Source organism: Isoptericola halotolerans (genome assembly GCF_013149785.1).
In the GTDB taxonomy this organism is placed as follows: domain Bacteria; phylum Actinomycetota; class Actinomycetes; order Actinomycetales; family Cellulomonadaceae; genus Isoptericola; species Isoptericola halotolerans.
In genome coordinates, this window is record NZ_JABEZU010000001.1 from 558,024 (window position 1) to 615,694 (window position 57,671).

Consider the following 57,671-nt stretch of genomic DNA (forward strand, 5'->3'; position numbering starts at 1 on the left):
CGTTCAACCACCGCGTCTTCGTCCTGGAGTGCACCGCCGAGGACCCGCTGACCGGCGAGTGGGTCGACCGCGGCCAGGTCGACACCGGCTGGGAGAGCTTCGCGCTCGACGCGACGAGCTTCGTGCACGAGGGTCAGCAGTACCTGGTGTGGGCGCAGGAGGACCTCGAGGTCTACGGCCACTCGAACCTGTACATCGCCCGCATGGCGAACCCGTGGACGCTCGCCACGCCCGCCGTCGAGCTGACGCGACCCGAGTTCGACTGGGAGACCAAGGGGTTCTGGGTCAACGAGGGGCCGTCGGTGCTGATCCGGGACGGTCAGGTCTTCCTGACCTACTCGGGCGCGGCGACCGGCATCGACTATGCGATGGGCCTGCTCACGGCCGACGCCGGCGCCGACCTGCTGGACCCGACGTCCTGGACCAAGAGCGCCGACCCGGTGTTCGTGTCGGACCCGTCCGTCGGGCAGTACGGCCCGGGCCACAACTCGTTCACCCAGACCGACGACGGCGAGACGGTCCTCGTCTACCACGCGCGCACCTACACCGAGATCGTCGGTGACCCGCTGTGGGACCCGAACCGGCACGCCCGGGCCCAGGTGCTGCCCTTCGACGCGGACGGCGACCCGGTGTGGGGCACGCCGGTGCCGGACGCCCGCCCTGTCCCCGACTCCACCGAGGTGCTCGCCCCCGACGGCGGCAGCATGGCGTTTCTCACACGGTGACGTCGGTGCTGGTCAGAGTGCTGGGCTGAGGTTTGATGGGTGCCTGGGGCACCTATACATCGTTTACCGTGGCGGGGCACGGGCACCGTGAGGTCGTTGCCGCCCGTGCCCCAGCAGCCCGGAGGGAACGCCGATGACGGTCCAGCACGAACCCCACCACCCGCCCTCAGCGCCGACGGGCGCCGTGACGCCGCGCGCCCGCGACTCGCTGCGGAAGCCGGCCTTCTGGAACATCGGCGGGCTGTTCTTCTTCTACTTCGCCATCTGGCAGCTCGTCTTCACCTTCCTGGGCCCCTGGCTCGAGGACCAGGCGGGCATGACCAGCGGGAACATCGGCCTGCTCAACTCGGTCATGGCCCTGACGGCGCTGTGCCTGCAGCCGTTCTACGGGTTCATCCAGGACCGCCTCGGCTTCCGTAAGAATCTCTTCGCGTTCGTCGTGGTGGTCGGTGCCTTCATGGGACCGTTCTTCGCCTTCGTGTTCGTGCCGATCGTCGAGCTCAACCAGGTCCTCGGCGCGGTGGTCGGCGGCATCTACCTGTCCCTGGTGCTCAACTCCGGTGTCGGCGTCGTCGAGGCGTTCAACGAGCGCACCTCGCGCGCGAACCGGTTCGAGTACGGGCACGTACGGCTCTTCGGCTCCGTCGCCGGAGCCACGGCCTCGCTGGTCGGCGGCTTCATCTGGGCCGCGAACCCCGACAACGTGTGGTGGGTCGGCACCTTCTCCGCCGTCGTGCTGGGCGTCCTGCTCTTCGTCGTCCGGACGCCGAGGCCGGGGGAGAAGGGCAACGCCGCCGCCGGCGACGACGGAGCCTCGGCCGAGGACCGCACCGGCGACGAGGATCGCCCCCGGGTGACCAAGGAGACCGTCCTGCGGCTGTTCCGCGACCGCTCCTTCGTGGGGTTCATGGTGCTCATGTTCGGCACCGTCGCGCTGTACGACGTGTTCGACCAGCAGTACGCCATCTACTTCGGCAACCTGTTCGACGGAGTCGGCGACCCGCAGGTGTTCTTCTCGCGGGTGGTCTTCGTCCAGATCCTGCTCGAGGCGATCGTGATGGTGGCGATGCCGTTCGTGATCAACAAGATCGGCGCGAAGCGCGGCCTGCAGCTCTTCGCCGTCGTCCTGGTGGTCCGCGTCGTCGGCTCGGCGCTGTTCACCTCCACCGAGCTCCTCGTCGTGTGGCGCCTGCTCGCCGCCCTCGAGATGCCGCTCATGCTCGTCTCGGTGTGGAAGTACATCACCCGGATGTTCGACGTCCGGATCTCGGCGACCGCCTACATGATCGGGTTCAACACGGCCAAGCAGATCGGCATCGTCGTCTTCTCCTGGGTGTTCGGGCTCTCCTACGACGCGATCGGGTTCGGCAGCACGTACCTGATCATGGGTGTCGTCGTCGTGGCGGTCACCGCGGTCGCGAGCGTCCTCATGCGGGACGACCGTGGGCGCGTGGCACCCGGCGCGGGCGACCTCACGCGTGCAGCACCGTGACCGGGCACCCGGCGAAGTCCAGCACCTGACGGCTGGTCGACCCCAGCAGCAGGCGGTCGAAGCCACCCAGCCCGCGGGCGCCGACCACGAGCCGGTCGGCGCCCACCGAGGCCTCGATGAGAACCTTGGCGGCCTGCCCGTGCACCACGTGGCGACGGAGCCGGTCCGGCGCCAGGTCCACACCCGCCGCGGTGACCGCAGCGTCCAGGCACTCGCGGGCGAAGTGCTCGTAGTCGCTGATGGGGGGAGCCCAGCCCCAGGAACCGGGCAGCGGCGCCAGGGTGGTGATCTGCCAGGCGAAGACGGCCTCCAGCACGGCCCCGGTCCGGTCGGCGACCTCGGCCGCGTGCCGCAGCGCCGTCACCGACGGCGCGGACGTGTCCACCCCCACCACGACCCGCGGCGTGCCCGACGGCGGGGGCGCGGGGGCGTGCGACCCCCCTGCGGCGGGCTCGCCGCGGTCGTCCGTGCGGCGCACCACGGTCACCGGGACGCGCGCGTGCTCCACGACGGCCGCGGAGACCGATCCGAGGATCCGTCGCCCGATCCGGGCCCGCCGTCGTCGGCCGAGCACCAGCATCTGGGCCGTCGCGCTCGCCGCGAGCAGCGCCTCCGGCACCGGGCCGGGCAGCACGGCGTACTCGGCGTCGAACCGGTCGTGCCGCTCTCGTGCCCGGTCCAGGATGGCGGCGGTCTCCGCCCGGACCTCCTCCAGGACGCCCGTCAGATCCGCCTCGTCCACGGCCGGGGCGACCCGGACGATCGTCAGTGGGTGCCCGCCCGACGAGGCCTCCGCCACTGCCCAGTCCAGGGCCTCGTCGGCCTCCGTCGTCCCGTTGACGCCCACCACGATGCCTTCCATGGGGTCAGCGTAGGTCTGCCGGCGCACACCGGCAGGGCGGGCCGTCAGCGACGCCGGGGTGTGCCGAGCAGGGAGCGGATCGGGCGGGTGACGACGTCGACCCGCTCCACCAGGTCGGTCGGCCCGGACACGACCAGCCCTCGACCCTCGAGCGAGACGTGCACCGCCGTGAGGTCCCGGACCCGGACCCGGGTCGCCGGCCGTGCGGTGCCGTCCACGGTGAGCTCCGCCGTCTCCAGGGGAACGGCATCGACCTCGGTCACGATCGCGCGCATCGCGCTGCGGTAGTCCGCGAAGTCGTCGGCGAAGTCGGTCGTCCCGTGCGACGTCGACTCCCCGTCCGGCTCGACCGGTGCCGAGATGTCGGCGTGCAGCGGGGCGGCGAGCGCCCCGCTCGCCGCCGCGCGCACCACGTCCTCCACGGCGTCCGGCGCCACGGACGTGCGCAGCGTCTCCACCTCGAAGGACTCGCGGGCGAAGGTGCGGTACGACCGGACGAAACGGTCCGACGTCGGGTCGGCCTCGTCGTCGTACCCGGTGAGCGCCTCGTCCTCGAGATCGAGGCCCCAGGTCAGCGGGTCCACGACCTCGCCGACGACGCCGGAGAACCGCGCCAGGCGCACGTCCACCGCATCGGACCTGCCCTGCCCTGCCTCGTGCCCGACGTCGTCCATGGTGGACCTCCCCCGATCGCGCGACCCCTGCTGGTCCCACCATCTCCCTGCCCGGGCGCGATCGGCAACGGGGCGCGCCGTCACGCCCCTGGCGAACACGGGCATCTGGAGGGGGGTCGGGGTGTTCGGAGCGAATAGAGTCGTAGCGGTCAGGCTGTCGCCGTCGATCCGACGGGGTGCAGGGAAACGCCGCTCGTGAGGGAGCAGCACATGTTCGAGAGATTTACGGACCGAGCCCGTCGGGTGGTCGTCCTCGCGCAGGAAGAAGCGAGGATGCTCAACCACAACTACATCGGCACCGAGCACATCCTGCTCGGCCTCATCCACGAGGGTGAGGGCGTGGCGGCGAAGGCGCTGGAGTCGTTGGGCATCTCGCTCGACGGCGTGCGCGCGCAGGTCACCGAGATCATCGGTGAGGGCCAGCAGGCCCCGAGCGGGCACATCCCGTTCACCCCGCGCGCCAAGAAGGTGCTGGAGCTGTCGCTGCGCGAGGCGCTGCAGCTGGGCCACAACTACATCGGCACCGAGCACATCCTGCTCGGCCTCATCCGCGAGGGTGAGGGCGTCGCAGCCCAGGTGCTCACCAAGATGGGCGCTGACCTGAACAAGGTGCGCCAGCAGGTCATCCAGCTGCTCAGCGGCTACCAGGGCAAGGAGCCCGTGGCTGCCGGCGGCCCGCAGGAGGGGCAGCCCTCCGGGTCCGCGGTGCTGGACCAGTTCGGTCGCAACCTGACGCAGGCGGCCCGCGAGGGCAAGCTCGACCCGGTGATCGGCCGCAAGCTCGAGGTCGAGCGGGTCATGCAGGTGCTGTCGCGCCGCACCAAGAACAACCCCGTCCTCATCGGCGAGCCCGGCGTCGGCAAGACCGCCGTCGTCGAGGGCCTGGCGCAGGACATCGTGCGCGGCGACGTGCCCGAGACGCTCAAGGACAAGCAGCTCTACACGCTGGACCTCGGGGCGCTCGTGGCCGGCTCGCGCTACCGCGGTGACTTCGAGGAGCGCCTCAAGAAGGTGCTCAAGGAGATCCGCACCCGCGGCGACATCATCCTGTTCATCGACGAGATCCACACCCTCGTCGGGGCCGGGGCCGCCGAGGGCGCGATCGACGCCGCCAGCATCCTCAAGCCGATGCTGGCGCGCGGCGAGCTGCAGACGATCGGTGCCACGACGCTCGACGAGTACCGCAAGCACGTGGAGAAGGACCCGGCCCTGGAGCGCCGCTTCCAGCCGATCCAGGTCAACGAGCCGTCCCTCGAGCACGCGATCGAGATCCTCAAGGGTCTGCGCGACCGGTACGAGGCGCACCACCGGGTGTCCATCACGGACGCCGCCCTCGTCTCGGCCGCCCAGCTCGCCGACCGGTACATCAACGACCGGTACCTGCCGGACAAGGCGATCGACCTCATCGACGAGGCGGGCGCGCGCCTGCGCATCCGTCGGATGACGGCCCCGCCTGAGCTCAAGGAGCTCGACGAGCAGATCGCCGACGCCCGCCGCGACAAGGAGTCGGCGATCGACGACCAGGACTTCGAGAAGGCCGCCGGGCTGCGCGACACCGAGAAGCAGCTCTCGCAGCAGCGCGCCGAGAAGGAGAAGGCCTGGAAGTCGGGCGACCTCGACACCGTCGCGGAGGTCGACGAGGAGCTCGTCGCCGAGGTGCTGGCGATGTCGACCGGCATCCCGGTCGTCAAGCTCACCGAGGAGGAGTCGAGCAAGCTCCTGCACATGGAGGACGAGCTGCACAAGCGGGTCGTCGGCCAGGACGTCGCCATCAAGGCGCTGTCCCAGGCGATCCGGCGCACGCGTGCGGGTCTGAAGGACCCGAAGCGCCCCGGTGGTTCGTTCATCTTCGCCGGGCCCACCGGCGTCGGGAAGACCGAGCTCGCCAAGGCGCTCGCCGAGTTCCTGTTCGGTGACGAGGACGCGCTCATCCAGCTCGACATGTCCGAGTTCTCGGAGAAGCACACGGTCTCGCGGCTGTTCGGCTCGCCCCCCGGCTACGTCGGGTACGACGAGGGTGGACAGCTCACCGAGAAGGTGCGCCGCCGTCCGTTCTCCGTCGTGCTGTTCGACGAGGTGGAGAAGGCCCACGCGGACATCTTCAACTCGCTGCTGCAGGTGCTCGAGGACGGTCGTCTCACCGACTCCCAGGGTCGCGTGGTCGACTTCAAGAACACCGTCATCATCATGACGACGAACCTCGGCACGCGGGACATCGCCAAGGGCGTCCAGACCGGCTTCAACGCCGGTGGCGACCTGGCGACGGACTACCAGCGCATGCGGGCGAAGGTCAACGAGGAGCTCAAGCAGCACTTCCGGCCGGAGTTCCTCAACCGTGTGGACGACACGATCGTGTTCCCGCAGCTGTCCGAGCAGGAGATCATCGAGATCGTCGACCTCGAGGTCGCCAAGCTGGACAAGCGTCTGCGCGACAAGGACATGGGCATCGACCTCACCCCGGCGGCCAAGAAGCTGCTGGCGGAGAAGGGGTACGACCCGGTCCTCGGTGCGCGGCCGCTCAAGCGGGCCATCCAGCGGGAGATCGAGGACGCGCTGTCCGAGAAGATCCTGTTCGGCGAGCTCAAGGCCGGCCAGATGGTCCTCGTCGACGGCGAGGGCGAGGGGATCCTCGGGGAGTTCACCTTCCGCGGGGTGCCGAAGTCCGAGCACGACCGGGGGCCCGTCTCGGTGGGCGCCGCCGCGGCGCTCGACGCGCCGACCGGCGTCTCGGTGAAGGACCTGCCGCCGACGGGTCAGATGCAGGCCGGCGCTGAGTAGTGCGATGTAGCCCGCCTGCTGCGTGACGACGAAGGCCCCGGACCCTCCTCACAGGGTCCGGGGCCTTCGTCGTCAGGCCACGGCCTCCGCTACTGCCGCGTGGCCGCTGCGACGGCGGCCCGCAGCCGGCCGGCGAACCCGTGGGCGTTCCAGCAGCGCACCGACAGGGCGCTGTCGTCGGTGTGCGCGGTGACGATCCCGGTCAGCACGCCCCACCGGTAGGTCACGCGGGTCACCTCGGCCAGCTCGACCGCGGCGTCCAGCGGGCCGGAGTGCACCGACCGGTTGAGGGCGTTGGGTGCGAACGCCAGCGTGGTGGTCGTCAGCGTGACGCGTCCGCCGACCCAGAGGCCGCCGTAGCCCCGGCGGATCATCCACAGCACCGGGCCGAGCCGCCACCAGGGGACGCTGGGGGCGGCGTCGCGCACGAGGGCGTTCGCCACCTTGGTCTCGAGCAGCGTGCCGCTCACGCGAGACGCCCCGCGGAGGCCCCCAGCCGGGTGAGCACCGCGCCCGCGAGCCCTGCGACGTCGTCGAGGAGCCCGACGGCGCCCGCTGCCGCCAGCTCTCCTGGGGCGGCGTAGCCCCACGTCACGCCCAGGCAGTCGATGCCGTGCTCCGCGGCGCCGTGCACGTCGTGCTCCCGGTCGCCGACCATGAGGACCGGGCCGTCGGCCGGTGTCGCCGGGGACGTGCGCCCGAGCGCGGCGAGGGCCTTCGCGATCACGTCGGCCTTGGTCGAGGTCGCCTCGTCCAGCGGGGCACCGAACACGCCGTCGAGCAGCTCGGTGAGGCCGAACCGCTCGCAGATCGGCCGGGCGTAGACCTCGGGCTTGGACGTCGCGACGGCGAGGGTGCACCCGGCCTCGCGCAGCTCCCGCAGGGCCGCGGGGACGCCGTCGAACACGGCGTTGTCGAACATGCCCCCGGCGGTGAACGCCGCCCGGTAGGCGGCCAGCGCCTCACCGACCCGTCCCGGCGGCACGCCGTGCGCGGGGAACGAGTCGGTGATCGGCGGGCCGACGAAGGAGCGCAGCGTGGCGGCGTCGGGCACCTCGAGGTCGAGGGCGCGGTAGGCGTGCGCCGCCGACGCGGTGATGCCTGGCGCCGAGTCCATGAGCGTGCCGTCGAGGTCGAGCAGGACGAGGGGAGAGTTCACCGCGCCAGGTTACGCGCGCGGGCCGGCAGTCTCAGACCGACCGGGCGTGCTCCACGAGCCGGTCGAAGGCCCGGTCTCGCGTCTCGTCGACCGCCTGCGCCTCCGGGTGCGCGTCGTACCACGCGATCTGCTCGTGAGCACCCTGGTCGTAGGTGATGGTGGTCCTGAACTCCGGTACGAGCGCCTGCAGCTTGGCGCAGTCGAAGAGCATCGAGTGCGCCTTGTCGCCGAGCAGGCCGTCGCCGTCGTCGGGCAGCACGCGGGCGATCGTCTCCGACGCCACGTGCACGATCTCCGGGTCGGGCACGCCCGCTGCCGCACCGAGCCAGGTGTAGACCTGGTCCCAGGTCGGTGCGTGGGTGCCCATGATCTGGAACGTGTCGCCGACGGCCAGGGGGTGGCCGAGCAGGCCGACGAACCCGACGGCGAAGTCCTCGGTGTGCGTCAGCGTCCACAGGCTCGTGCCGTCGCCGTGCACGACGACGGGCCGGCCGGCGCGCATCCGGGCGACGTCGGTCCACTGCCCGGTGGTGGGGATCAGGGTGCGGTCGTAGGTGTGGCTGGGGCGCACGATCGTGGCCGGGAAGGCGTCCTCGCGGTGGGCGCGGACGAGGAGGTCCTCGCCGGTGATCTTGTCGCGGGAGTACTGCCAGTACGGGTTGCGCAGCGGGGTCGACTCGGTGACCGGCAGGCGCGAGGGCGGGGTCTGGTAGGCCGACGCGCTCGAGATGAACACGTACTGGCCGGTGCGCCCCGTGAACCTCTCGACGTCGCGGGCCACGTGGTCGGGGGAGAAGGCGCGGAACTGGGCGACGACGTCGAAGTCGCGACCGGCCAGCGCGGCGTCGACCGCGGCGTCGTCGGCGACGTCCGCGACGAGGGTCTCGACCTCGTCGGGCAGGGGGCGGGTGGCCGAACGGCCGCGGTTGAGGACGGTGACGCGGTGGCCGAGGGCCACGGCGCGGGTGACGGATGCGGCGCTGATGATGCCGGAGCCGCCGATGAAGAGCAGGTCGAGCGGGTTGCGGGATCGCGGGGTGGTCATGGCAGCCATGGTGCCCGACGGCGGGGCCTCCGGCTGCGTGCGACGCTGTGGAACCTCAGCCTTCGCGTGCTGATGCGTGAGCCGGCGTTGCGGCAAGAGTGGGCGACGTCGTGGAACCTCGCACGTCACGACCTGAAGAGTGAGCCTCCGCTACGGCGCCGGCGGCACGGCGAGGCCGGCGGGCAGCACCGTGGGCAGGAGCTCGCGCAGGGCCGAGATCCGCGCGTCGCGCGCGGGGCCGGTCATGCGCTCGACGGGCGCCGTGATCGAGACCGCGGCGAGCGGCCGACCGGCCCGGAGCACGGCGACGGCGGCGCAGGCGATGCCGGGTTCGTTCTCCTCGGTCTCGGTGGCGACGCCGGTCCGTCGAGCCTCGTCCACCGCCGCCCGGAGCCGGTCGGTGGTGGTCCCGGGTGCGGTGTACGCGGCGAGCGCGGCCTCGGTCTCGGGTGTGCCGCCGTCGGGCCCGGCAGAGAGCGGCCCGGCAGAGAGCGGCCCGGCGGCGAGCAGCGCACGTCCCAGCGCGGTCGTGGCCGCGGGGCGCCGTCGTCCGACGGCGGACCAGACGCGCACCGCCCGTCGCGGCTCGACCTTCTCCAGGTAGACGACCTCCTGGCCGGCGAGGACGCCGAGATGGACGAGCTCGTCGACCTCGGCGCTGAGAGCGTCGAGGGCGGGCCGCAGCAGGGCGGGCAGGTTCTCCTCGGCGAGGAACGCGCTGGCGAGGCCGAGCACGGCCGGGCCGAGGCGGTAGGTGCCGTCGGCGGACTGCTCGGCGTAGCCCCGGTGGCGCAGGGCCGCCAGCGTGCGGTGCAGCGTGGACTTGTTGGCACCGACCTCCGTGGAGAGGGCCGCGAGGGAGGTCCCGTCGGCGCCGGCGCGGCCGAGTGCGTCGAGGGTGAGCAGCGCCTTGTCGACGCTGCCGAGAGGGCTGGGTTCCATGGCGGCCGTCCGGTAGAGTGTTTCGCAGTGAACAACAGACGTTCACCATAGCGAAACGGAGAGCAGATGTCACCCGCCGACACCCTGGCGTCCCTGAAGAAGCACCGGCTCGTCCCCGTCGTCGTGGTCGACGGCGCGGACCAGGGCGTCCGTCTCGCCGAGGCGCTCGCGGACGGCGGGCTCCCGGTCGCCGAGATCACCCTGCGGACCGCCGGCGGCCTCGAGGCGATCCGCGCCGTCGCCCGCGACCGCCCGGACGTCGTCGTGGGCGCGGGGACCGTCACCCACGCGACCCAGGTCGACGCCGTCGTCGACGCCGGGGCGCGCTACATCGTCTCGCCCGGCCTGTCGCGCCACGTCGTCGAGCGCGCCCAGCACCACGGGGTCCCCGTGCTGCCCGGCGTCGCCACCCCGACCGAGATCATGGCCGCGCTCGACCTCGGCGTCGAGACCGTCAAGCTCTTCCCGGCCTCCGTCGTCGGCGGACCGGCAGCGCTCAAGGCGTTCGCCGCACCCTTCCCCGACCTCCGGTTCGTCCCGACCGGTGGCGTGAGCGCCACCAACCTCGGCGAGTACCTGGCGCTGAAGCCGGTCCTGGCCGTCGGCGGCTCCTGGATGGTCGCCAAGAGCCTCGTCGACGCCGGCGACTGGGCCGAGATCACCCGACTGACCACCGAGGCCGTCGACCTCGTGAAGGAGAACTCATGAGCAACCCGTCCATCACCACCCGCCCCGCCGCCGAGTGCCGCTACGACGCCGTCGCCCTCGGCGAGGTCATGCTGCGCCTCGACCCGGGCGACCGACGCATCCGCACCACGCGGAGCTTCGACGTCTGGGAGGGCGGCGGCGAGTACAACGTCGCCCGCGGGCTGCGGCGGTGCTTCGGGCTGCGCGGCGCGATCGTCACGGCGCTCGCGGACAACGAGGTCGGACGCCTCGTCGAGGACTGCATGCTCACCGGCGGTCTCGACACGTCCTGGGTGCAGTGGCGCGACTTCGACGGCATCGGCCGCGAGGTCCGCAACGGCCTGAACTTCACCGAGCGCGGCTTCGGGGTACGCGGGGCCATCGGGGCCAGCGACCGAGGGCACACCGCGATCTCGCAGATGCGGCCCGACGACGTCGACTGGGACGCGCTGTTCGGCTCCGGGGTGCGGTGGCTGCACACGGGCGGCATCTTCGCCGCGCTGTCCGAGTCCGCCGCGGACGTGGCCGAGGCCGCGATGTCCGCCGCGCGACGGCACGGCACGGTGGTGTCCTACGACCTCAACTACCGGCCCTCGCTGTGGAAGGGCATCGGCGGCGTGGAGCGGGCGCGCGAGGTCAACCGCCGGCTCGCCCACCACGTCGACGTGATGATCGGCAACGAGGAGGACTTCACCGCCTCTCTCGGGTTCGAGGTCGAGGGGGTCTCCGAGGACCTGACGGACCTGGACACGGGGGCCTTCCGGGCGATGATCGGCACGGCGGCCGAGGCGTACCCGAACTTCCAGGTGATCGCCACGACGCTGCGCGGCGTCAAGAGCGCGTCGGTGAACGACTGGGGCGCCATCGCGTGGTCGCGCGCCGAGGGCTTCGTCGAGGCGACCCACCGCGCGGACCTGGAGATCTTCGACCGCGTCGGCGGCGGCGACTCCTTCGCCTCGGGCCTGGCCTACGGCCTCATGGAGCTCGGCTCGCTGGCCGAGGCGGTCGAGTACGGCGCCGCGCACGGCGCGCTGGCGATGACGACCCCGGGCGACACGACGACGGCGACCCTCGCCGAGGTCGCCAAGCTCGCCTCCGGGGGCAGCGCCCGGGTCCAGCGCTGACCCACCCCGCCACCCACGACGAGGGGCGCGCGGGCGGCGGCGGGAGCGGTCAGGGCGGCGGGGCGGTGGACTCGCGGACGATCAGCTCCGTGGCGAGGTTGACCCTCGTGACCTCCGGGCGGACGCCGGCGGCGAGGTCGAGGACGATGCGAGTCGCGGCCGACGCCATCTCGGTCAGCGGCTGACGGACCGTGGTGAGCGCCGGTGAGGTCCAGCGGGCGATCGGCAGGTCGTCGTAGCCGACCACGGACAGGTCCGCCGGGACGCGCAGCCCGAGCTCCTGCGCGGCCCGCAGCACGCCCATCGCCTGCATGTCCGACCCGGCGAAGATGGCCGTCGGGCGGTCGGCACGGTCGAGGAGCCGTCGGGTGGCCGCATAGCCCGCCTCCACGTAGAAGTTGCCCGCGTCCACGAGGCCGGGGTCGACGTCGATCCCGGCGGTCTCCAGCGCGCTGCGGTAGCCGTCGAGCCGGGCGCGGCTGCACAGCATGTCCGAGGGGCCGCCGATCGCGGCGATCCGCCGGTGGCCGAGCTCGACGAGGTGCCGGGTGGCTGCCAGGCCGCCGTTCCAGTTGTCCGATCCCACGGTGGGCACGTCGGCCGGTGTGTCGCCGTCGGTGTCGATGACGACGAACGGGATCGCGCGGCTCACCAGGCGTCTCTGCTGAGTCTCGGTGAGCTGGGAGGCGACGAGCAGGACACCGACCGGTGGACGGGCGAGAGTCGTCTCGAGCCAGGTGCGCGGTGGGCGGTGCTCGCCTCCCAGCTCGGAGAGGATCACGCTGGTGCGGGCCGCGGCAGCAGCGCGCTCGACGCCGCGGATGATCTCCATGGACCAGGTCGAGCCGAGCTGGTGGAAGACCAGGTCGACCAGTCCGGCGCCGTCGGGCGGGGCACCGGGGCGCCGTCGCCGGTACTGGTGCCGTTCCAGCGCCTCCTCGACTCGTCGTCGAGTGGCCGGTGCGACGTCGGCCCGCCCGTTGAGCACCTTCGAGACGGTCGGGACGGACACCCCGATCTCCCGCGCAACCTGCGCGATCGTCGGTGGTGGTCCGGACCTCGCGGGCGAGGGTGTGCCCGGCGGGGACGGTGAGGTAGTGCCCTGGGTCATCCGGTCTTCCGTCGTTCGGGGTGTGTCGCAGTCGCTCGCAACTTTCGGCCACACAGTACTCCAGGTGGGACGGCGAAAACGTTGTCATGGCATCGTTCTCACCCGCTCGGCCCCGATTCGCCAGCCGAGATCGAGACAGGACCGTGATGGAGGCAGCGCTTGACCGGATGTGATCTACGCCCTAGTCTCCCGATTGCGGAAACGTTTTCTATGACGAAACTTTCGTTCGCGGCATCGCTGCCGCGCCGAAGCACGACGACGTGACGGACCAGGAGCGCGCATGGCACGAGGAACAGGCACGGTGGTCACCGCGCCCGTGGAGGTGAGTGCGACCGACGCCTCGCTCGCCGGCACCGGCGGGCGTGGTCGTGGGGCGGGGCGTCGGCGCACACGTCCCCGGAGGCCGGGACAGCAGACGTGGGCCGCGGCGATCCGCAAGGACTGGCGGCTGTACTCGTTCGTCGTGCTGCCGCTGCTCTTCTTCGCCGTCTTCAAGTACGCACCGATGCTGGGCAACGTCATCGCCTTCCGGCGGTTCCGGCCCGGTGGCAGCGTCCTCGGGGACGAGTGGGTGGGCTTCTACTACTTCGAGATGTTCATCCACAACCAGCAGTTCTGGCAGGTCTTCTGGAACACGGTCATCCTCGGCCTGCTCACCCTGCTGATCTGCTTCCCGCTGCCGATCGTGCTCGCGCTGCTGCTCAACGAGCTGCGCTCGCGCCGCTTCAAGAAGATCATCCAGACGATCTCCTACCTGCCGCACTTCATGTCGATCGTCATCGTCGCCGGGCTGGTGCTCCAGCTCACCGCGGTGACGGGGACCGTCAACCAGATCATCGGCGCGTTCGGCGGCGACGCGGTCGCCTTCATGCAGCAACCCGAGTGGTTCCGCACGATCTACGTCAGCTCCGAGGTCTGGCAGACGGTGGGGTGGGGGACGATCCTCTACCTCGCGGCGCTGACCACGATCGACGACCAGCTCTACGAGGCGTCTCGCATCGACGGCGCCAACCGATGGAAGCAGACGTGGCACATCACGCTGCCCGGTATCCGCCCCACGATGATGGTCCTGCTCATCCTCAACATCGGTTCGTTCATGGCGGTCGGCTTCGAGAAGGTGCTGCTGCTGCAGAACCCGCTCATCTACTCCACCGCGGACGTCATCTCCACCTATCTGTACCGGGTGGGCATCCAGTCGGCCCAGTTCTCCTACGGCACGGCGATCGGCCTCTTCGAGGCGCTCATCGGGCTCGTCCTCGTCTTCTCCGCGAACTACGCCTCGCGCCGCATGGTTGGAGCCTCGCTGTGGTGATCAACACGTCCACCCCCGATCTCGCCGCCGTCCGCAGCGAGCCGACGACGGTCAAGGACACCCGGGGCTACCGGGCGTTCCGTGTCGCGAACGTCATCATCCTGCTGAGCGTCTGCGCGGTGACCCTCTACCCGTTCGTCAACCTCGTCGCCAAGGCCTTCTCGTCCGAGGGCTTCATCGCCGCCGGAGAGGTCAACCTCTGGCCACGCGGGTTCAACATCGACACGTTCCGGTACGTCATGGGCGACCAGATGTTCTGGCTCAACTACCGCAACACGGTGCTCTACACGGTCGTCGGGACCTTCATCTCGATGGTGCTGACCTCGACGTTCGCGTACGCCATCAGCAAGCCGCACCTCAAGGGGCGGACGTTCTTCATCTGGGTCGCCGTCTTCACGATGTTCTTCAGCGGCGGGCTCATCCCCAACTACATCCTGGTCGCGAACGTGCTCGGGATGCGGAACACGATGTGGGCGATCGTCGTGCCGACCGCGATCTCGGTGTTCAACCTGCTGGTGATGAAGTCCTTCTTCGAGAACTTCCCCGCCGACCTCGAGGAGGCCGCGGCGATCGACGGCCTGACCACCTACGGGATCTTCCTCCGGGTGGTGCTCCCGCTCTCGAAGGCCGTGCTCGCCACGATGACGCTCTTCTACGCCGTCGGGATGTGGAACTCGTGGTTCAGCGCGTTCCTCTATCTCGACCAGCGTGAGCTCTTCCCGGTGACGGTCTACCTGCGCAACATGATCGCCGCCGCCGGTCCCGCGGTCGACCCGAGTCAGGACGCCGTCCAGATCGGGGCCAACATCCAGTCGGTGACGATGCTGCTCACCGTGCTGCCCATCATCTGTTTCTACCCGTTCATCCAGAGGTACTTCGTCTCCGGGATCATGCTCGGCTCGGTCAAGGGTTGACCGTGCGGGCCGTCCCGGGAAAGCCGGTCGATGTCGAGAGCGACGACGCTCATCACACGAGGAGAGATATGAACACCAACAGGATGCGTACGGCCACCGCCGTCGTGTCGGCCACGGCCCTGGCCCTCGGCCTGGCGGCCTGCGGCAGCAGCGACGACGACGCGGGCACGGGCGAGGAGAGCCCCGACGGCGGCGTCGCCATCGGGGCGGACCAGTCCGTCGGAGCGATGGAGGACTTCGGTGTCGGGACCACGTTCCAGGCCACCGAGCCCGTCACGTTCTCGCTGATGTACCGGGACCACCCGAACTACGAGGTGACCGACGACTGGTCGATCTTCGAGCACCTCGAGCAGGACCACGGGGTGACGTTCTCACGGACCGACATCCCGCTGGCCGACTGGGAGCAGAAGCGGTCGCTGCTGATCGGTTCCGGCGAGGCCGCCGACCTCATGCCGGTGACCTATCCCGGCCAGGAGACGCAGTTCGTGTCCGGCGGGTCGCTCCTGCCGGTCTCCGACTACCTGGAGTACCTGCCCAACTTCCGGCAGAAGGTCGAGGAGTGGGGTCTGCAGGAGGAGATCGACAACCTCCGTCAGGACGACGACAAGTACTACATGCTGCCCGGCATCCGGGAGATCCCCGACGTCCAGTACTCGGTCGTGATCCGTGACGACCTGTGGCGTGAGGCCGGCATCACCGAGGACCCTCAGACCTGGGAGGAGTTCGCCGAGGATCTCCAGACGGTCCAGGACGCCCACCCCGAGCTCGACTACGCGTTCTCCGACCGGTGGACCGACGGTCAGCCGCTCGGCGCACTGCTCAACGTCATGGGACCGAACTTCGGCGCTGCCGGCGGCTGGGGCTACGCCAACACCTGGTACGACGAGCAGGCCGACGAGTTCGTCTTCAACGGGGCCAGCGACCAGTACCGCGCGATGCTCGAGACCGTGCGCGGCATGGTCGAGGCCGGCGTCATGGACCCGGAGATCACCCAGAGCGACGACCAGGCGGAGCAGAAGTTCATCTCGGGCCGCTCGGCTGCGCTGTCGAGCAACACCCAGGAGATCACCGCCCACCGGACCAAGTTCGCCGACGCAGGGGTCGACGCCGAGCTGCGTCTGCTCGTCATCCCGGGCGGACCGTTCGGGGACAACCTCGCGGCGAGCCGACTGTCCTCGGGGCTGATGATCGCCAGCGCGGCCGCGGAGAAGCCTCACTTCGAGGCGTTGCTGCAGTACATCGACTGGCAGTACTACTCGGACGAGGGCATCGAGTTCGCGCAGTGGGGCGTCGAGGGCGAGACGTTCGACCGGGAGGCCGACGGTACCCGGACGATGAAGGAGGACATCGGCTGGAACGCCATCAACCCGGACGCGTCGGAGCAGCTCAATGCCGACTACGGCTACAGCAACGGTGTGTTCCTGCTCGCCAACGGCACCACCCAGGATCTGCTCGAGTCGGTGATGTCCGACGAGATCAAGGAGTGGACCCGCGCCGTGCTGGAGCGCAAGGAGACCCTCCCCATCGCGCCGGCCGCGCGCCTCGACGAGCTCGAGCTGGAACAGACCTCCCTGCTGGACAGCCAGCTGAACGACGCCGTCCAGGCGGCGACGGCGGCCTTCATCACCGGCCAACGGTCGCTGGACGACTGGGACGCCTTCGCCGCCGAGATGGAAGGTCTGGGAGCCTCCCAGATCGTCGAGACGTACAACGCCGCCTACGCACGCCAGAGCGACTGACCAGCCACGGGGCGCCTCCGGACCACGGTCCGGGGGCGCCCCGCGCCGCCTGCTGAAGACCGCCACAGCACAGGAGAGCATCACCGTGACATCCCTCGTCGTGCCGTCCGAGCCCACCGGCGTCCTCTCGGACGCCTGGCGGACCTGTGTCGGCACCGGTCGGCTCAACCTCGCGCTGCGACGCGACCACCACGAGTCGCTCGCCCTGGCCCAGTCCGAGATCGGGTTCCGCCACGTACGGGGGCACGGGCTGCTCTCCGACGACATGGGCGTCCATCGCCCCTACGACGCCGCCGGGCACACGGGCACCCGGTACGGGTTCTCCTACGTCGACCAGGTCTTCGACGCCTGGCTGAGCCTCGGCATCCGGCCCTTCCTCGAGCTGGGGTTCATGCCGTCGGGCCTGGCGTCCGGGAGCCAGACCGTGTTCTGGTGGCAGGGGAACGTGACCCCGCCTCGCGACTACCGCGAGTGGGCGGACCTCGTCCAGCACCTGGTGCGCCACGCCGTCGATCGCTACGGGCTCGACGAGGTGCGCCGGTGGCCGATCGAGGTCTGGAACGAGCCGAACCTCACGCAGTTCTGGCAGGGCGCCTCGCAGGAGGAGTACTTCCGCCTGTACGAGGTCACGGCGGCAGCGGTCAAGGACGTCGACCCTGCCCTGCAGGTCGGAGGGCCAGCCGTCTCGCCGGGGGCGGACGACTGGTGGCAGCCGTTCGCGGACTTCGTCACGGACCGTGACGTGCCCGTGGACTTCCTGTCGTTCCACGCCTACACCGCCGGTCCGGCGCAGCACGTCCCGTTCGGGACCTACCAGTCGTTGCGTCCCCCGGAGGTGCTGCTGGAGCAGTTCGCCCGGCCCGCGCAGCTGCTCGCCGGGAGCCGGTTGGCGGGGCTGCCCGCCCACGTCACCGAGTTCAGCACGAGCTACCGACCGGACAACCCGGTGCACGACACGGCGTACCAGGCTGCCGCGTTGGCCCCGGTGCTCGCGCGGGGTGGCGACCTGGTGGACTCCTTCTCCTACTGGACGTTCTGCGACGTCTTCGAGGAGGAGGGGGTCCCCACCACGATGTTCCACGGCGGGTTCGGCATGCTCGGGCACCGGCAGGTCCGCAAGCCGGTGTTCCACCTGTACGCCTTCATGGCCCGGATGGGGCGCGACGTGCTGCAACGTGGCGCGGACCACCTGGTCACGCGAGGTGCCGGCGGGCGGCTCACGGTGCTCGCGTGGCAGCCCGTGGGGGGAAGTGAGGCGCCACCGGAGACGGATCGTCACGCGCTGCGCCTGACCCTGCCGGTGGGCCCGACGGCGTCGCGCGTCTCGGTCCACAGGTCGCGGGTGGACGAGCAGCGGGGCAACGCCTTCACCGCCTGGCGTCATCTCGGCCGGCCGGCCTCACCGACCAGCCGCCAGCTCGCCGTCCTGGAGGAGGCAGCACAGCCCGAGCGCTCGACGACCTCGCTGCCCGTGGCCGACGGGAGGGTCGAGCTGCGGATCGAGCTCGAACGCCACGAGGTCACGCTCGTCGAGATCGACGTCGTGGACGACGAGACCCCGCCGTGGCTCGACGACGCCCGCATCCTCGGCCGTGCCGGCGATCCCGGTCAGGGCGCCTGACGATGGCGGCGACCACGAGCAGCCGGGACTTCGGGGACGGCACGCTGAGCCGGGTGACCCGGGCCGTCTACTGGTACCTGGTGGTGGGGGTGCTCACCGCTCTCGGGTGCGCACCCACCCTGGTGCTGACGGCGCTGCTCGACCGGTCCAGCGGCAACGTCCTGCTCGTCCCGCTGTGCCTCGTGCCTGCCGTCCCGGTGTGGTCGGCGGCACTCTTCGCGATCGGACGCCGGCACGAGGCCGACGAGGCCGGACCGGCGCGGACGTTCGCCCGCGGGCTGCGGCTCACCGCCCGCGACGTGCTGGTCCTGGCCGCCCCCGCGCTCGCGTTGCTCGGGGTGATCGCCACGTCGGTGGTGCACCACGAGGCGGCGGGGGTGTCGGTGGGCTACGCGGCGGTCCTCGTGGTCGTGGGCGTCGGTGTGGTCCTGTGGCTGCTGCAGGTGCTGCTGCTCTGCTCGGCGTTCACCTTCCGCACCCGGGACGCTGCACGGCTCGCTCTCGAGCTCATGGGTCGGCACCTCCTGCCGACGGCGGGGCTTCTCGCGCTGCTCGTCGTGGCAGGGGCCGTGGTGTTCTGGTTCGGCGAGGCGGTCCTGACCTTGTTCGTCGTGGTGTGGCTGTGGTTCCTCCTGCGCACCGCCCAGCCCGTCCTGGAGGACGTCCGGCGGCGGTTCGTCGCCTGAGCCGGTGTCCGTTCCACCTACCGACCACGTCTGCCGTGTCCGCCCGACCGGAGGAGACCTGACCATGACCGCTGAGTACGACCTGTCGCGCAAGATCCGGTACGGCGGCGACTACAACCCCGAGCAGTGGCCCCGGGAGATCTGGGAGGAGGACTATGCCGCCTTCGACCAGGCGTCGATCGACACGGTCACCCTCAACGTCTTCTCGTGGGCCACGCTGCAACCCGCCGAGGACGTCTACGACTTCGACCTGCTCGACGCCGTCGTCGGCCGGGCCGTCGAGGGCGGCCGAGACATCGTGCTCGCGACGTCGACCGGTGCCCTCCCGCCGTGGCTCGCTCATCGGCACCCGGAGGTGAACCGCACCGACTTCCAGGGCCGCCGGCACGTCTACGGCCAGCGCCACAACGCCTGCCCGAGCTCGCCCGTCTACCGTCGGCTGTCGGCCGAGCTCGCGGGGCGCCTCGCCGAGCGGTATGCCGGTACGCCGGGGCTGGTCGCGTGGCACGTCGGCAACGAGTACGGAGGGTACGACGGCGGCTGCTGGTGCGACCTGTGCGCCGCAGCCTTCCGCGTGTGGCTGCGCCGGCGCCACGGCACCCTCGACCGTCTCAACGAGGCGTGGAACACGACGTTCTGGTCGCACACCTACTCCGACTGGGAGCAGGTCGTGCCGCCCAACATGCTCAGCGAGCACTGGCGAGGCCCCGACCACACCGCCTTCCAGGGCACCACGTTGGACTACCGACGCTTCCAGTCCGACGCGATGCTCCAGAACTTCCGTGACGAGAAGGAGCGGATCCGCGAGCACGACGTGGTGACACCCGTCACCACCAACCTCATGGGGATGTTCCGGCCCCTCGACTACCACCGGTGGGCCCCCGATCTCGACCTCGCCTCGTGGGACAACTACCCGCCGGGCCAGCGCGAGCACGTCCGGATGGCGCTCGCGCACGACCTGATGCGTGGTCTCAAGGGCGGTGCCCCCTTCTGGGTCATGGAGCAGACGCCGACCATCACCGCGTCGCGCGACGTGAACCCGGTGAAGCGGCCGGGCGTCCTGCGGCTGTGGTCGTGGCAGTCGGTCGCCCACGGGGCGGACGCCGTCCTGTACTTCCAGATGCGGCAGTCGCGGGGTGCGTGCGAGAAGTACCACGGGGCGGTGCTCGACCATGCGGGGCGGACAGACACCCGGTCGTTCCGCGAGGTGGCCGCGCTCGGCGCCGAGCTGCGCGACCTGGGTGACGCCGTCGTCGGCGCGCGCACGCCCGCCCGCGTGGCGATGCTGTTCGACTGGGACTCCTGGTGGGCGGCGGAGATGACCGACGGCTTCAACCGTCACGCCCGGTACGTGCCGACGGTGCTGGCCTACTACCGGGCGCTGTGGCAGGCAGGAGCCCAGGTCGACGTCGTGCCGACGTCGGCGGACCTCTCGCGTTACGACGTCGTCGTGGCGCCGATGCTGCACCTGCTCAAGGGAGACATCGCCGACCGGCTCGAGGCCGTGGTGGCTCGCGGCGGGTCGGTGCTCTCGTCCTTCTGGGCCGGGCGGGTCGACGAGGACGACAACGCGTTCCTCCGGGACGCTCCCGGACCGCTCGGCCGGCTGTTCGGGCTGCGGGTCGAGGAGACGGACTCGGCCGAGCCTGGTGACGCCTGCCCGGTGCGGCTGACGGACCCCGGGACGGGGGAGGAGACCACGTGCGCGGCCGAGCTCGTCTTCGAGGTCGTCGTGCCGCAGGGCGCCGACGTCGTCGGCACCTACGGCGCCGAGTTCTATGCGGGCACGCCCGCGGTGACGCGCCACCGGCACCCCGGCACCCCCGGGGAGTCGGCCGAGGCCATGACCGGCGAGGCGTGGTACGTCGCGACAGGGCTCGACGACGCCGGCACCGCCTGGGTGGTGCGTCAGGTGCTCGACCGGCACGGGCTGGTCGGACCGTACGCGGACGCCGCCGACGTCGAGCTCGCCGTGCGCGAGCGGGCCGGGCAGCGATACTCGTTCGTCCTCAACCACTCCGGCGAGGCGGTGGACGTCCCCGCGCACGCTGCGGGCACCGATCTGCTGACCCACCGGCGCATCGAGCGCGGAGAGGAGCTGCACCTGGCACCGACCGACGTGGTGGTCCTGCGCGAGGAGTGACGCCGCCCGGTGGGCGAGTCAGTACGGTGAGCCCTGTGAACTCGACCGACGAAGGAAACCCGGCCGGCGCGGCACGAGAGACCCCGGTGGTCATCAGGCTGCTGGTGGTCGGGGTGCTGCTGGCTCTCGCCGTCTCTCCGACCGCGGTGCTGGTGACCCTGCTCGGGTTCGGGCCGGTCCCGGCCGCCGTCGGGACTCTCAGCGCGGTGTTCGTGGGGCCGGCGGTCTCGGCGGCGCTGTTCGCGCTGGGGGAGAAGGCCAGGGACGACGGCCTGTCGCCCGCCGCCGCCTTCGGTCGCGGCTACCGGCTCAACGCCGTGGACGTGCTGAAGCTCTGGTTGCCGACGCTGCTGGTGCTCGGCGTGCTGGCGTTCATGGTGGCGGACGCGCTGGCGCAGGGCGCCCCCGCGTGGGTCGTCGGGCTCGGTGTGGGCCTCTTCCTGCTGATCGTCCTGTGGCTCGTCCAGGCGACGGTGATCTCGTCCTACTTCGCGTTCCGCGGACGGGACGTGGCCCGGCTGGCCGTGTACTTCCTGGGGCGGTTGCCCAAGGTGACTCTCGTCGTCCTGGTCGTGGTCGTGCTCGCGACCCTCTTCGCCTGGCTGACGTCGGTGGCGCTGCTGGCCCTCCTCGGCGTGCTGTGGGTCGCCGTCCTGCTGCGCAGCGACAAGCCGCTGCTCGCCGAGGTACGGCTGCGGTTCGTGGAGGACGAGTGACCGGACCGCGCGGGACGTTGCTAGCGTGACGGCATGACGTCACCCGAGGGTTCACGGTTCTGGCAGCTGATGGGCGAGCAGGTCGGCCACGAGCTGGCGGCGCACCAGCAGTACGTCGCCATCGCGGTCTGGTTCGACGGGCACGACCTGCCACAGCTCGCCGCGCACTTCTACCGCCAGGCGCTCGAGGAGCGCAACCACGCGATGATGATCGTCCAGTACCACCTGGACCGGTCGCTGCCGGCGAGAATCCCCGGGACTCCCGAGGTCGTCAACGACTTCGCGGACGTGCTCGAACCGCTGCAGCTCGCGCTCGACCAGGAGGAGCAGGTGACCCGGCAGGTCGAGGCGATCTTCCGGGCGGCGCGCGACGAGGGCGACGTCCTCGGCGAGCAGTTCATGCTCTGGTTCCTCGAGGAGCAGGTCGAGGAGGTGGCCTCGGCCAACACGCTGCTCACGGTGGCGCGGCGGGCCGGGGACAACCTGTTCGACCTGGAGAACTACGTCGCCCGTGAGGCGATCGGTGATGCCGGTGAGTCCGCCGACGCCCCGAAGGCCGCCGGCGGGGCGCTCTGACCTCGACCCCACCCACAGCGAAGAGGGGTGGGGTCAGTAGATCGTCCGGCCCTGCTCGTCGGGGATGCCTGACTTCCGCCAGAAGTACGTGGTGACCTGGTCGCGCCACTCGACGGCCGAGCGACGCTGCTCGGTGAGCCGGTCGCTCACCCGCCGCGCGACGTCGTCGGGCACGAGACCGGCGACGTCCTCCCAGCGTTCCACCATGCGCTCCACCCGCTCGACGCCCTCGAAGTGGGTGTCGTAGACGTGCTGGACCACCGTCTTCCCGCTGTGCAGCACGTGGGTGTACGGCACGTGGTGGAAGAACAGCAGCAGCTCGTCGGGGCACGAGTCGAGGGACTCGTAGACCTCGCGCCACGGCGCCGGGTACTGGCCGGTGTATCCCGTGCCGGTCGCGCGGGTGCGGTCCACGCCGATCCCGTCCCGGTCGGCGAAGTGGTAGGTGCCCCAGGGCGTGTACTCGTAGCCGTCCACGTCCGGCCCGTAGTGGTGGCCCGGCCGCACCATGAACCCGATGCCCAGCGGGGCGGTGTACAGCTCGTACGTGTGCCAGGACTCGTCGAGGATCGCGTGCACCGCCGCCCGCAGCTCGGCGGGCGCCCCGGGGAACGTCAGGTCGATCCACTCGTCCAGCACCGCTGGCGGGTCCAGGGCCGGGTCCCAGGCGAGCCGCCCGAACGCATAGAGGTTCGCCTGGGCCAGCGGGTGCCCGGTCCAGAAGCGGTCGTCCCCGACGTTGGAGACCGCCGCGATCCCACCGCCCTGCCCGCCCGGGCCACGGCCGGAGGCGAGGTCGGCCACGGTGACCGGGGCGCCGCCGTCGGGCGCGTCGTCGGGGCCCGCGGCATCGCCCCACGGCTGCCAGCGCAGGATCTCGCTCCACGCCGGCCCCAGGTAGACGGCGTGACGCTGCTGACCCGTGTACTCCTGCGTCACCTGCAGCTCGAGCGCCACCCGAGTGCGCGGCATCGCGGCGAGCACGGGGGAGACGGGCTCGCGCACCTGGAAGTCGACCGGCCCGTGCTTGACCTGGACGACCACGTTGCCGGCGAACCTGCCGTCGAGCGGTGCGAAGTGGTCGTGGGCGGCGCGGGCACGGTCGGTGGTGCGGTCCCGCCAGTCCTGGGTGTGGTTGTAGACGAAGGCCCGCCAGTGGACGAGGCCACCGTGCGGGGCGACGGCCTCGGCGAGCATGTTCGCGCCGTCGGCGTGATCGCGTCCGTGCGCGAAAGGACCGGGCTGGCCCTCGGAGTCGGCCTTGACCACGAACCCTCCGAAGTCGGGGACGGCGCGCCAGACGACGTCCGCGGCGTCGCGCCACCAGGTGCGCACCGCGGGGTCGAGCGGGTCCGACGTCGGCAGCCCGCCGAGGGTGACCGGTGAGGCGAAGCTCACCGACAGGTGGGTGCGTACCCCGTAGGGGCGCAGCGCGGCGGCGATGCGCGCGACCTCGGGCAGGTCGTCGGTGAGCAGGCGGGCCTCGCGGGCGGCGACGTTGACGTTGTTGATCGCGACGCGGTCGATCCCGACGGCGGCGAGCAGACGTGCGTACGTGGTGACCCGGCTCAGGTCGGCGCGGACGTGGCCGGCGTCGTAGAAGATCGACCCGCCCGCGTATCCCCGCTCGACCTGCCCCATGACGGGGTGCACGTCCACGTTGTCCCAGTGGTCGAGCATCCGCAGCGCGCTCACCGGGGCGTGGTGCTCGTCGGTGTCCGGGCCGTCGAACGCGACGGCGCCGAGACGGACCACGTGGAACCACCCGTGCAGCAGGCTCGTGGGGTGGTCCGCGGTGACGGTGACGCGGCCGGCGGCGCGAAGCAGCCGGTAGCCGGCGGGCTCGGCGGGCTCGGCGGGTGCCGGGTCCGCGGGGTCGAGGGCGAGGAGCAGGTCGGGCTCGTCGTCGTGCCCGACGACGGCGCCGCCGTGGGCGCGGGTGGCGCGGTCCAGCTCGGCCGACAGGGTGGCGAGCACGGCGCGGTCGGTGCGCCGGGAACTGCTGCGGTCGGTATGTTCGGTCGCGATCGGTCCCTCGAGCTGCCGATCGCGGCTGGAACTGCCGACCGGAACGCCGGCTTCGTCGTCGGGCGACCGGAGCGCGAGACGGCGGCTGCCGACGGTCTGCAGCGCGGCGTCAGGCAGCCAGGCCGGGTGGAAATCGTTGTCGAGCATGAGGCGGCTCTCCTTCGAGCGGCAGCCGCTGATCGTTGTGGGCGCGATTTCTGTGGGTAGATATCTCGTAGAACGGTCATATCGGGCCAGAAATCGCGCCCACAGCCTCAGCGGGGGGCGGGGTAGGCGGCCAGGGGGAGTCGGTAGGCGAGGTCGACGGCGGTCTCGGTCGCCTCGTCGAGGTCGAGACGGTGCTCCGCGACCAGTCGCGCCAGGTAGCCGGCGTCCACCCGGCGGGCCAGGTCGTGGCGCGCAGGGATCGAGCAGAAAGCCCGGGTGTCGTCCACGAACCCGCTCATGTTGCTGAAGCCCGCCGTCTCGGTCGCGGACTCACGGAACCGGCGCATCGCGTCCGGGGCGTCGAGGAACCACCACGGGGCACCCAGCCTCAACGCCGGGTAGACGCCGGCCAGCGGTGCGAGCTCGCGCGAGTAGACGTCCTCGTCCACCGTGAAGGCGATCATCCGGAAGGCCGGGTGGTGCCCGAAGGCGTCGAGGATCGGACGCAGGGACCGCGTGAACTCCGTGACGACCGGGATGTCGTACCCCTTGTCCGGTCCGAACGCCGCGAACGGCGCGGTGGCGTGGTTCCGCAGCACGCCCGGGTGCAGCTGCATGACCAGGCCGTCCTCGGTGGACATCGCGGCCATCTGGAAGAGCATGTGCCCGCTGAACGCCTCCGCCTCCGCCGCGGTGACGGCGCCGGCCAGGGCGGCGTCGAACACCCGGCGAGCCTCGAGATCGTCCAACGGCGTGGTGTCGGCCGCGAGGTGGCCGTGGTCGGTGGCACGGGCGCCGGCCTCCACGAACCGCTGGCGCTGGACCCGCAGCGCAGCGAGGTAGGTCTCGTACGACCCGATCTCGACGTCGGCGGCCCGGCCGAGCAGGTCGATCTCCTCGCGCCACGTGGTCCGGTCGACGTGCAGCAACGGGTCGGGACGGAAGGTCGGCAGCACGCGGTCGCCGTAGCCGTCCTTGGCGAGCCGGGTGTGGTCCTCCAAGGATGCCCAGGCCGGGTCGGTGGTGGCGATGACCTCGATGCGGAAGGTGTCGAGCAGCGCGCGGGGGCGGAACTCCGGTGACTCGATCCGGGCGGCGACCTGGTCGTAGATCGCGTCCGCGGTCGCGGCCGACGGGCGTTGTGTGACGCCGAAGATCTCGACGAACGCGTGCTCGAGCCAGTACCGCGTCGGGGTCCCGCGGAAGTGCTGCCAGCCGGCGCAGAACCGCCGCCAGATCTCGCGGGGGTCCTGCTCGACGGCCTCGGTCTCGGTGGATCCGACGCCGAGCCGGGGCAGGGTCTCGCCCTGCGAGACCAGCATCCGGGTCAGGTAGTGGTCGGGCACCACGAAGAGCTGGGCCGGGTCGCCGAACGACGAGTCCTGCGCGAACCACTCGACCGGCACGTGACCGTGCATGGACACGATCGACAGGTCCCTCGTCGCCGCGTAGACCTCGCGGGCGATACCGCGGACGGTCGGGTCGGCGGGCAGGGCCCGGTCGGGGTGCAGGGTCCAGGGCTCGCTCACGGGCGCCTCCTCGTCGAGTGGGTGACAACGTTTGCATCATACGGACTTCGATCCTCGGTGTCACGATGAAGGCGTTAGGCTGTCCCCGGGACAGTCAACCTGTAAACGTTCGCAGCCGGAGGGGCTCATGGTCACGGTGCACGACGTCGCCCGGTCGGCCGGGGTGTCCATCTCTACCGTCTCGCGCGCGCTCGCCGCACCCGAGAAGGTCGCCTCCGCGACCCGCGAGCGCGTCCGGCGGGCCGCCGCGGAGCTCGGCTACCGCCCCAACCGTGCCGCTGCCGTGCTGCGGGCCGGCCGGTCGGGCGCCTACGGGCTCGTGGTGCCAGACCTCGCGAACCCCTACTTCGCGGCCGTCGCCAAGGGCGCTCAGGAACGGGCCCGCGAGCACGGCGCAGGACTGTTCATCGTGGACACCGACGAGGACCCGGACCTCGAGGCCGAGGCGATCCGTGCCCTCGCCCCCCAGACGGACGGCGTGGTGCTCTGCTCGCCCCGAGCCGCCGACCGTGCGTTGGGTGCCCTGGACGGGCGACCTGTCGTCCTCGTCAACCACGACGTCGCCGGTGTCCCCGCGGTCGAGGCCGACCATCGCGGCGGCATGCAGCGTGCGCTGGAGCACCTGCGCGCCCTCGGTCACCACCGGGTGGCCTACGTCGGCGGACCCGAACGCTCGTGGAGCGATCGCCGTCGTCGGGCCGGCCTCGTCGAGGCGTCGGCCCGGTACGACGACGTCGAGGTCGTCGAGCTGGGAGCGTTCCGTCCCCGGGTGGAGGGTGGCCAGGCGGCGGCCGACCTCGTCGTCGCGTCCGGCGCCACGGCCGTCGTCACGTTCAACGACCTGGTCGCCGTCGGTCTCGTCGACCGGCTGCGGGCACGAGGCCTCGACGTCCCGCACGACCTGTCGGTCGTCGGCTGTGACGACTCCTACGTCGCCTCGCTCGTCACCCCGCCCCTGACCACCCTGCGTGTCGACCTGCGCCGGCTCGGGCGCCACGCCGTCGACCGCCTCGTCGCCTCGGCGTCCGGGGGCCGATCGACCGGCGCGGAGACTCCTGTCCCGGACGCGCCCCCGCTCGACGTCGAGCTCGTCGTGCGGTCGTCGACCGCACCTCCCGTCCGTCACTCGTCCGGAGGAACCTTGTGAACGACCGTCTGCACCGTCGCGCCGTCCCTGCCGACCTCGAGCCGCCGGTCCACCCGGAGTCGGTGGGCATCGTCCACCTCGGCATCGGCGCTTTCCATCGCGCGCACCAGGCCGTCTTCACCGAGCTCGCGGCCCGCTCGAGGGGTGACCTGCGCTGGGGGATCCTGGGCGTGACGCAGCGGTCGGCCACGGTGCGCGACCAGCTCCGGCCGCAGGGCGGGGTCTACTCGGTGCTCACGGCCGGGCGTGAGGAGTCCTCCGTCGATCTCGTCGGGTCGGTGCTCGACGTCGCCTGGCCCGCGGAGGAGACTGCGCGGGTCCTGGGCACGATCGCCGCACCGACCACGCACCTGGTCACGCTCACGGTGACGGAGAAGGGCTACTGCCGCGACGCCGGGGGAGCGCTCGACCTGGGGCTGGTGCGAAGCGACCTGGACGCCCTCGGCGCCGAGCAGGAAGCTGCGCCCGGTATGCCGGCGCACAGCGGGACCAACCTCCTGGTCGGCGGGGCGGTGCCGGCGTCGACGGCGGTCGGCCTGCTGGTCCGCGGGCTGGCCGCGCGGTACCGGGCCGCCCGGGCCGCCGGCGAGCTGCGGCCGCTGACGGTGCTGACCTGCGACAACATGGTCGACAACGGTCGAGTGCTGGAGGGCCTCGTGCGTGCGGCGCTCGAGGCCGCCGTGCCCGGCGACACCGCTCTGCGGGCCTGGCTGGACGAGCACGTGACGTTCCCCTGCTCGATGGTGGACCGCATCGTGCCGGCCACGACCGCCGCGCAGCGTGACGCCGTCGAGCAGCGGCTCGGTGTGCGCGACGAGGGCCTGGTGGTCGGTGAGCCCTACCGCCAGTGGGTCATCGAGGACCGGTTCGCCGGGCCGCGCCCCGCCTGGGAGGACGCCGGCGCGACGATCACCGACGACGTCGCCGTCTGGGAGCGCGCCAAGCTGCGGCTGCTCAACGGCACGCACTCGTTGCTCGCGTACGCGGGCCGGCTCGCGGGCCACGCCACGATCGCAGAGGCGATCGACGACCCGGCGATCGAGGCCCGGGCGCGGCAGCTCCTCTTCGACGACGCGCTGCCCACGCTCACCCCGCCCCGGGGGGCGGACCTCGCGGCCTACGGCGAGTCGCTGCTGGAGCGCTTCGCGAACCCGGCGACCGGGCACACCACGGTGCAGGTGTCGATGGACGGCACCCAGAAGATCCCGTACCGCTGGGGCGACACGGTCGCCGAGCGGCTGGCGGCCGGAGAGATCCCGCACGGCGCGGCCTACGCGCTGGCGGCATGGTCGGAGGTCGTACGGCACGAGGCGCTGGCCGGCCGGCTCGTCGACGACCCCCGCGCGGCGCAGCTGCGCGACGTCGTCCGCGCGGTGGGTCGGGGGTCGGTCGAGGCAGCGCGACCTGAGGACGTGGCGCGGGCGCTCACCGCGCTGCCCGGCCTGCTGCCCGGCGGCTCCGGGACGGACCCGGCGCTGCTCGACGCGGTCGTGGACGAGGCCGAGAGGCTTGTCGGCGCGGAGGCTGTCGCGACGAGGTAGCGCGCGGCCGCGACGTCGGAGCCGTCGCGGCGCGCGCCGTGGCCGAAACCGTGCGAGCCGGTTCGCGAATCCGCGCGGCCCGGTTCGCCCGCTGAGACATGGATCACCTACGCTCGGCGGGATGTGAGCGCTCACATCACCGCCGGTGAGGACCCCGTCGTCGCTGCCGATGGGGTCCGGCTCGTTGCCGGATCGTGATGAAGCGCTTTCCCGAAGGGCTGGACACCGACGCTCAGACCTGTATTGTATCGTTTCAAGTCGACGGGACAGAGGGGCCACAGGGGGCTTCCTCGGCGTCGACGTCCTGAGCAAGGAGGCTCCGATGAGGATCTCGCGCAACGCCGCCGGCGCAGTCGCCGCGACCGCCGCACTCACTCTCGTCCTGACCGCGTGCAGCGGTGACGACTCGAACGGCTCCGGGGGCGGCGAGGGCGGCGACGTCACGCTGACCGTCGCCTGGTGGGGCAACGACGACCGTGCCGACAAGTACGAGGAGTCGATCGACCTCTTCGAGGCGGCCAACCCCAACATCACCGTCCAGACGCAGTTCCAGGCCTGGGACGACTACTGGACCGCGCGCAACACCGAGGCGGCCGGCCAGGCGCTGCCCGACGTGTTCCAGATGGACCTGTCCTACCTGCGCCAGTACGGCAGCACCGGCCAGCTCGCCGACCTCTCGGGCAGCTCCATCGACACCGCGGGCTTCGAGGAGGCGCTCCTCGAGGCCGGTCAGATCGAGGGAGCCCAGTACGGCATCCCGACCTCGCAGAACACGCTCGCACTGTTCTACAACGGCGACGTCCTCGACGAGGTCGGCGTCGAGCCCCTCGAGGAGGGCTACACCTGGGAGGACTTCAACGCGTTCATCGCCGAGGTCTCCGAGGCCGGCACCGACGAGGAGCCCGCGATCTACGGCTCCGGCGACTACACCGGCACCTTCTGGTTCTTCGCCCAGTGGCTGATCCAGCAGGGCGTCCAGCCCTTCACCGAGGACGGCCAGCTCAACTTCGACGAGTCGCACGCCACCGAGTTCCTCAACCTGGCGAGCGGCCTGCGCGAGGCCGGCCAGCTCTTCCCGACGGACCGCGCGACGCAGCTCGCCCCGCTGAGCGGCTTCACCTCGAACGAGGTCGGCGCCGAGGCCAGCTGGGACAACTTCCTCGCCGGCTACGTCTCGGACGCCGGCACGGAGAACATCCACATGCTCCCGATGCCGTCGGGCGACAACGGCCCGCAGCAGTTCTGGAAGCCGTCGATGCTGCTCTCGTCGAGCGCCAGCTCCGAGCACCCCGAGGAGGCCGCCGCGCTCATCAGCTTCCTCGTGAACGACCCCGAGGTCGGCGAGATCTTCGGCACCTCGAAGGGCGTCCCCGCCGTGGCCGCCCAGCGTGACGCCATGAACATCGAGGAGGGCTCGGTCGACGCGACCGTCCTCGAGTACGAGGAGGCGGTGGCCGCGGACGTCACCGAGACCGCCCCCCTGCCCGTCGAGGGCTTCGGCTCCATCGAGGCCGAGTGGATGCGCCTGGCCGAGGAGCTGGGCTACGGCAACATCACGGTCGACCAGTTCGTCGAGCAGTGGTTCATGTTCGCCGCCGACGCCGTCGGCCAGTCCTGACGCTCTCTACGTAGCGTGCGGTCCCGCGCCTCGCGGCGCGGGACCGCACGCACCGGAGGTACCACCATGTCTTCCATCGAACCGGGCGCGGTCGCTGCCCCGGGGCAGCCGCTCCCCGCGCAGCACCTGCTGCGCACCGACGCCGAGACGCCGCTGAAGCAGAAGCCCCAGCGCAAGTACAGCCGTGCTGACACCCGCGCGGGGTATGCGTTCCTGTCGCCGTGGATCATCGGGTTCGTCGGTCTGACGGCCTTCCCGATGCTGGCCTCGTTGTACCTGGCGTTCACGGACTACAACCTGTTCACCCCGCCGCAGTGGGTGGGCTTCGACAACTTCGTGAACCTGTTCAACGACCCGCGATACCTGCAGTCGGCCCAGGTGACGGCCGGCTACGTGCTGCTCGGCACGCCGATCAAGCTGGCCTCGGCGCTGGCCGTCGCGATGCTGCTCAACATGAAGCACCGCGGCCAGGGCGCGTACCGGTCGATCTTCTACGCGCCGTCGCTCATCGGCGCGTCGGTCTCGATCGCGATCGTGTGGAAGGTGATGTTCACCAACGACGGGATCGTGGACCGCATCCAGCGGCTCGTCGGGATCGACATCGGAGGGTGGGTCGGCAACCCGGCCATGTCGCTGCCGATGCTGATCCTGTTGGGCGTGTGGGGCTTCGGCGCCCCGATGGTGATCTTCCTGGCGGGCCTCAAGCAGATCCCGCAGGAGCTCTACGAGGCCGCGGAGTGCGACGGCGCCGGCCCGGTGCGCAAGTTCGTCAACATCACGATGCCCATGCTGTCCCCGGTGCTGTTCTTCAACCTGCTGCTCGAGACGATCGCGGCGTTCCAGGTCTTCAGCTCGGCGTTCATCATCTCCGGCGGGACCGGCGGGCCGGCCGGCTCGACGATGTTCTACACGCTGTACCTGTACCTGCGCGGGTTCCAGGACTTCAAGATGGGCTACGCCTCGGCGATGGCCTGGGTGCTGGTCATCGTGGTCGCGCTGATCACCCTGCTGATGTTCCGCACCTCCAAGGGCTGGGTCCACTACACGGGAGACGAACGATGACCATCACCGACGCCCCCGCAACCTCCCGAGAAGTCGACCACGCGGCCGTCGCGCGCCGCGCCGCGGCGAAGAACCGCCGTCGCGTGAAGTCCGTCATCTTCCACACCATCGCCATCGCGGCCACGATCGTGGTGCTCTACCCCGCGGCGTGGATGCTGTTCGCCTCGATGAAGCCGAACTCGGACATCATCGGCAACGTCCAGCTGTTGCCGGACATCTGGACCCTCGAGCACTACGCCTCGGCGCTGTCCGGCATCGGCGGGGTGAGCTTCTGGACGTTCTTCGGCAACTCGCTGCTGCTGGCCTCGCTCAGCGTGGTCGGGACCGTGCTGTCCTCGACGGTGGCCGCCTATGCGTTCGCCCGGATCAGCTTCCCGGGGCGCAACGCGATGTTCGCGATCATGATCGGCACGCTGCTGCTGCCGTTCCACGTCACGATCATCCCGCAGTACATCCTGTTCAACAATCTCGGGATGGTGAACACCTACATCCCGCTGCTGGCCCCGAAGTTCCTGGCTGCCGAGGCGTTCTTCATCTTCCTCATGGTCCAGTTCATCCGTGGCATCCCGCGGTCCCTGGACGAGGCGGCGCGGATCGACGGTTGCGGGCACGGGCGCACCTTCTGGCGGATCATCCTGCCGCTGATGCGCCCGGCGATCGTGACGAGCTCCATCTTCACGTTCATCTGGTCGTGGAACGACTTCCTCGGCCCGCTGCTCTACCTGAAGAACCCGAGCCTGTACACGATGCCGATCGCGCTGCGGCAGTACGTCGACCAGACCTCCGTGTCCGACTACGGCGCCCAGATGGCGATGGCCGTCCTCGCGCTGCTGCCCGTGATGATCTTCTTCGTGGTGTTCCAGCGGTTCCTCATCAACGGCGTGGCCACGCAGGGCCTGAAGGGCTGACCGCGTGAGCCCGGCTCGCCACGACGGCCCGACACCACCCCGGCGACCTCGTCGTCGGGGTGGTGACGGGCGCCTGCTGGGCAGCCTGCACCTGTTCGCCGAGGTGATGATCACGGGCCTGATGGTCGCCGTCGGCTCCCTCGCCCTGGTGACCCTGGTGCCCTCCCTCGCGGCCGGCGTCGCGCACCTGCGACGCGACCTCGGCGGCCGCGAGACGTCCGTGCGGCGCTTCGCCGCCGAGTGGTGGGCGGCCGTGCGAGCCCTCTGGCTCCTCGGGCTGGCCACCCTGGCCCTGGCCGTCCTGCTGGTCGGTGACTGGCAGCTCGCCACCTCCGGAGTGATCCCCGGCGCGAGCGTGGTGGCCGTCGTGGTCGCGCTGTTCGCCGCCGGTGCCGTCGCCGTCGTCCTGCGCGCCGTCGGCGCCTGGTCCGACGACGACGGCGAACCCGTGCCGGGCGCGACCACGCGCGCCACGCTGTCGGTCGCCACGCAGCGTGCCGTCGACGACCTCACCGGGTCGGCGCTCCTGGGCGCCGCCGTGCTCATGGCCGTCGTGCTGGTGTGGATGCTCGTGCCGCTGGTGCTCGTGGTGGGCGGGCTGCTGGCGATGGCGGTCGTCGGCGTGGAGATCCGCCGCCGGACCCCCGGTCTTTCCTGACCGCCCCAGAGCTCCCCTCGTCACCACGGTGGGGAGGGTGATCGCAAGTGCACTGATTGCAACGATGCAAGGAGGAGACAGAGCGATGAGACTCCACCGCACGACGGCCTGTGCCGTCGCCGCCGCGACCGTCGGGGCCCTGGCCCTGGGGTCGACGGCCACGGCCGCCCCGGGAGGCCACCCCGGCCAGCCCGGCCACGGTCAGGACGACGGGATCGTCCTGGAGGACCTGGACCGCGGTCTGGTGGCGGCCAGCACCAGCGAGGGTGTGTTCCTCAGCTGGCGGCTGCTCGGCCACGAGGTCACCGGTGCCACCGAGACCGGCATGGACGGCGTCGGGTTCGCCGTCTTCCGCGACGGCCGGCAGATCGGCACCGTCACCGACTCGACCAACTACGTCGACCCCGACGGCGGGGCCGCCTCGCGCTACGTCGTCGCGCCGTTGCGCGACGGCCACCCGGGCAAGGGGCACGTCAAGGGCAACGGCAAGAACCACGTGCACTGGGGCCAGCGGAGCGAGACCGTCGTGCCGCTGGCCGACGACCACCTCGACATCCCGCTGAACAAGCCGGCCGACGGTGTCACCCCGGTCGGGGAGGCGTACACGTACTCCGCCAACGACGCCTCCGTCGCGGACCTGACCGGCGACGGCACCTACGAGGTGATCGTCAAGTGGGACCCGTCGAACTCCAAGGACGTCTCGCAGAAGGGGTACACGGGCAACCAGTACCTCGACGCGTACACGCTCGACGGCGAGCAGCTCTGGCGGATCGACCTCGGCGTCAACATCCGGGCCGGGGCGCACTACACGCAGTTCCCGGTGTACGACTTCGACGGGGACGGCCGTGCCGAGGTGATGGTCAAGACGGCCCCGGGCACGAAGGTCACCACCTACCGGAACGGCGAGCCGAGGCGCGACGCGTACGTCACGATCCCGAAGGACGACCGGAAGGCCGGCGTCACGCACGCCGACGACTACCGGTACAGCGCGGACGACTACTACGAGCACGTCGTGGAGATGTTCCGCGACTGGGCGGACTACCCCGAGGTGACCAGCGGTGAGTGGCCGGCCACGCTCGAGGAGGCGTTCGGCATCGACCCGCAGCACGACTACCCGTTGTCCGACGCGGACGCGCGCGAGCTGGCCGACCACTTCATGGACGTCTACGCCCCGGAGCGTTCGGGCCGCAACGACCTGCGCACCTTCGAAGGGTTCGTGATCTCCGGCCCCGAGTACCTGTCGGTGTTCGACGGCCGCAGCGGGCGTCCGCTGGAGACGGTCGACTACGAGCCGGAGCGGTACGACGACGGTCTGCGCTGGGGCGACTACGCGATGAGCCGCATCGAACCGGGCAACCGCGTCGACCGGTTCCTGGCCGGTGTGGCCTACCTCGACGGCGAGACACCGTCGGCCGTGTTCGCCCGTGGGTACTACACCCGCTCGACCATCGCCACGTACGACTGGGACGGCAAGCGCCTGACCCAGCGCTGGATGGTGGACTCCGGCTGGACGCCGATGTCGAACCCGTTCAACGACGGGCCCCACGGGACGCTGGGTACCGACCCGGAGTTCGGGTCCATCACGACGCAGGGCTTCCACTCGCTGTCGGTGGCCGACGTGGACGGTGACGGCAACCAGGAGATCGTCTACGGCTCGGCGACGATCGACCACGACGGCTCGCTGCTGTACTCGTCGTTCGACACCCTGCCCGAGGGCTCGGCGGACCCCGGTGCCTGGGCAGGGCTCGGGCACGGCGACGCCATGCACGTGACGGACATCGACCCGTCACGTCCCGGCCTCGAGATCTGGACGTGCCACGAGGGCGGGGCCTGGGCCCCGTACGGGACCGCGATGCGCGACGCCGCCACCGGGGAGGTCCTCTTCGGGGCGTACTCCGGGCGGGACACCGGCCGGTGCATGATCGGCGACGTCGACACCGAGGTGCCGGGCATCGAGGTGTGGGGCTCGATGCCGGGTGGTTCCGACGGCTCGGGGACGCTGAGCGCGACGGGCGAGCTGGTCGCCACCTCGACCCCGGGGACGAACGCCTCGGTGCGCTGGGCGGCCGACGGCAGCACGCAGCTCATCGAGGGTGCGATCACAGAGACCCCGCGGATCGTGGCCGGTGACGGCACGGTGCTGCGGACCCTCGACGGCACCCTGACCAACAACCACACCAAGGGCAACCCGTCGCTCGTGGCGGACGTCCTGGGTGACTGGCGCGAGGAGGTGCTCGTGCGCACCGAGGACTCCTCGGCGCTGCGGGTGTACTTCGCGACCGAGGTCACGGACATCAAGATGTACACGCTGATGCACGACCCGCAGTACCGGGTCGAGGTGGCGCGGCAGCAGACCTCGTACAACCAGCCGTCCTACCCCGGGTTCTACCTGGCGTCGGACACCGACTGGTCGCAGGTGCCGGTTCCCGGTGCCCGTCAGTGACCTGACCGGCGGTCACTGACCAGGTGCCGCCGGGGCGGGTGCGGGGGAGACCTGCACCCGCCCCGGCGGCACGTCATCGACGACTTGAGAGAGTAGGACCCATGAAGGTCAGCATCCTGGGGGCCGGCGCGATCGCCCACGCCCACGCCGACGCCGTCCGTGCACTGGCAGCCCTGGAAGGGCTGGGGGACGTCGAGCTGACCGGGGTGGTGGACGTCGACGCCGCACGCGCCGAGCAGTTCGCGGCGCAGCACGGCATCGCCCACCACGGCACCGACCTGGCGGCGCTGCTCGCCGCGGGGGAGGTCGACGTGCTGCACATCTGCACGCCGCCGTCGCTGCACCTCGAGCAGGCCCGCGCCGCCCTGGCCGCGGGGGCGCACGTCGTCGTCGAGAAGCCGGCCGTGCTGTCCCTGGCCGAGATCGACGCCCTGGCCGAGGCGGAGCGCGCCGGGGCCGACGGTGCCCGGTTCACCCAGATCGTGCAGCACCGGTTCGGTGCCGGGGCGCTGCGGCTGCGGCGGTTGCTCGCCGACGGCACGCTGGGCCGTCCGCTCGTCGCGACCTGCGACACGATGTGGTTCCGGCCGCCGGAGTACTTCGAGGTGCCGTGGCGCGGCCGGTTCGACACCGAGGGCGGCGGTCCCACGATGGGCCACGGCATCCACCAGTTCGACCTGCTGGTCTCGGTCCTGGGGGAGTGGACCGAGGTGCGGGCCATGGCCGGCCGGCTCGCCCGCCACGTGGACACGGAGGACGTCTCGATGGCGATGGTGCGCTTCTCCTCGGGCGCCATGGCCAGCATCACCAACTCGCTGCTCTCCCCGCGCCAGACCTCCTCGCTCCGGTTCGACACCGAGCGCGCGACCGTCGAGCTCGAGCACCTCTACGGTTACGACGACGACTCCTGGCGCGTCACGCCAGCCCCCGGCGCCGACGACGTCGTCACCGCCTGGACCGCGGACGTCGCGGCGGGGGAGCGGGTCGACGACGGCCGCTCCGGGCACCTGGCCCAGCTCGTGCCGACCTACCGTGCGCTGGTCGCCGGCGAGGCCCCGCCGATCACGGTCGACGACGCCCGGGGGACGCTCGAGCTGGCGGCCGCGATCTACCGGTCGGCCTTCACCGGCGAGACCGTGTCCCGTGGGCAGATCAGCACCGACGACTCCTTCTACGCCAGCATGGGCGGCACGGGGGCACCGTGGCCCCCGGTCAAGGACGTCCCGGCACAGGAGGCCACCCCATGAGCGTCACCCTGGACTGCGGCGACGGCGCGATGACGGGGTCGCGCGACGGCGTCGACCTGTTCGAGTACGTCTACCGCCCGACCGACGTCCCGTACGAGAGCCCGCGACCCTACCTGCACCCGCTGCGCACCCGCGGCGGCGCGGTGGTCTCCGAGTACCGGCCGTGGGACCACGTGTGGCACAAGGGCATCGCCTGGTCGTTGCCGCACGTGGGGCCGTGGAACTTCTGGGGCGGGCCCAACTACGTCCACGCCGAGCGCGGCTACGTCGACCTGCACAACGACGGTTCGATGGATCACGAGCAGTTCACCGCCGTGGGTCCGTGCGGGTTCGTCGAGCGGCTGTCCTGGCGCACGCCGCCCACCACCGGCCCGTACGGTGACGTGCCGGGCGACGTCGTCGTCCGCGAGGAGCGCACCGTGCAGGTGCTGCTGCCCGACGCCTCGCCGGACGTCTGGGCGCTCACGTTCACCTCCGAGATGACGAACGTCTCCGACGGTCCGCTCGACATCGGCAGCCCGACTACCAACGGGCGCGAGAACGCCGGGTACGGCGGGCTCTTCTGGCGGGGGCCGCGCTCGTTCACCGAGGGTCGGGTGCTGCTGCCCGGTGCGGACGGCACGGGCGTGGTGGCGGACGCCGAGGACGCCCGCGGGCTGCGGGCCGAGTGGCTCGGGTTCGTCGGTCGGCACGACGGCGCCGCACCCCCGACCACGAGCGGCCGGCACGGCGGCTCGCGCAGCTCGACCGTCCTCATGGTCGATCCCGGCACGAACCCTGGAGGGACCCCGCAGTGGTTCGTGCGGTCGGTTCCCTTCGCCTGCGTGTGCCCCGCGCCGTTCTTCAGCGAGGAGGTGCCGTTCGGCGCCGGCGAGACCCTGCGGTTCACCTATGCGGTGATGATCGCCGACGGCGAGTCCGACGGTGCGCGGGGAGCCGGGCTCGCCGCGCTGGGCCGGCAGGTGCTCGCCGGCGAGGGTGGCCGGCTCGAGCCGGGGCACGTCGCGCCCGCCGCGCATGCCGCGCCGGCCGGCGGGCGCCTGCCCGCATGACGGCTGTCTTCCCCGGCGGCACGTCCGTCAGCCACCTGCAGGTCTACGACTGGCCCACGCAGGACGCTCCGCAGGGCAGCGGGTCGCCCCACCTGCACACCACCTCGACCGAGGCCTACGTGACCCTGGCCGACGTGCTCGCCGACCCGGAGCGGTACGCCGCGGCCGCCGCCCTGCCGCGCCTCGACGACGGTGCCACCGACGCCGATCTGGCCGCGGCTGCCCGGGCCCGCCGGGACCTGGCGCTGGAGGGCTACGCGGCGCTGCGCTCCGCCGTCGACCAGCACGGGCCGGACGCTCTGGCGCCCCTGTACGACGCCGCGGCCCGGCTGGTGGCCCCGCGCACGGGGACCTGGCGAGAGATCTGGGAGGGCTCGGTCCAGCAGGCCGCGGGCCAGACCGACGCCGCCCTCGAGGCCCTCGCCGACGCCTCACCGGTCACCCTGGACGAGGGGAGCGTGGCGGCCGCCGACGCGGCCGAGGGTCCGCGTCGCTACGGCATGTGCGGTCGCCTGCGCACCTGGCCGCTGGCCTGAGCACCGCCCTGCTCCGTCCTGCCGACGTCGGCAGGACGGAGCAGGGCGTCAACGGGCAGGCGTCTCGCGCAGCACGCGGACGGCGCCGGCAGGCACGGGCAACGAGCCGCCGACGGCGCTGTCGCCGACCAGCTCGACGCCCGTCACCCCGTCGATCGTGACGTCGTCCTCGGTGTGGTTGATGGCGAAGAGCCAGGTGGTGGCACCGTCGTCCGAGCGCCGCCGCACCAGCTCGACGCCGGCCGGGGCCTCGAGGTCGGGCCGTACCCCGGACTCCTCCACGAGGGTCCTCGCCAGGGCGTCCAGCCCTTCGCGGTCGAGCCGGGTACCCACGTACCAGGCGGTCCCGGCGCCGACGTCGCGACGGGTCACGGCCGGACGCCCTGCGAGCGGCCCGCCGTCGTACGTCGCCACGACCTCGGTGCCGTCCAGCACGTGGGTCTTCTCGCTCCACAGGTCCGCCGTGGCGTCCCCGCCCACGGCCTTGCCGACGACCTCGACCCGCTCGTCGACCTGCAGGGGGACGAACTCCTCGGTGCGGACGCCGAGCAGGTCACGGAACGCGCCCGGGTAGCCGCCGAGGCGGACCTGGTCGTGCTCGTCGACGATGCCCGAGAAGAACGTGATCGCCACGGTGGCGCCGCGCTCGGCGGCCGCGGCGACGTTCGCGGCCGCCTCGTCCTCCACCAGGTAGAGCGTGGGGGCGACGACGAGGTCGTAGCCGTCGAGATCGGCGCGCGGGGGCACGACGTCCACGGACACCCCGAGGCGCCACAGCGCCGAGTACCAGGAGCGCACCTCGTCCATGTAGCGCAGGTCCTGCGTGGGGTGGGAGTCGAGCTCGGCGGCCCACCAGGCCGGGTAGTCCACCAGCAGCGCGGCCCGGGCCTCGACCCGCGAGCCGCGGACCTCGCCGAGACTCTGCAGCACGCCACCGAGCTCGACGGTGCCTCGCCACACGTCGGTGTCCGTCCCGGCGTGCGGCAGCATCGCCGAGTGGAACTTCTCGGCGCCCGCCCGGGACTGGCGCCACTGGAAGAACATGACCGAGTCCGCGCCGCGGGCCACGTGCTGCAACGAGTTGCGCAGCATCTCGGCGGGCGTCTTGGCGCGGTTGCGCGGCTGCCAGTTGACGGCCGACGTCGAGTGCTCCATGAGGATCCACGGCTCGCCGCCTGCGACGCCGCGCGCGAGGTCGGCCGACAGGGCGAGCTCGACGTGCCGCTCGGGGTCCGCGGCGATCGTGTAGTGGTCGTTGGCGACGACGTCGAGGTCGTCGGCCCACGAGAAGTAGTCCATCCCCTTGGTGGTCGACGTCGTCATGAGGTTCGTCGTCGTGGGGACCTGCGGGGTGATCTCGCGCAGGGTGTCGCGCAGGTCGCGGTAGTAGTCGAGCAGCGCGTCGGAGCTGAACCTGTCGAAGTCCAGCTGCTGCGTCGGGTTGGCGAACATCGGGGCGACCAGCGGCGGCAGCACGTCGTCGAAGGTGGCGTACCGCTGCGACCAGAACGCGGTGCCCCAGGCGTCGTTGAGCCGGTCGATCGTGCCGTACCGCTCGTTCAGCCACGTGCGGAACGCGGTGGCAGCGGCGTCGGAGTAGTCGCGCGGGACGTGGCAGCCGATCTCGTTGTCGACGTGCCACAGGGCCAGGGCGGGGTGGTCGCCGTAGCGCTCGGCCATGCGGGCGGTCATGCGCAGGGCGTAGTCGCGGTGCACCGGGTGGGTCACGGCGTACGACTGGCGGGCGCCCTGGTGGAGCACGGTGCCGTCGGCGCGCTGCGGCAGGATCTCCGGGTGCCGGCGGGTCAGCCACGGCGGCGGGGACGCCGTGGCCGTGGCGAGCGCGACCTGGATGCCTGCTGCGTGCAGCTGATCCATCGTGTCGTCCAGCCATCCCCACTCGAGCTCGCCCTCGCGCGGCTCGATCGTGGCCCAGGCGAAGATCGCGACGCTCAGGAGGTTGACGCCGGCCTCGCGCATGAGGTGGAGGTCCTCGGCGCGGACGTCGGCGGGCCACTGCTCGGGGTTGTAGTCGCCACCGAAACCGAGACCGTCGATCCGTGCGTTCCAGGGGGTGACGGCGGCGGGGTCGAAGGTGGGGGAGGTGCGTCGTCGCATGGCCGAAGTCTGCCATAAATCGATTCAAACTCCGAGCCCGGGGCGACGAACCGGGCGGCCCTACGGCGCTCGGGTGGTGGAGGACTCGCGGACGACCAGCTCCGGCTTGAACACCACGTGCTCGGCCGGCGCGTCGGTGCCGCGCAGCATCATGTCAGCAGCGCGGGCGCCGAGCTCGTGACGCGGCTGGCGCACCGAGGTGAGCGGGGTGGCGAGCTCCGCCGCGAAGGTGACGTCGTCGTACCCGACCAGCGCGACGTCGTCGGGCACCGAGACGCCCGCCCGCCGCAGCGTCCGCAACGCACCGAGGGCGACCAGGTCGTTCACGCAGAAGACGGCGGTCGGGCGGTCGTCGGCCTCGAGCAGGGCGCGGATGCCGGTCTCGCCACCGTTCGCGTCGAGCGGGACGGTGACCTCGACGAGCGCCGCGTCCGGGTCGCGACCTGCGTCGGCGAGCGCCCGACGGGCGCCCTCGAGGCGATCGGCGCACTGGCGTATGGAGTGCGTGCCGTTGAGGAACGCGATGCGGGTGTGCCCCTGGTCGAGCAGGTGGCGGGTCGCCAGCGCCCCGCCGAGCACGTCGTCGACGGCCACGGAGGACACCGAGTCCACCGGTGAGGGGTGGTCCAGCAGGACGACGCCGATCCCGCGCTCGCGGACGGCGAGCAGATGGTCGATCGACTCGCCCGTGGGGACCACCATGACCCCGCGCACGCCGTGCTCCTCGAAGAGTCGCAGGTACCGGGCCTCGCGCTCGGGCTCGCGGTCAGAGCTGGCCACCATGAGCGTGTAGTCGTCGGCCGTGAGCCGTTCCTCGATGCCGCGGGTCACGTCGGTGAAGAACGGGTTCGAGATGTCGAGCACGATCGCCCCGACGGTCGTGATGCGCCCGGCCCGGAGCTGGCGGGCCGAGCCGTTGCGGACGAACGACAGCTCGGCGATCGCGGCCTCGACGCGCTCGCGGGTGGTGGGGGAGACCCGGTCGGGCCGGTTGAGGACGTTGGAGACCGTGCCGACGGACACGCCGGCACGACGCGCGACATCGGCGATCGACGTGCGCCGGGTGCGGGGCGACATGGGGGTCCCTCTCCTCGTCGACAGGGGCTGGTCGGGTCGTGGGGCGCGGTCGGTGACCGCACCCAGGGATGGTAGCCGTTCGCCACGCCGTGGGGGGCGCGGACGCGCAGGTAGGGTGGAAACCGGTTACCACCCCGGGCCGTGCGCTGCGATCGGTCCGTTCGGCAGCGCTCGGCATCTCGAGCTGCCGAGTGCTGCTCGATGTGCCGACCGGAGGGCGAACGGCGCGGGGCCGGATCTTGCATCTGCCGGGGGCGCCAGGTACCTTGACCACATTGAATCGATTCATAACGCGTCGACGACGATGCGAGGAGGAGCAATGGAGGACGACGGCACCCGCCGCGTCATGTTCCGGTTCCGGGTTCGACCGGACCGGCTCGAGGAGTACTCGCGACGACACGCCGAGGTCTGGCCGGAGATGCTGCGCGCCCTGCACGCCACGGGCTGGCGCAACTACTCGATCTTCACCAGCCCGGAGGGAGACGTCGTCGGCTACTTCGAGAGCAAGGACCCGGACGCCGCCCGCGCGGACATGGGCCTGTACGACGTCAACGCGCGCTGGCAGGCCGAGATGGCGGAGTTCTTCGACGGCGCCGGTCCGGACGAGTCCATGACCGAGCTCACCCCGATCTTCCACCTCGAGACACAGCTCTCCGCCGCCGAGCCGGCCCGGGACGCCGGCACGAACGCCACCCAGGACTGAAAGAGGACGACCATGCCCCGCTTCGACGACATCACCCCGGTCCTGGACCGACTCGCCATCGAGGTCCCCTCGTGGGCCTACGGCAACTCCGGCACCCGTTTCAAGGTCTTCTCCACGCCGGGCACCCCCCGCACCCCCGAGGAGAAGATCGCCGACGCCGCCCAGGTCCACCGGCTCACCGGCCTCGCGCCGACGGTGGCGCTGCACATCCCGTGGGACAAGGTCGACGACTACGCGGCGCTGCAGCGCTACGCGAACGACCAGGGCGTCACCCTGGGCACCATCAACTCCAACACGTTCCAGGACGACGCCTACAAGCTCGGTTCGTTGACCCACACGGACGCGGCCGTGCGTCGCCAGGCCATCGACCACCACCTCGAGTGCCTCGAGATCATGGACGCCACGGGGTCGCAGGACCTGAAGATCTGGCTGGCCGACGGCTCGAACTACCCCGGCCAGGCCGACATCCGCACCCGCCAGGACCTGCTGCACGAGGCGCTCGCCGAGATCTACGCCCAGCTCGGCGCCGAGCAGCGCCTGGTGCTCGAGTACAAGTTCTTCGAGCCGGCCTTCTACCACACGGACGTGCCGGACTGGGGCACCTCGTACGCCCAGGTCGCCGCGCTCGGCGACCAGGCGTTCGTCTGCCTCGACACGGGCCACCACGCCCCCGGTACCAACATCGAGTTCATCGTCGCCCAGCTGCTGCGGCTCGGGAAGCTCGGGTCGTTCGACTTCAACTCGCGGTTCTACGCCGACGACGACCTCATCGTGGGCGCCGCCGACCCGTTCCAGCTCTTCCGGATCATGGCCGAGGTCATCCGCGGCGGCGGCCTCGACGAGGGGTCCCAGGTGGCGCTCATGCTCGACCAGTGCCACAACATCGAGGACAAGGTCCCCGGTCAGATCCGCTCCGTCCTCAACGTCCAGGAGATGACGGCGCGCGCCCTGCTCCTCGACCGAGAGGCCCTGGGCAAGGCGCAGGAGTCCGGCGACGTGCTCGCCGCCAACGCGATCTACATGGACGCGTTCTACACCGACGTCCGCCCGATGCTCGCCGGGTACCGTGCCGCCCGCGGCCTCCCCGAGGACCCGATGGCGGCCTTCGCCGAGTCGGGCTACCTGCCGAAGATCGCCGCGGAGCGCGTCGGCGGGCAGCAGGCCGGCTGGGGTGCATGATCGCGGCCATGACCATCACCGACCGGGTCCTCGACGGCCCTCACGGAAACCTCCCCGTCCGCCTCTACGGGCCAGAGACCGAGGACCCGCCGGTCGCCGGCCTGGTCTGGGCGCACGGAGGCGGATTCATGCACGGCGACCTCGACATGGCCGAGGCCGACCACGTCGCCCGCACGCTTGCGCAGCGCGGCATCGTCGTCGTGAGCGTCGACTACCGCCTGTGCCCCGAGATCGACTGGTCCGACCCGGAGGCGTCGATCGCCGCCGGAGGCGTGCGGTTCCCCGTCGCGCACGACGAGCTCGTCTTCGTGTTCCGCTGGTCCGTCGCCGCCGGGCTCGGCGCACCGGCCGGCACCTGGTCGCTGGGCGGTGCCAGCGCGGGCGGCAACCTCGCGGCAGGTGCGTCGCTGCGCCTGCGCGACGACGCCGTCCGCGAGCACCCGGAGGCGTACGGCAGGACCGCGGTCACGCCGTCGGGCACCCCCGTGGCGGACGCACCGACGTCGGGCACGGTGCAGGTGACGCCGCGCAGCGTGCTGCTCGCCTACCCGGTCGCGCACGAGCGGCTCCCGGAGCCGACGGCGGAGCTCGCCGCGAAGATCGCGGGCCTGCCCGCGGACCGCAACTTCCCGCCCGAGGTCGTGCGCGTGATGAACGCCAACTACCTGGGGCACCGCGAGGGATCGCACTCGCCGTACGCGTTCCCCGGCGGGAGCGACCTGAGCGGGCTGCCGCCGACTCTGGTCGTCAACTCGGATCACGACGCGCTGCGGTCGTCGGGTGAGGCGTACGCCGCCGAGCTCGCCGCCGCCGGCACCGACGTGCTGGTCGCCCGCGAGGACGGCACCCTGCACGGCCACCTCAACGACCCCGAGCACCCCGGCTGCGCCCGCAGCCTCGACCGCATGACCACCTGGCTGACCAGCCCGCTCGTGGGCACCACCCACGAGCCGCTGCTCGCCGTCCTGGACGAACCACTACGGAGCAACTGATGACGAACGACACCGTCGCCTCCCTCGTCGAGCGGTCCAACCGCCTGGGCGCCGACCCGAAGAACACCAACTACGCCGGGGGCAACACCTCCGCCAAGGGCGTGGCGACCGACCCCGTGACGGGGCAGGACGTCGAGCTGCTGTGGGTCAAGGGCTCCGGCGGGGACCTCGGTACCCTCACCGAGAAGGGCCTCGCGGTGCTGCGCCTCGACCGCATGCGGGCCCTGGTGGACGTCTACCCGGGCCTCGAGCGCGAGGACGAGATGGTCGCGGCGTTCGACTACTGCCTGCACGGCAAGGGTGGCGCGGCGCCGAGCATCGACACCGCCATGCACGGGCTGGTCGACGCCGCGCACGTGGACCACCTGCACCCCGACTCCGGCATCGCGATCGCCACGGCGGCGGACGGCCCGGAGCTCACGCAGAAGATCTTCGGCGGCAAGGTCGTGTGGGTGCCGTGGCGCCGTCCCGGGTTCCAGCTCGGGCTCGACATCGCGAAGATCAAGGCGGAGCACCCCGACGCGATCGGCACCGTCCTGGGCGGGCACGGCATCACCGCGTGGGGCGACACGGCCGAGGAGGCCGAGGCGAACTCCCTGTGGATCATCGACACCGCGGCGGCCTACATCGCCGAGCACGGCCAGGAGGAGCCGTTCGGGCCTGCCCTCGACGGCTACGGAGCCCTGCCCGCGGACGAGCGCCGTGCCAAGGCCGCCGCGCTCGCCCCCCACCTGCGCGCGATCGCCTCCCAGGACAAGCCGCAGGTCGGGCACTTCACCGACTCCGACGTCGTCCTGGACTTCCTCGCCTCCGCGCGGCACGCGGAGCTGGCCGCGCTGGGCACGTCCTGCCCGGACCACTTCCTGCGCACCAAGGTCAAGCCGCTGGTCGTCGACCTGCCGGGCACGGCGAGCGTCGAGGAGATCGTCGAGCGCCTCCCCGCGCTGCACGAGGCCTACCGCGCCGACTACACCGCCTACTACGAGCGCGGCGCCGCCGAGGCGCGGGCGAAGGGCGAGGAGCCGCCGGCCATCCGCGGCGCGGACCCGCTGATCGTCCTCGTCCCGGGCGTCGGGATGTTCTCCTACGGCGGCGACAAGCAGACCGCGCGCGTGGCCGGCGAGTTCTACGTCAACGCCATCAACGTCATGCGCGGCGCGGAGGCCCTGTCCACCTACGCCCCGATCGACGAGTCCGAGAAGTTCCGCATCGAGTACTGGGCGCTGGAGGAGGCCAAGCTGCAGCGCAAGCCGAAGCCGAAGCCCCTGGCCACCCGCGTCGCGTTCGTCACGGGCGCGGCGTCGGGCATCGGCAGGGCCATCGCCGAGCGCCTGGCCGCCGAGGGCGCCTGCGTCGTCGTCGCGGACCTGGACCTGGAGAAGGCCCGCGCGGTCGCAGCCGAGATCGGGAACGCCGACGTCGCGATCGGCGTCGCGGCGAACGTGGCCGACGAGGCCGCGGTGCAAGCCGCCCTGAACGAGGCCGTGCTGGCGTTCGGCGGCGTCGACATCGTGGTGAACAACGCCGGGCTGTCCCTGAGCAAGTCGCTGTTCGAGACCACCGAGGCCGACTGGGACCTGCAGCACGACGTCATGGCCAAGGGCTCGTTCCTCGTCGCGAAGAACGCCGCGCGCATCCTCGTGGACCAGAAGCTCGGGGGCGACGTCATCTACATCTCGTCGAAGAACTCGGTGTTCGCCGGACCGAACAACATCGCGTACTCCGCCACCAAGGCCGACCAGGCCCACCAGGTGCGGCTGCTGGCCGCCGAGCTCGGCGAGCACGGCATCAAGGTGAACGGCATCAACCCCGACGGCGTCGTGCGCGGTTCCGGGATCTTCGCCTCCGGCTGGGGCGCCAACCGCGCCAAGACCTACGGCATCGACGAGCAGGACCTGGGCGCCTTCTACGCCCAGCGCACCCTGCTCAAGCGTGAGGTGCTGCCGGAGAACATCGCCAACGCGGCGTTCGCCCTGTGCACGGCCGACTTCTCGCACACCACCGGTCTGCACGTGCCCGTCGACGCGGGTGTGGCGCAGGCGTTCCTGCGATGAGCGGCTTCGTCGCGGTCGACCTCGGGGCCACCAGCGGGCGGGTGATGCTCGGCGTGGTCGCCGGCGAGGCCGGTGGCGAACGCGTCGACCTCACCGAGGTGGCGCGGTTCGGCAACGGGCCGCTCGAGGTGCCGGCCGGCGCGACGACGGCGCTGCACTGGGACGTGCTGCACCTGTGGCGGGGGATCCTCGACGGCCTGCGCGCCGCCGGGGCCCTCGCCCGGGAGCAGGGAGTGGAGATCGCCGGGATCGGGATCGACTCCTGGGCCGTGGACCACGGGCTCTTCGCGGCCGACGGCTCCCTGCTGGGGAACCCGCGCCACCACCGCGACCCCCGGCTCGCCGGGGTCGCGGAGGAGGTGCTCGGCAGGCTCGGTCCGGGTGAGCACTACGCGGTCAACGGGTTGCAGACGTTGCCCTTCAACACGGAGTTCCAGCTCGTGGCCGCCCGCCACGACGCGGTGTGGCCGTTGACGGAGTCGATCCGGCTGATCCCGGACCTGCTCGGCTCCTGGCTCACCGGAGTCACCGTCGCGGAGGTCACCAACGCCTCGACCACCGGGCTGCTGGACGCGACCACGCGCCGGTGGTCGCAGCCTGTCCTGGACGCCCTGGCGCGCGAGTACCCCGAGCTCGGTGACGTGCGCGCCCGGCTGGCCGACGTCGTCGAGCCGGGGACCGTGGTCGGCCACCTCACCGACGCCGTGCAGACCGCCACCGGGCTCGGGGCGGTGCCGGTCGTCGCGGTGGGGTCGCACGACACGGCCTCGGCCGTCGTGGGTGTCCCCGCCGCGGACGAGCGGTTCGCCTACGTGTCCTCGGGGACGTGGTCGCTGGTCGGTGTCGAGCTCGACGCCCCGGTGCTGACCGAGGAGAGCCGCCGCGCGAACGTCACGAACGAGCTCGGCGTCGACGGCACGGTGCGGTACCTGAAGAACGTCATGGGGCTGTGGGTGCTCTCCGAGACGCTGCGGACCTGGCGCGAGGCCGGCACCGAGGTCTCGCTCGCCGACGCGCTGGCCGCGGCCGAGGCGGCGGAGCCGGGCCGCACCGTCGTCGACGTCGACGCTGCGGAGTTCCTGCCACCCGGCGACATGCCTGCGCGCCTCGCGGCCGCGGCACGGGCGGCCGGGCAACCGGTGCCCGACGGCGTCGGGCAGGTCGTGCGGTGCATCCTCGACTCGCTCGCCGACGCCTACCGCCGGGTGCTGGCGGAGGTCACGCGCCTGTCCGGGCGCGAGGTCGACGTGCTGCACGTCGTGGGCGGCGGGTCGCAGAACGAGCTCCTGTGCCGCCTCACGGCGCAGGCGACGGGGCTGCCCGTCGTCGCCGGGCCCGTGGAGGGCGCGGCGCTCGGCAACGTCGTCGTCCAGGCGCGGGCCGCCGGGACGCTCGCGGGTGACCTGACCGCGCTGCGCGCCGTCGTGCGGCGTTCCTCCCACCTGCGCCGCTACGACCCCTGACCCGCGCGTGAGCGCTCACACGGCGTCGTCAGAAGGAGCGACGACGAACCGCGCCCAGACGTGCTTGGCGCCGTCGGGGGTCCGGTACCAGCCGACGTCGTCGGCGACCTTCAGGGTGAGCTGGAGGCCGAACCCGCCCGCGCCGAGCGCGCGGTCGAACGTGAGCACAGGAGGGTCGTCGGGCGCCCGGTCCCGCACCGAGATGGTGACGGCGGCGCCGTCACGGACCACGTCCAGGCGGGCCGGGCCGCCGGCGTGCTCCAGCGCGTTGGCGGTCAGCTCGCTGGCGATCAGGATGATGTTCTGCGACGAGGCCCGGGTGAGCCCCGGTGCCACCCCCGGCGGGTCGCACGCGCAGAGGGCGTCCTCCAGGCGCGAGCGCACCGCGGCCAGCTCGTCGACGTGCGCGACGGTCCAGCTGTCGATGAGGGTGGCGGCGATCGAGGTGACGGCGTCCTCGGTCATGACGTCGCCGTCGTCGTGCCGTCTGGGGTGAGCATCGCTACTCCTCGTCGTGGGCCGCCTCGGCCCCGGTCCGCGACGACACTACCTCCGTCCCGACGGGACTGCCCGTCGTGACGGGGCGGTGTGACGAACGGATCAGAGGAAGCGTTGGACCGCCTGCGGAGCCGCCTCGGCGAGCTCGCGGACGGACGGGTGCGTCGACTCGGCGAGCACCGTCGACAGGGGGCCGGAGGCCACGAACGTGCCCTCCGCCAGCACGTGCACCGTGGGGCAGAGCCGCTCGACGAGCTCGAGGTCGTGGGTGACCAGCAGCACCGCGGTGCCCAGCGACGCCGCGGCGTCACCCAGGCGGCGGACGACCTCGCCGCGCATGGCGGGGTCGACGGCGGTGAGCGGCTCGTCCAGGAGCAGGGCGTCCGGCCGGGTCGCCAGCGCCATCGCGAGTGCGACCCGCTGCTTCTCCCCGCCCGAGAGGGTGCCGACCTGGCGGGGGGCGAAACGCGGTTCGAGCGCGACGTCCTCGAGCAGCTCCTCCACCGTGCTGCCGCTGGGGCGGCCTGCCTTGCGGGCGTCGGAGAGAGCCTTGGCGACGACACGGTCGACGGTGGTCCGCGGTTCGACGCCGCCGATCCCCTCCTGCGCGACCCGGCGGACCTGGGTGCGGAACGCCTTCTTGTCCCGCAGCCCGATCCGGGTGACGGTGCGCCCGTTCCAGGTGACGCGACCGGCGGTGGGCTTCACGGCACCGGTCAGCGCCCGCACGATGGTGGACTTGCCCGCGCCGGAGGGGCCGATGATCCCCACGGGGGCGTCACCGGTGGCCAGGGCGAGATCGATGCCGTGCACGACGTCGGCGCCGCCGTAGCCGGCAGCCAGGCCGTCGGCGCGGAGGATCGGGGTGGTGTCGGCGTGCGTGCTCATGAGGAACCTCGGTGCTGTGGACGAGTGGTGGCCCGCCGACGGAAAGGGTGTCGGCGGGCCACACCGTATGACGAACGGCGCCCGGGGCGAGTTCCCCCGCGCTCAGAGGTGCGGCAGGACGTGCTGCGCGAACCGTGCGCCCACGGTCGCGGCGGTCTCGGCGGGAGGTGCCGCCCAGATCTCCTCGTTGAAGATCTCCGTCTCCACGTCCCCGGTGTACCCGGCCTCGGCGACCCACCGCGAGACGGTGGCGAAGTCGATGTAGCCGTCGCCGACGTGACCGCGAGAGTTCAGCGCGGCGGGCGCGAACGGCAGGTTCCAGTCGCACACCTGGTAGCCGGCGATCCGGCCCTCGCGGCCGGCCCGCTGGATCGCCGCCTCCAGCGCCGGGTCCCACCACACGTGGTACGTGTCCACGACGACGCCCACGGTGCGGGCGTCGAACGGCGCGGCGAGGTCGAGCGCCTGGCCGAGCGTGGACACGACCGCGCGGTCGGCCGCGAACATCGGGTGCAGCGGTTCGAGGACGATCCGCACGCCGTGCTTCTCGGCGACCGGTGCGAGGTCGGCCAGCCGGTCCGCGACCCGACGGCGCGTGGCCACCAGGTCCCGGTCCGTGCCGGGCGACGGGGGAGCCTCGGGCGCGGAGCCCGGCAGGCCGCCGACGACGAACACGAGCTCGGACGTACCGACCTCGGCCGCCTCGATGAGCGCCCGCTCGTTGTCGGCCACCGCCTCCCGGATGCCCTCGGCGGACGTCGCGGTGAGGAAGCCGCCGCGGCACAGGGACGACACGCGCAGCCCGGCGTCCTCGACGATCTTGCGGGCGGTCCCGGCCCCGGACTCCTGCACCTGGTGGCGCCAGAGCCCGACAGCACCCATCCCGGCGGAGGCCGCCGCCTCGACGGCCTCCGTCAGGGTGGCGTGCTTGACCGTCGCGGTGTTGAGCGAGCAGCGGGACAGGTCGCTCATGAGTCCGCCCCGTTCACGGTCAGCAGTGCCTGCAGGCGGGCCGCGGCGGTGTCGGGCGCGAGCAGCATCCCGCAGTCGTCGGCGAGGCGGGCGAGCTCGACGAGGTGCGCCACCGAGCGCCCGGAGTGCAGCCCGCCCACGAGCTGGAAGCCGGGCTGGAACCCGTTCAGCCAGGACAGGAACGCCACACCCGTCTTGTAGTAGTAGGTCGGCGCCGCGAAGATGTGCCGGCCCAGCTTCTCGGTCGAGGCGAGGATCGCGTGACCTCGTGCTGCCGCCCCCTGCTCACCGTCGAGCGCGGCGTCGAACGCCTGCAGCGCCGTCGACGCCGCGGGGTAGACCGCCGCGAAGATCCCGAGCAGGGCGTCGGAGTACCCCTGCTCGTCACCGGCGATGAGCTCCGGGTAGTTGAAGTCGTCGCCGGTGTAGAGCCGCACGGGTGATCCCTCGAGCGCGGCCAGCGCCCGGCGCAGGCCGATCTCGTGCTGGGCGTCCAGCAGCGACACCTTGACGCCGTCGACCTTGTCCTGGTGGGCCGTGATGAGGTCCAGGAACGTGGCGGTCGCCGTGTCCACCGAGTCCGAGCCCCAGTACCCGGCCAGGGCCGGGTCGAACATGGTCCCCAGCCAGTGCAGGATCACCGGGCTGTCGGCCTCGGCGAGGACGGCGTCGTAGACGCGGGCGTAGTCCTCGGCCGAGCGGGCGACCTTCGCCAGGGCGCGCGAGGCCATGACGATGACGCGGGCGCCGGACTCCTGGACCACGCGCACCTGCTCGCGGTAGGCGTCGACGACGGCGGCGAGACCCTCCTCACCCGGCTGGACGGCGGCCGGGTCGAGCTGGTCGGTGCCCGCCCCGCAGGCGATCGAACCGCCCACGGAGGCGGCCTCGGCGGCCGAGCGACGGACGAGCTCCTGCGTGGCGGCCCAGTCGAGCCCCATGCCGCGCTGGGCGGTGTCCATGGCGTCGGCGACGCCCAGACCGTGCGACCAGATGCTGTGCCGGTAGGCGAGGGTCGAGTCCCAGTCGACGACGGCGGGCGCGCCGGGCACGTTCTCGGCCCCGACCTGGGGCACGACGTGCGCCGCGGCGAAGGCGACCCGGGACCGCAGCGGCCCGTCCGGCCTCCGCCACGGGCCGGGCGCGTTGAGCTCGCGCACCTCGGTGCCGACGAGCCGGCCGCCGTCGTCGAACCGCGGCAGGCGGACGGTGACGCCGGACCCGGTGAGCGTCGGTGCCCCGGGAGGGGCGGTCACGGCGCTCACAGCGAGATCTCCGGCACGTCGAGACGGCGACCCTCGGCGGACGAGCGCAGGCCGAGCTCGGCGAGCTGCACACCCCGCGCGGCGGACAGCAGGTCGAAGCGGTGCTCGCGCCCGGCGACGACGTCGCGCAGGAACTCCTCCCACTGCGCCTTGAAGCCGTTCTCGACCTCGGCGTTGGCGGGGACGTCGGCCCACTGCTCGCGGAACTTCTCGGTGGTGGGCAGGTCGGGGTTCCAGACCGGCTTGGGGGTGTGGGCGCGCTGCTGGGCGACGCAGGAGAAGAGCCCGGCGACGGCGGAGCCGTGGGTGCCGTCGACCTGGAACTCGACGAGCTCGTCGCGGTGGACGCGCACCGCCCAGGAGGAGTTGATCTGCGCCACGACGGGGTCGCCGCCGGGCGTCTCGATCTCGAAGATGCCGTACGCGGCGTCGTCGGCGGTGGCGTCGTAGGGCTTGCCCTGCTCGTCCCAGCGGGTGGGGATGTGCGTGACGGTCTGGGCGTTGACGGTCTTGACCGAACCGAGGATGCCCTCGAGGACGTAGTTCCAGTGGCAGAACATGTCGGTGGTCATGCCACCGCCGTCCTCCTTGCGGTAGTTCCACGAGGGCCGCTGGGCGGGCTGGTGCTCGCCCTCGAAGACCCAGTAGCCGAACTCGCCGCGCAGGGACAGGATGCGGCCGAAGAAGCCCTCGTCGACGAGCCGGCGCAGCTTGACCAGGCCGGGCAGGTAGAGCTTGTCGTGGACGACGCCGGCGGTCACGCCGGTCTCGTCGCGCAGCTGGGCGAGCTCGATCGCCTCGGCGAGGGTCTCCGCGGTGGGCTTCTCGGTGTAGATGTGCTTGCCGGCCTTCATGGCCTTGGCGAGGGTGGCGGGGCGCAGGTTGGTCATCGCGGCGTCGAACACGATGTCGGTGTCGTCGGCGTGGACGAGGCCGTCGAGGTCGGTCGTGTACTCGGTGATGTCGTGCTGCTTCGCGAGGTCGGCGAGCTTGGACTCGTTGCGGCCCACGAGGATCGGCTCGACCTGGACGCGGGAGCCGTCGGGGAGCGTGACGCCGCCCTGCTCGCGGATCGGCAGGATCGAGCGCAGGAGGTGCTGGCGGTAGCCCATGCGGCCGGTCACGCCGTTCATGGCGATGCGCAGGGTGCGGGTGGTGCTCACTGGCGGGGACTCCTTCGTCGGGGCACCGGGGGCGGTGCTCGTCGCTGAGCGCGCTCCAGAGGGAATGCGCTTTCCGGTCTCACGGTAAGGTGTCTGCGGCGGTGCGTCAAGCAGCCGCCGCCCGGCGGGAGGAGTGCCGCCCGCCCGGGGCCCCAGCGGACCAGGAGGTGCCCGTGGCCAGACCGCGGCTGCAGGACGTCGCCAACCATGCCGGGGTGTCCCTCGCGACGGCCTCCCGGGTGCTCAACGGCTCCTCACGTCAGCCAGGACCCGAGCTCGTCGAGCGCGTCCGGGCCGCCGCCGCCGACCTCGGCTACGTCGTCAACGCCCAGGCGCAGGCGCTGGCGAGGTCACGGACCGGGCTGCTCGGGCTCGTCGTCCAGGACATCTCCGACCCGTACTTCTCCTCCATCGCCGCCGGCGCCCAGGCCGCCGCCCGCGAGCACGGGCGCATGGTGCTCCTCGCCTCGACCGAGCGGGACCCCGATGCCGAACGAGACGCCGTCGCAGCCTTCGCCGCGCACCGCGTCGACGCCATCGTCGTCGTCGGTACCCGGTGGTCGCCCGAGGAGGACGCCCCGGTCGCCGCCGAGCTGGAGACGTTCGAGGCCGGGGGCGGGCGCTCCGTGGTCGTGGGGCAGCCGCTCGGCTCGGCCCGCGTCGTGCGGCCCCCCAACGCCGAGGGCGCCGCCGACCTCGCCGCCGCGCTGCGCGACCAGGGCCACCATCGGTTCGTGCTCCTCAGCGCCCCCGACCGCGTCGTCACCGCCCAGGAGCGGGCCGGGGCGTTCACCGCGGCGGTCACGGCCGGCGGAGGAGAGGTGATCGAGGTCGTCGAGCAGCAGTTCTCCCGCGACGGCGGGTACGCCGCCGGCGACCGGGTCGCCGAGATCGCCCGCGAGTCCGCCGACGCCGGCCTCGATGCGCCCTGCGTCTTCGCCGTCACCGACGTCATGGCCATCGGCCTCATCGCCCGGCTGCGAGAGCTCGCGGTCACCGTGCCCGACGACGTCCGGGTCGCGGGCTTCGACGACATCCCCACGCTGCGCGACCACGTCCCCTCGGTCACCACCGTGACCATCCCGCTGGAGGAGATGGGGCGCCTGGCCGTCGCCGCGGCGGTGGCGGAGCAGGGAGCCGAGCCGGGTGCCGCCGTCGGGCACGAGGTCGTGCTGCGCCGGTCGACGGCGCGTCCGCCCCGCTGACCCTGCGCCGAACATGCCGTGACGACCGCCGAACATGTCGTGACGGCCCGTCCGGACGTCCGGACAGGCCGTCACGACATGTTCGGCGGTCGTACGGCCGCGGGGCCGCGGTCAGACGGCGATGCGCAGCCCCGTGCCGCGGACGGCCTGCTCGAGCACCTGGGCGTACCCGGACAGCATCCGCACGTGGCTGAACCGTTGCCGGGCCGCTGTCAGGGCCCCGCGCAGCTCGCCCCGGCGCGCTGCCGCCTCGATCCACGTCTCCGCGATCTCCACGGCGTCGAACCCGGTGACGAAGCCGATGCCGGCCACGAGTCGGGCGCTGTCCCCGACGGGCGTGGTCACCGGGACGGCCCCGCACATCGCGCCCTCGATGAGGCACAGGGGTGCGGCCTCGCCGAACGCCGAGGTGAGGGCCACGACGTCCGCGATCGCGTAGACGTGCTCCATGTCGCGCCGCACGCCCCACGCGTGCACCCGGCCCAGCAGGTCCGGCCGGTCGGCGAAGGTCTCGTCGAGGTCGGCGACGAGGCCGGGGTTGTCCAGGGTCATCCCCGCGCCGCACATCACGACGTGCCCGGCGTCGTCACGTCCCAGGAACTCCCGGGCGGCGGCGAGGAACAGCCGAGGGTTCTTCATGGCGTCGTAGCGGGCCGCGTAGGCGACGAGCGTGGCATCAGCGGGGATCCCCGCTGCCCCGCGCAGGGCGAGGCGCCGCACACGACGCAGGGGGTGGAACCGGGTCAGGTCGATCCCGTTGGGCACGACCCGCAGCAGGTGCTCCGGGACGCCGGCCGCGGCGTAGGCGTCGCGGGTGGACTCGGCGCAGCACACGGCCGCGGCGAGCAGGCCGCTGTCGGCCGCGGCGCGCAGGTCGTCCAGGGCGGCGCCCGAGTGCTCCGGGTCGGAGCGGTGCAGGCATGCGACGACCGGCCGCTGGGGGAACCCCGCCTCGTTGACCAGCCGTAGCGGCTGCTCCTTGAGCGACATCACGACGTCGACCCCGGTGGCCTCTCGTGCCGCGATCTCCATCTCGGCGTCGGTGAACCGGCGGGGGTCGTGGTCGTCGTCGGTGGACCTGCCCAACGTGGCGACCCGGACCCCGGCGGCGCGCAGCGTGCGGAACCGGGGGTCGTCCTCCATGTGCTGCAGCATCGTCTCGCGGCGCACCGCGCTGTACAGGCTGAGCGCCGAGTGCTGCTGGTGGCCGTGGGCGTGCAGCCCGGCCACCACCGTCGAGTGCAGCACCCGGGCGCCGCCGGAGAAGAAGCCCTCGTAGAGGGACAGGACACGCAGCGAACTGTGCTCGAACATGGCGACCACCTCCTGTCACCAGAGTGAGGTGGGGTGATGTGGGGTGGGTGACCTGCGTGTTACGTCTTCATGACACTTTCGCGGGTGTTGCGGGCCGGACTCATGCTCCGCCGGCCGTGCGCAGCGACCGGATGTCTCGCTCGGCCTGCGCGGGCGTCGCGGCGCGGCACCCGAGTCCCGTCCACCGCCGCACCAGCGCGGGCTCCGCGCGCAGCAGGCCCCAGCCGCGGCGCAGGAGCGTCGGCAGCGGCTTGCGCGCCTCGGCCACGTCCCGCAGGAGACGGAACCAGAAGGTCACGAGGCGGGGTCGCGAGAGGCAGAGGGCGTCGGCGAGGAACCCCTCGGCACGGCAGTCAGCGACGAGCTCGGCAGCGAAGACGCCCTCGGCGAGGACCACCGGCTCGCCCCGGGCCTCGACGACCGCGGTTCCCGTGCGGCGCGAGGTGGGGATGTCGTAGACGGGCAGCTCGGCGCGTCCCGTGGTGGCGAGCGTGCGCAGCGCCTCGAGCGCGCCGTCGTGGTCCCAGCTGGCCGGGTCGTCCCAGTCGACGATCCCGTAGGCGTGCGGCATGCCGGGGTGGTCGGCGTCGCGGTAGAAGTCGTCGAGCATCACCACGGGCAGTCCCAGGCGCCGGGTGAGCGCCGACTTGCCGCTGCCCGACGCACCGGTCAGAAGCACGATCCGCGTGGCCGGGCGGCGTGCCTCCGGGGGGACGTCGAAGAGCGCGTCGGACACCGGTGCGGGTTCGGGCAGATCGCTGTCGGTCACGGGAGCCCATTGTGAGGCACCCGCAGCGCGAAGGCTGGGTCAGGTGACCAGGAGCACGTGGAGGGTGCGGGGGCCGTGCACGCCCTCGACCCGGTCGAGCTCGATGTCGCTGGTGGCGCTCGGTCCGGAGATCCACGTCTGCGGGCGCTCGGGGTGCGCCGCCAGGATCCGGACGGCCTCGGGGATGGTCTCCACGACCTGGTCGGCGCGCACCACGCACAGGTGAACGTCCGGGACCAGCGAGATCGCCCGCCGTCCCTGGTCGGGCCCGCCGTCCAGGACGATCGTGCCGGTCTCCGAGCACGCCACCCGCGCAGCGGTCAGCACGGCGCCGATCGCGTCGAGGTCGGTCGCGCCCAGCGGCGAGTCCGGGCCGGCGTGCGTGTCTCTGTGCACGACGACGTCGCCCGGCAGCGGGGCGAGCCACGCCTCCTCCAGCCCGGACGGCACGACGACGGAGCCCGCCCCGCCGAGGACCTCGGCGACCGCGTCCGGGAGCTCGTCCTCGGACACGACCTGGACGTGCGCCTGGTAGTCCTCGAGCCGGTCCACGAGCTGGGTGAGCACCTCCGGCGATCCGGGCTCGTGCTCGCCGGCCGCCCGGTAGGCCCGGGGCACCTCCACGACGCCCGGCGTCGTGCCGATCTTGCCGGCCGCCGTCGTGCCCACGCCGGAGCCGCCCAGCGCGGCCCGCACCCGGTTCAGCACGTCCTCGCGCGCGCTCATCGCTCGCCCCCGTCCTGCTCGCCGTGCTCGTGCTCGGCCATCCACTGCCGGAACGTCTCGTCGGGCGGTGCCGGCAGGTCCCGGTCCCGCGTCCAGGCCGACGCCGGTGGTGGGGCCTTCGAGATGACGCCGTCGCGCCCGCCCAGACCGTGCCCGAGCGTGGCCGCGCGGCCGGCGAGACCGAACCGGCCGCCGTCGGACATGACCCAGGACGCCGCCTTCATGGCGGCCCGCCACGGGTCGACCTTGTGCTTGCCGCGGTCGGCGTCGACCTCGCGGGCGCGCAGGTCCACCAGGATGGACGGGATGTCGATCTTCACGGGGCACACGTCGTAGCAGGCGCCGCACAGCGTCGAGGCGTAGGGGAGCGAGGCGTTGACGTCGTCGGCGCCGGAGACCCCTCCGGAGGCAGCGGTGAGCTGCGGGGTGAGGATCGCGCCGATGGGGCCGGGGTAGACCGACCCGTAGGCGTGGCCGCCGACCCGCTCGTACACCGGGCACACGTTGAGGCACGCCGAGCAGCGGATGCAGTGCAGCGCGCTGCGGCCGACCTCGTCGGCGAGGACGTCGGTGCGCCCGTTGTCGAGCAGCACGAGGTGGAACTCCTGCGGGCCGTCCCCAGGGGTGACGCCCGTCCACAGCGAGGTGTACGGGTTCATGCGCTCGCCGGTGGAGGATCGCGGCAGGAGCTGCAGGAACACCTCGAGGTCGGTGTAGGTGGGGATGAGCTTCTCGATGCCCATCACCGTCACGAGGGTCTCGGGGAGGGTCAGGCACATGCGGCCGTTGCCCTCGGACTCCACCACGGCCAGGGTCCCGGTGTCTGCGACCCCGAAGTTCGCGCCGGACACCGCGACCTTCGCCGAGAGGAACTTGCGCCGCAGGTGTGCGCGGGCGGCCATGGCGAGCTCGCGGGGGACGTCGGACAGGTCCGGCGGGGCGTCACCCATCCGCGCGAGGAAGATGTCCCGGATCTCGGCGCGGTTGCGGTGGATGGCGGGCACGAGGATGTGCGAGGGCATGTCGTCGGCGAGCTGGACGATCAGCTCGGCCAGGTCGGTCT

Annotated in this window: 49 protein-coding genes (2 of these 49 cut by a window edge); 29 read left to right on the plus strand and 20 right to left on the minus strand. The window is 71.9% G+C overall.

All coding sequences use genetic code 11. From position 1 onward, the window contains the following. Both HDG69_RS02730 and HDG69_RS02735 read left to right on the plus strand, forming a co-directional pair. Positions 1–725, plus strand: the 3' portion of a protein-coding gene (locus tag HDG69_RS02730; protein ID WP_171782229.1) for a glycoside hydrolase family 43 protein. Its footprint begins 310 nt before the window's first position; only the last 725 of its 1,035 coding nucleotides appear in the window; its start codon lies beyond the left edge, outside the window; the stop codon is at positions 723–725. 133 nt (positions 726–858) lie between these two features. Continuing rightward, positions 859–2,217 (plus strand): oligosaccharide MFS transporter, encoded by a 1,359-nt coding sequence (locus HDG69_RS02735; RefSeq protein ID WP_171782230.1) that lies wholly within the window; start codon positions 859–861, stop codon positions 2,215–2,217. Here HDG69_RS02735 and HDG69_RS02740 read toward each other — a convergent pair. Next, positions 2,198–3,079, minus strand: coding sequence for a universal stress protein (locus HDG69_RS02740; protein WP_171782231.1), 882 nt, complete (start codon positions 3,077–3,079; stop codon positions 2,198–2,200). The two genes, HDG69_RS02735 and HDG69_RS02740, sit on opposite strands and share 20 nt — an antisense overlap. A 44-nt stretch (positions 3,080–3,123) precedes the next feature. After that, complete coding sequence (locus HDG69_RS02745) at positions 3,124–3,753, minus strand: hypothetical protein (RefSeq protein WP_171782232.1); 630 nt, start codon at positions 3,751–3,753, stop codon at positions 3,124–3,126. A 210-nt stretch (positions 3,754–3,963) separates the two neighbouring features. On the opposite strand from HDG69_RS02745, the gene HDG69_RS02750 reads away from it, so the two are divergent. Continuing rightward, entirely contained in the window at positions 3,964–6,531 is a 2,568-nt protein-coding gene (locus HDG69_RS02750; protein WP_171782233.1) for an ATP-dependent Clp protease ATP-binding subunit, read from the plus strand. 89 nt (positions 6,532–6,620) lie between these two features. Here HDG69_RS02750 and HDG69_RS02755 read toward each other — a convergent pair whose 3' ends face one another. From HDG69_RS02755 to HDG69_RS02770, 4 genes are all read right to left on the minus strand, one after another. Beyond that, positions 6,621–7,001, minus strand: a complete 381-nt coding sequence (locus HDG69_RS02755; RefSeq protein WP_171782234.1) for a hypothetical protein — start codon at positions 6,999–7,001, stop codon at positions 6,621–6,623. Then, the gene (locus HDG69_RS02760; RefSeq protein WP_171782235.1) at positions 6,998–7,690 is read right to left on the minus strand and encodes an HAD hydrolase-like protein; all 693 of its coding nucleotides are present in this window, start codon (positions 7,688–7,690) and stop codon (positions 6,998–7,000) included. The genes HDG69_RS02755 and HDG69_RS02760 overlap by 4 nt, the downstream gene beginning before the upstream one ends. Before the next feature lie 31 nt (positions 7,691–7,721). Next, positions 7,722–8,735, minus strand: coding sequence for an NAD-dependent epimerase/dehydratase family protein (locus tag HDG69_RS02765; protein ID WP_425484005.1), 1,014 nt, complete (start codon positions 8,733–8,735; stop codon positions 7,722–7,724). 150 nt (positions 8,736–8,885) lie between these two features. Beyond that, entirely contained in the window at positions 8,886–9,677 is a 792-nt protein-coding gene (locus HDG69_RS02770; RefSeq protein WP_171782237.1) for an IclR family transcriptional regulator, read from the minus strand. Between the two features lie 66 nt (positions 9,678–9,743). Between HDG69_RS02770 and HDG69_RS02775 the strand changes: the two genes are divergently transcribed. Together HDG69_RS02775 and HDG69_RS02780 are read left to right on the plus strand one after the other, a co-directional pair. After that, the gene (locus tag HDG69_RS02775) at positions 9,744–10,385 is read left to right on the plus strand and encodes a bifunctional 4-hydroxy-2-oxoglutarate aldolase/2-dehydro-3-deoxy-phosphogluconate aldolase (protein WP_171782238.1); all 642 of its coding nucleotides are present in this window, start codon (positions 9,744–9,746) and stop codon (positions 10,383–10,385) included. Beyond that, a complete protein-coding gene (locus HDG69_RS02780) occupies positions 10,382–11,488 on the plus strand; it encodes a sugar kinase (protein ID WP_171782239.1) in 1,107 nt (368 codons plus the stop codon). Before HDG69_RS02775 ends, HDG69_RS02780 begins: the two co-directional genes overlap by 4 nt. Positions 11,489–11,537: 49 nt before the next feature. Here the strand turns inward: HDG69_RS02780 and HDG69_RS02785 are convergent, their stop codons facing one another. Continuing rightward, a complete protein-coding gene (locus HDG69_RS02785) occupies positions 11,538–12,599 on the minus strand; it encodes a LacI family DNA-binding transcriptional regulator (RefSeq protein WP_171782240.1) in 1,062 nt (353 codons plus the stop codon). A gap of 280 nt (positions 12,600–12,879) precedes the next feature. Between HDG69_RS02785 and HDG69_RS02790 the strand changes: the two genes are divergently transcribed. The 8 genes from HDG69_RS02790 (at position 12,880) to HDG69_RS02825 (ending at position 22,306) form a co-directional block, all read left to right on the plus strand. Next, the gene (locus HDG69_RS02790; protein WP_171782241.1) at positions 12,880–13,911 is read left to right on the plus strand and encodes an ABC transporter permease; all 1,032 of its coding nucleotides are present in this window, start codon (positions 12,880–12,882) and stop codon (positions 13,909–13,911) included. Further along, entirely contained in the window at positions 13,908–14,825 is a 918-nt protein-coding gene (locus tag HDG69_RS02795; protein WP_425484006.1) for a carbohydrate ABC transporter permease, read from the plus strand. The genes HDG69_RS02790 and HDG69_RS02795 overlap by 4 nt, the downstream gene beginning before the upstream one ends. 68 nt (positions 14,826–14,893) lie before the next feature. Further along, a complete protein-coding gene (locus HDG69_RS02800; protein WP_246255961.1) occupies positions 14,894–16,564 on the plus strand; it encodes an ABC transporter substrate-binding protein in 1,671 nt (556 codons plus the stop codon). Positions 16,565–16,649: 85 nt separating this feature from the next. Then, positions 16,650–18,185 (plus strand): GH39 family glycosyl hydrolase, encoded by a 1,536-nt coding sequence (locus tag HDG69_RS02805; RefSeq protein ID WP_171782243.1) that lies wholly within the window; start codon positions 16,650–16,652, stop codon positions 18,183–18,185. A gap of 2 nt (positions 18,186–18,187) precedes the next feature. Further along, a complete protein-coding gene (locus tag HDG69_RS02810; protein ID WP_171782244.1) occupies positions 18,188–18,871 on the plus strand; it encodes a glycosyltransferase in 684 nt (227 codons plus the stop codon). A 64-nt stretch (positions 18,872–18,935) separates the two neighbouring features. Continuing rightward, positions 18,936–21,014: a beta-galactosidase gene (locus HDG69_RS02815; RefSeq protein WP_171782245.1), complete on the plus strand. Its 2,079-nt coding sequence runs from the start codon at positions 18,936–18,938 to the stop codon at positions 21,012–21,014. A gap of 35 nt (positions 21,015–21,049) precedes the next feature. Beyond that, positions 21,050–21,730 carry a glycosyltransferase gene (locus HDG69_RS02820; protein ID WP_171782246.1) on the plus strand — a complete coding sequence of 227 codons (681 nt, stop codon included), beginning with the start codon at positions 21,050–21,052 and terminating at the stop codon, positions 21,728–21,730. 33 nt (positions 21,731–21,763) lie between these two features. After that, positions 21,764–22,306 carry a ferritin gene (locus HDG69_RS02825; protein ID WP_171782247.1) on the plus strand — a complete coding sequence of 181 codons (543 nt, stop codon included), beginning with the start codon at positions 21,764–21,766 and terminating at the stop codon, positions 22,304–22,306. A gap of 33 nt (positions 22,307–22,339) precedes the next feature. Here HDG69_RS02825 and HDG69_RS02830 read toward each other — a convergent pair whose 3' ends face one another. Together HDG69_RS02830 and uxaC are read right to left on the minus strand one after the other, a co-directional pair. Beyond that, on the minus strand, positions 22,340–24,481 hold the full coding sequence (locus HDG69_RS02830) for an alpha-glucuronidase (protein ID WP_216645139.1): 2,142 nt from the start codon (positions 24,479–24,481) through the stop codon (positions 22,340–22,342). Between the two features lie 107 nt (positions 24,482–24,588). After that, positions 24,589–26,010 carry a glucuronate isomerase gene (uxaC, locus tag HDG69_RS02835; RefSeq protein WP_171782248.1) on the minus strand — a complete coding sequence of 474 codons (1,422 nt, stop codon included), beginning with the start codon at positions 26,008–26,010 and terminating at the stop codon, positions 24,589–24,591. Positions 26,011–26,137: 127 nt separating this feature from the next. Here uxaC and HDG69_RS02840 point away from each other — a divergent pair, with 127 nt between their 5' ends. The 10 genes from HDG69_RS02840 to HDG69_RS02885 all read left to right on the plus strand — a co-directional run bounded on the left by HDG69_RS02840 (position 26,138) and on the right by HDG69_RS02885 (position 38,222). Continuing rightward, positions 26,138–27,157, plus strand: coding sequence for a LacI family DNA-binding transcriptional regulator (locus HDG69_RS02840; protein WP_171782249.1), 1,020 nt, complete (start codon positions 26,138–26,140; stop codon positions 27,155–27,157). After that, positions 27,154–28,698, plus strand: a complete 1,545-nt coding sequence (locus HDG69_RS02845) for a mannitol dehydrogenase family protein (RefSeq protein WP_171782250.1) — start codon at positions 27,154–27,156, stop codon at positions 28,696–28,698. Before HDG69_RS02840 ends, HDG69_RS02845 begins: the two co-directional genes overlap by 4 nt. Before the next feature lie 322 nt (positions 28,699–29,020). Next, on the plus strand, positions 29,021–30,316 hold the full coding sequence (locus tag HDG69_RS02850) for an ABC transporter substrate-binding protein (RefSeq protein ID WP_171782251.1): 1,296 nt from the start codon (positions 29,021–29,023) through the stop codon (positions 30,314–30,316). Positions 30,317–30,382: 66 nt separating this feature from the next. Continuing rightward, positions 30,383–31,378 (plus strand): carbohydrate ABC transporter permease, encoded by a 996-nt coding sequence (locus HDG69_RS02855; RefSeq protein ID WP_171782252.1) that lies wholly within the window; start codon positions 30,383–30,385, stop codon positions 31,376–31,378. Then, positions 31,375–32,286 (plus strand): carbohydrate ABC transporter permease, encoded by a 912-nt coding sequence (locus tag HDG69_RS02860; protein ID WP_171782253.1) that lies wholly within the window; start codon positions 31,375–31,377, stop codon positions 32,284–32,286. Before HDG69_RS02855 ends, HDG69_RS02860 begins: the two co-directional genes overlap by 4 nt. A gap of 4 nt (positions 32,287–32,290) precedes the next feature. Next, positions 32,291–32,944, plus strand: coding sequence for a hypothetical protein (locus HDG69_RS02865; RefSeq protein WP_171782254.1), 654 nt, complete (start codon positions 32,291–32,293; stop codon positions 32,942–32,944). Positions 32,945–33,029: 85 nt separating this feature from the next. Continuing rightward, positions 33,030–35,387, plus strand: coding sequence for a rhamnogalacturonan lyase (locus HDG69_RS02870; RefSeq protein WP_171782255.1), 2,358 nt, complete (start codon positions 33,030–33,032; stop codon positions 35,385–35,387). Between the two features lie 101 nt (positions 35,388–35,488). Next, positions 35,489–36,634 (plus strand): Gfo/Idh/MocA family protein, encoded by a 1,146-nt coding sequence (locus HDG69_RS02875; protein WP_171782256.1) that lies wholly within the window; start codon positions 35,489–35,491, stop codon positions 36,632–36,634. Then, positions 36,631–37,686 carry a DUF6807 domain-containing protein gene (locus tag HDG69_RS02880; RefSeq protein WP_171782257.1) on the plus strand — a complete coding sequence of 352 codons (1,056 nt, stop codon included), beginning with the start codon at positions 36,631–36,633 and terminating at the stop codon, positions 37,684–37,686. Before HDG69_RS02875 ends, HDG69_RS02880 begins: the two co-directional genes overlap by 4 nt. Continuing rightward, positions 37,683–38,222 carry a cupin gene (locus HDG69_RS02885; RefSeq protein ID WP_171782258.1) on the plus strand — a complete coding sequence of 180 codons (540 nt, stop codon included), beginning with the start codon at positions 37,683–37,685 and terminating at the stop codon, positions 38,220–38,222. The genes HDG69_RS02880 and HDG69_RS02885 overlap by 4 nt, the downstream gene beginning before the upstream one ends. Positions 38,223–38,270: 48 nt before the next feature. On the opposite strand, the gene HDG69_RS02890 is transcribed toward HDG69_RS02885, so the two are convergent. Next, a complete protein-coding gene (locus tag HDG69_RS02890) occupies positions 38,271–40,340 on the minus strand; it encodes a beta-galactosidase (protein WP_171782259.1) in 2,070 nt (689 codons plus the stop codon). A 60-nt stretch (positions 40,341–40,400) separates the two neighbouring features. Continuing rightward, positions 40,401–41,417, minus strand: a complete 1,017-nt coding sequence (locus tag HDG69_RS02895) for a LacI family DNA-binding transcriptional regulator (RefSeq protein WP_171782260.1) — start codon at positions 41,415–41,417, stop codon at positions 40,401–40,403. Between the two features lie 319 nt (positions 41,418–41,736). On the opposite strand from HDG69_RS02895, the gene HDG69_RS02900 reads away from it, so the two are divergent. The 5 genes from HDG69_RS02900 to HDG69_RS02920 are packed head-to-tail and all read left to right on the plus strand — an operon-like array spanning position 41,737 to position 47,808. Further along, on the plus strand, positions 41,737–42,120 hold the full coding sequence (locus HDG69_RS02900; protein WP_246255962.1) for an L-rhamnose mutarotase: 384 nt from the start codon (positions 41,737–41,739) through the stop codon (positions 42,118–42,120). Positions 42,121–42,132: 12 nt separating this feature from the next. Further along, a complete protein-coding gene (gene rhaI / locus HDG69_RS02905) occupies positions 42,133–43,299 on the plus strand; it encodes an L-rhamnose isomerase (protein WP_171782261.1) in 1,167 nt (388 codons plus the stop codon). 8 nt (positions 43,300–43,307) lie between these two features. Further along, positions 43,308–44,291 (plus strand): alpha/beta hydrolase fold domain-containing protein, encoded by a 984-nt coding sequence (locus HDG69_RS02910; RefSeq protein WP_246255965.1) that lies wholly within the window; start codon positions 43,308–43,310, stop codon positions 44,289–44,291. Continuing rightward, complete coding sequence (locus tag HDG69_RS02915; RefSeq protein WP_171782263.1) at positions 44,291–46,345, plus strand: bifunctional aldolase/short-chain dehydrogenase; 2,055 nt, start codon at positions 44,291–44,293, stop codon at positions 46,343–46,345. The genes HDG69_RS02910 and HDG69_RS02915 overlap by 1 nt, the downstream gene beginning before the upstream one ends. Continuing rightward, positions 46,342–47,808: a rhamnulokinase gene (locus HDG69_RS02920; protein WP_171782264.1), complete on the plus strand. Its 1,467-nt coding sequence runs from the start codon at positions 46,342–46,344 to the stop codon at positions 47,806–47,808. The genes HDG69_RS02915 and HDG69_RS02920 overlap by 4 nt, the downstream gene beginning before the upstream one ends. A gap of 15 nt (positions 47,809–47,823) precedes the next feature. Here HDG69_RS02920 and HDG69_RS02925 read toward each other — a convergent pair whose 3' ends face one another. From HDG69_RS02925 to HDG69_RS02945, 5 genes are all read right to left on the minus strand, one after another. Then, positions 47,824–48,273, minus strand: a complete 450-nt coding sequence (locus HDG69_RS02925; protein ID WP_171782265.1) for an ATP-binding protein — start codon at positions 48,271–48,273, stop codon at positions 47,824–47,826. A gap of 135 nt (positions 48,274–48,408) precedes the next feature. Next, positions 48,409–49,194, minus strand: coding sequence for an ABC transporter ATP-binding protein (locus HDG69_RS02930; protein WP_171782266.1), 786 nt, complete (start codon positions 49,192–49,194; stop codon positions 48,409–48,411). Between the two features lie 102 nt (positions 49,195–49,296). After that, positions 49,297–50,166: a sugar phosphate isomerase/epimerase family protein gene (locus HDG69_RS02935; protein ID WP_171782267.1), complete on the minus strand. Its 870-nt coding sequence runs from the start codon at positions 50,164–50,166 to the stop codon at positions 49,297–49,299. Then, a complete protein-coding gene (locus HDG69_RS02940; protein WP_216645250.1) occupies positions 50,163–51,368 on the minus strand; it encodes a dihydrodipicolinate synthase family protein in 1,206 nt (401 codons plus the stop codon). The genes HDG69_RS02935 and HDG69_RS02940 overlap by 4 nt, the downstream gene beginning before the upstream one ends. A gap of 59 nt (positions 51,369–51,427) precedes the next feature. Then, a complete protein-coding gene (locus HDG69_RS02945; RefSeq protein WP_171783146.1) occupies positions 51,428–52,564 on the minus strand; it encodes a Gfo/Idh/MocA family protein in 1,137 nt (378 codons plus the stop codon). 203 nt (positions 52,565–52,767) lie between these two features. Between HDG69_RS02945 and HDG69_RS02950 the strand changes: the two genes are divergently transcribed. Next, complete coding sequence (locus HDG69_RS02950; RefSeq protein ID WP_171782268.1) at positions 52,768–53,799, plus strand: substrate-binding domain-containing protein; 1,032 nt, start codon at positions 52,768–52,770, stop codon at positions 53,797–53,799. 111 nt (positions 53,800–53,910) lie between these two features. Here the strand turns inward: HDG69_RS02950 and HDG69_RS02955 are convergent, their stop codons facing one another. The 4 genes from HDG69_RS02955 to HDG69_RS02970 all read right to left on the minus strand — a co-directional run. Continuing rightward, positions 53,911–55,113, minus strand: coding sequence for a glycosyltransferase (locus HDG69_RS02955; RefSeq protein ID WP_171782269.1), 1,203 nt, complete (start codon positions 55,111–55,113; stop codon positions 53,911–53,913). A 100-nt stretch (positions 55,114–55,213) separates the two neighbouring features. Beyond that, entirely contained in the window at positions 55,214–55,882 is a 669-nt protein-coding gene (locus HDG69_RS02960) for an ATP-binding protein (protein WP_171782270.1), read from the minus strand. 39 nt (positions 55,883–55,921) lie between these two features. Further along, on the minus strand, positions 55,922–56,608 hold the full coding sequence (locus HDG69_RS02965) for a LutC/YkgG family protein (protein WP_171782271.1): 687 nt from the start codon (positions 56,606–56,608) through the stop codon (positions 55,922–55,924). After that, on the minus strand, positions 56,605–57,671 hold the 3' portion of the coding sequence (locus HDG69_RS02970; RefSeq protein ID WP_171782272.1) for a LutB/LldF family L-lactate oxidation iron-sulfur protein. Its footprint extends 505 nt past the window's final position; 1,067 of the gene's 1,572 nt are visible here — the last part of the coding sequence; its start codon lies off the right edge, out of view — the gene reads right to left on this strand; its stop codon occupies positions 56,605–56,607. The genes HDG69_RS02965 and HDG69_RS02970 overlap by 4 nt, the downstream gene beginning before the upstream one ends.

Coding starts and splice junctions, on each gene's coding strand:
- HDG69_RS02735 (WP_171782230.1), top strand. CDS start 859: ATGACGGTCCAGCACGAACCCCACCACCCGCCCTCAGCGCCGACGGGC.
- HDG69_RS02740 (WP_171782231.1), bottom strand. CDS start 3,079: ATGGAAGGCATCGTGGTGGGCGTCAACGGGACGACGGAGGCCGACGAG.
- HDG69_RS02745 (WP_171782232.1), bottom strand. CDS start 3,753: ATGGACGACGTCGGGCACGAGGCAGGGCAGGGCAGGTCCGATGCGGTG.
- HDG69_RS02750 (WP_171782233.1), top strand. CDS start 3,964: ATGTTCGAGAGATTTACGGACCGAGCCCGTCGGGTGGTCGTCCTCGCG.
- HDG69_RS02765 (WP_425484005.1), bottom strand. CDS start 8,735: ATGACCACCCCGCGATCCCGCAACCCGCTCGACCTGCTCTTCATCGGC.
- HDG69_RS02770 (WP_171782237.1), bottom strand. CDS start 9,677: ATGGAACCCAGCCCTCTCGGCAGCGTCGACAAGGCGCTGCTCACCCTC.
- HDG69_RS02775 (WP_171782238.1), top strand. CDS start 9,744: ATGTCACCCGCCGACACCCTGGCGTCCCTGAAGAAGCACCGGCTCGTC.
- HDG69_RS02780 (WP_171782239.1), top strand. CDS start 10,382: ATGAGCAACCCGTCCATCACCACCCGCCCCGCCGCCGAGTGCCGCTAC.
- HDG69_RS02785 (WP_171782240.1), bottom strand. CDS start 12,599: ATGACCCAGGGCACTACCTCACCGTCCCCGCCGGGCACACCCTCGCCC.
- HDG69_RS02790 (WP_171782241.1), top strand. CDS start 12,880: ATGGCACGAGGAACAGGCACGGTGGTCACCGCGCCCGTGGAGGTGAGT.
- HDG69_RS02800 (WP_246255961.1), top strand. CDS start 14,894: ATGAACACCAACAGGATGCGTACGGCCACCGCCGTCGTGTCGGCCACG.
- HDG69_RS02810 (WP_171782244.1), top strand. CDS start 18,188: ATGGCGGCGACCACGAGCAGCCGGGACTTCGGGGACGGCACGCTGAGC.
- HDG69_RS02815 (WP_171782245.1), top strand. CDS start 18,936: ATGACCGCTGAGTACGACCTGTCGCGCAAGATCCGGTACGGCGGCGAC.
- HDG69_RS02825 (WP_171782247.1), top strand. CDS start 21,764: ATGACGTCACCCGAGGGTTCACGGTTCTGGCAGCTGATGGGCGAGCAG.
- HDG69_RS02830 (WP_216645139.1), bottom strand. CDS start 24,481: ATGCTCGACAACGATTTCCACCCGGCCTGGCTGCCTGACGCCGCGCTG.
- HDG69_RS02840 (WP_171782249.1), top strand. CDS start 26,138: ATGGTCACGGTGCACGACGTCGCCCGGTCGGCCGGGGTGTCCATCTCT.
- HDG69_RS02850 (WP_171782251.1), top strand. CDS start 29,021: ATGAGGATCTCGCGCAACGCCGCCGGCGCAGTCGCCGCGACCGCCGCA.
- HDG69_RS02855 (WP_171782252.1), top strand. CDS start 30,383: ATGTCTTCCATCGAACCGGGCGCGGTCGCTGCCCCGGGGCAGCCGCTC.
- HDG69_RS02860 (WP_171782253.1), top strand. CDS start 31,375: ATGACCATCACCGACGCCCCCGCAACCTCCCGAGAAGTCGACCACGCG.
- HDG69_RS02870 (WP_171782255.1), top strand. CDS start 33,030: ATGAGACTCCACCGCACGACGGCCTGTGCCGTCGCCGCCGCGACCGTC.
- HDG69_RS02875 (WP_171782256.1), top strand. CDS start 35,489: ATGAAGGTCAGCATCCTGGGGGCCGGCGCGATCGCCCACGCCCACGCC.
- HDG69_RS02880 (WP_171782257.1), top strand. CDS start 36,631: ATGAGCGTCACCCTGGACTGCGGCGACGGCGCGATGACGGGGTCGCGC.
- HDG69_RS02885 (WP_171782258.1), top strand. CDS start 37,683: ATGACGGCTGTCTTCCCCGGCGGCACGTCCGTCAGCCACCTGCAGGTC.
- HDG69_RS02890 (WP_171782259.1), bottom strand. CDS start 40,340: ATGCGACGACGCACCTCCCCCACCTTCGACCCCGCCGCCGTCACCCCC.
- HDG69_RS02895 (WP_171782260.1), bottom strand. CDS start 41,417: ATGTCGCCCCGCACCCGGCGCACGTCGATCGCCGATGTCGCGCGTCGT.
- HDG69_RS02900 (WP_246255962.1), top strand. CDS start 41,737: ATGGAGGACGACGGCACCCGCCGCGTCATGTTCCGGTTCCGGGTTCGA.
- rhaI (WP_171782261.1), top strand. CDS start 42,133: ATGCCCCGCTTCGACGACATCACCCCGGTCCTGGACCGACTCGCCATC.
- HDG69_RS02910 (WP_246255965.1), top strand. CDS start 43,308: ATGACCATCACCGACCGGGTCCTCGACGGCCCTCACGGAAACCTCCCC.
- HDG69_RS02915 (WP_171782263.1), top strand. CDS start 44,291: ATGACGAACGACACCGTCGCCTCCCTCGTCGAGCGGTCCAACCGCCTG.
- HDG69_RS02920 (WP_171782264.1), top strand. CDS start 46,342: ATGAGCGGCTTCGTCGCGGTCGACCTCGGGGCCACCAGCGGGCGGGTG.
- HDG69_RS02925 (WP_171782265.1), bottom strand. CDS start 48,273: ATGACCGAGGACGCCGTCACCTCGATCGCCGCCACCCTCATCGACAGC.
- HDG69_RS02930 (WP_171782266.1), bottom strand. CDS start 49,194: ATGAGCACGCACGCCGACACCACCCCGATCCTCCGCGCCGACGGCCTG.
- HDG69_RS02935 (WP_171782267.1), bottom strand. CDS start 50,166: ATGAGCGACCTGTCCCGCTGCTCGCTCAACACCGCGACGGTCAAGCAC.
- HDG69_RS02945 (WP_171783146.1), bottom strand. CDS start 52,564: ATGAACGGCGTGACCGGCCGCATGGGCTACCGCCAGCACCTCCTGCGC.
- HDG69_RS02955 (WP_171782269.1), bottom strand. CDS start 55,113: ATGTTCGAGCACAGTTCGCTGCGTGTCCTGTCCCTCTACGAGGGCTTC.
- HDG69_RS02965 (WP_171782271.1), bottom strand. CDS start 56,608: ATGAGCGCGCGCGAGGACGTGCTGAACCGGGTGCGGGCCGCGCTGGGC.